This window comes from Verrucomicrobiales bacterium, assembly GCA_016793885.1.
GTDB lineage: Bacteria > Verrucomicrobiota > Verrucomicrobiia > Limisphaerales > UBA11320 > UBA11320.
This window is the reverse complement of record JAEUHE010000032.1, coordinates 57,672-115,342: the sequence shown is the minus strand read 5'-3', so window position 1 is coordinate 115,342 and position 57,671 is coordinate 57,672. Positions and strand designations below refer to the sequence as shown.

The following is a 57,671-nucleotide window of genomic DNA, read 5'->3' as shown; positions in this document are numbered from 1 at the left end:
GGCGATGGTCTCGAGGTTCAGGTGGTAGGGGGGGCCCGGGATCCCGTGGTTGCCGTCGGTCTGATTGGCCACCACCTTCGGGCTAGCATTTGTCGGGGGGGTAGTTCGATGGGAAGCCGCTGGAGTGCTACTCGGCCCCGTGGGGGAGGCGGCAGGCAACCGAAGCGTTGAAGAGAACCACAAGCCCGAGCACAGCCAGAGCAGGGGAGCACAGTTCCAGTATCGCGTCGCCAGGACAGGACATCCTTCTACCCCGAAGAGCATCCGGTACATGGAAAGCATCCTGGCGAGTGACGAAGCGGGGGTTCCCCGATCCTTTGGCGTCCATTCGCAGGCGGCGACAGCGGCACCCCGGCTTGGGGGACTTGCCGGTTGTTGGTTCCAGCACATCATTTGCCCGACAGGCCCTCGGCGAGTCCTGGCCCGCTCTGAAGGGGTATAGTAAGCCGTAACCTTCCGGAAAACGACGTCGAGCTGTCAACGGAAAAGACCGGTTGAATCGGCGATGTGCGATCGACGGAGCCGGCCGCCACGGACTTAGAGGACACTCCACTAGTTCGACCGGCTGCTAGGACGCTTGATCAGTCGGAGTGAATTCGCATCGATGAGCGCGGTCCCGTTCATTCCACGCAGTTCGCAAAGCATCTCGATCTCGGTAGGCCCGCTAACTTGGAAGGTATGAACGAGTTCCTGCCACTCGGTCCCGCTCGCGCGAGGAAAGCCGCCTCGCTCACCGGAGAGTCGTAGGGCGATCTCAGGAGTGGGCATTCCGTCGGGAGTCACCCCCGCGTCCAGTCGCACCCTGGCTCTGAGCTCATAGATTCCTTCGTCGAGCAGCTCGGAGTGACGCCAGGAAGCCCAGGTTCGCACCTGGCTTTGGCCTCCGTGGATCTTGAGCTGGTAGTGTCCGTCCTGGAGGGATCGCTCGCCTCGGGCTTCACCCGAGCTGTCGGTCTTGAAGCCCCAGGCCTTGAGGGTGGCGCTGCCGGTTTTGCCGAAAGCCAGGGGTTGGCGCGGGTTGGCCAGTTGATCACCAACGCTGAAAACCCGACGCTCGATCCGATTTCGAAGGCCCGCCACCGCGTTGCTCCAAACGAGGGATCGGCGGGTGTTGGATTGAAAGAGAGGCGCGGTTCGAGTGGCGAGGTCGTCCAGTCGTCGGGTGAGCTTTCCTTCGGTAAAGTAATTGGTGTAAAGCTGCCCGAGGCGTTGTAAATACGCCGCCCGCCCTGCTTTCGTGCTGATCACCGAATCAGCGACCAAGCCTTTGAACTTGGGGTGGATGGTGAACTCCGGGGTGGAGCGATACACGCCGAACAGTTGGTCCATGCCATGAGGGAGAAATGCCAGGCGGCCCGAACTTTGGTTTTTGTAGATCCGGTAATTATTGCGGCCGATGCTGTATCCATCCCAGTGGGACAGCAGTACCTCCATGGCGACCAGGCTGTAGAACCGGTCGAGTTCGATCTGCTTTTCAAGCTCTGCCATCCGCTGATTTGGATCGGCGAAGCGGGCGGTGCGGACCAAGGAGGCGAGGTCCGATTGATCCTCTGGATGCTCGCCTGAGTTCACGGTCAGCTTCTGATCGATATCTCGGGCAAACCCGCTGTCATAGAGGTTGCCTTTGGAGTTCCCGAAATGGCGTTTGAGAAAGGCCTTGGTCCAGCCTTCGACGAGCACATACACGCCGAGCCTGCGTCCATTGAGAGTGACCAGGCAGTGGGTGGCCCGGGGAGTGGGGATATTGGCGGCGTTGCAGACTTCGCGCGCGAGAATTTCGGAGAGGTAGCTCGGATCCTGAACGGAATTGTTCAGGTGTAGCTTTTCGATGTCATGGAACCGTTGGCGGTTGCCATTTTTTCCAAAGTGGAGCGTCAGGGCGGGGCGGTCGTCAAAGGGTCGAAAACTTCCCGCGGCTCCCTTCAAGTGCACAGCCACATTGGTGTATACCCGGTCGCCTTCGTAAACCGTGGCCAGCACATCGGTGCGCTCCTCGTCGGTTCGGCCGCCCTGCCATTGATAGGCCCGGAGCACTTCGGTTCCTTCCTCTGAAATCTCAATGCGGAGGTCGGGGGTGAGCCGCTTCTCGAACAAATCGGCGGCGGGGCTATAGGTGATGCCGATCCACAGCCCGAGCAGGCAAACGAGAAATCTTCGCCAGCAGCAGCCTCTCCCCGGGCCATTTCCCCATCGTTGAATCGAGCGCATGGTGTCGGATGTGGTGGTCTTAGGAGGCATGTCGTAGTCTATTTTCGGGGGAGATTCAAGGGAGGAGATGGACAGGCGTGGTTAGCGCGGCTGATTCAAAGTGGGCGAGGCCTGTAGGGAATCAGATCCCCAGTTGGCGCGAAACTCTGATGAACCCACTTGAAAGATCGTTTCCTGAATCGCTCCCGCTCAACTGCGGTGATTCCATTCAGATCGTCCGTATCGGTCTCGGACCAGCTGGTTTACCCGGTCCCAGGGAATGTTCGCCAGCCGCGGTGAGGATCCCCAGACCTGGGTCATACGATTCCGTATCTCACTCGCCGGCACGCCGAGATTCGTGCAGAACTCCAGATGCGTACGATTGGCGCGATAGTCCGGCTGCTTGGAAGGAAAGCGTAGGAAACGCTCGATCAGGTTCAGGTTGGCCCCGAGGAGCAAACTCCCATGGAACACCAGGGCAGTGCGTTTCCGACGTTGGGCGCTGCCCATCACTTTCCGCTCGTCGAAGCAAAGGTCGGACACGCCTCGCACGGACAGCCGTTCTCCCAAGCCTGGACAGGAGGCGATCGCTTCGCGTAACCGCCCCATGATGAACTGGTTGGTGCCGGTCAGCGTGCTGAGGGGTCCGGTTTCGGGAATCTGAAGAACCAGGTTGTAGTTCAGCACACCTGGCATCTGGACTACCGTTCCACCGCCCGTGCAGCGACGCAGAACCGGGATTCCCGCCGAAACGCAGGCGTCCATTTCCACCTCTTGAGCCACCGAGTTCCCATAGCCCACCACCACAAAGACCTCTGTGGGTTCCCAAAACCGAAGGGTTTGCCCCCCCGAACCGGTATCGCAGTCGTCGAGCAACGCCTCGTCCAGAGCCAGGTTTTCGGCCGGGGTAGGGAGAGTCAGGTCGACAAGCGAGATCATATTCTTACCCTCATCGTCCCTCGGATACCTCCCGAGGTTAAGCGAAAACGGGCGATTTAGAAGGTTAACTGAACCTGTTCATGAGAAAAACCGCTCTTCAACCCTGATATTTTCCCGTCGCAAACTGCACCATAACCCTTGGCAAGGAGCCTCTGGCCCCTATCATGACGAACGTGACTGACAAAGTGAAAGCGTTGAACTCTCAGAGTATGTCGAATCCTGATCCTGCCTCGGAGCGAGAGGTCCGATCGTCGGACGGCGACGAGACCCGGCAATGGTTTAACTCTCTCGAGAACGTGCTCGAGGTGTCCCTCCGTACCAAAGGGGGGGATCAGATCCCGGGGTTTCTCGATGGCTTGATCCAGCGGCTGCGCGGCTCGGGCATCAAAGTCTCGCCCACAGTCAACACTCCCTACATCAACACTATCCCACCGGAGGAGGAGCCTCCCTTTCCGGGCGACCGTGAGTTGGAGAACAACATCAAGAGCTATATTCGCTGGAACGCGATGGCGATGGTGGTGCATGGCAACATGATCTCCGATGGCCTCGGCGGGCATATCAGCAGCTACGCTTCCTGCGCGACTCTCTATGAAGTCGGTTTCAACCACTTTTTCCGCGGTGGCGATGATGGTCCGGCGGACATGATTTACTTTCAGGGCCATACGACCCCGGGCAACTACGCCCGCAGTTTTCTGGAAGGCCGGCTTTCGACCAACCACCTGATGAACTTCCGTCGGGAGCTGGCGGAGGGGGGCGGGCTTTCTTCGTATCCGCATCCCTACCTCATGCCGGATTACTGGCAATTTCCGACGGTATCGATGGGGTTGGGTCCCATCAACAGCCTGTATCACGCCCGCTTCCTGCGCTATGTGCGGGCCCGGAAACTCCACACGACGGAGCGCGAGCCTCGGCTGTGGTGCTTCGTGGGGGATGGCGAGAGCGACGAGCCGGAGACGTTGGGGGCCATCGCCATGGCGGCCCGGGAGAATCTGGACAATCTGGTCTGGGTGGTTAATTGCAACTTGCAACGTTTGGATGGTCCGGTCCGCGGCAATAGCAAGATCATCCAAGAGTTGGAGGGTGTGTTCCGCGGTGCTGGCTGGAATGTTATCAAGCTCATTTGGGGCAGCGACTGGGACCCCATTTTTGCCAACGACCGTCACGGCCTCGTCCTTCGGCGGTTGGAGGAGTGTGTGGACGGAGACTTCCAAAAATACTCGGTCAGCCCGGGCAGCTACATCCGAAAGCACTTCTTTGGCAAGTATCCGGAGCTGAAAAAGCTGGTGAACCATCTGACCGACGATCAGCTGCGCAAGATGTTGCGGGGCGGCCACGATCCCAAGAAGGTCTATGCGGCGTATCACGCTGCGGTCAACCACAAGGGCCAGCCCACGGTGATTCTGGCGCATACCATTAAGGGCTATGGCCTGGGCGAGGCGGGCGAGGGGCGTAACATTTCGCATCAGCAGAAAAAGATGAACGAGAAGGAGCTCCGAGAGTTCCGTTCCCGATTCAATATTCCCATCAGCGATGAAGACATCAACGAACTGCCGTTCTACAAGCCCCCGGCAAACAGCCCGGAGATGAAGTACCTGCTCGAGCGCCGCAAGGCTCTGGGCGGATCGCTTCCGAAGCGGAACGCCGTTCAGCCCAAGCTGGAGATCCCCAAGCTCGAGGATTTTGGTCAGGCGGCCTTGAAGGGCGGCGGTCATCGTGAGGCCTCCACCACCATGGCCTTTGTCGATTTGCTGAAGCGGCTTTTGGATGACAAGAAGATTGGGAAGTATATCGTTCCCATCATTCCGGACGAGGCCCGAACCTTCGGCATGGAGTCCATGTTCAGCCGATACGGAATTTACAGTTCGAAGGGGCAGCTTTATGAACCCGTCGACCGCGAAACGCTGAATTTCTATCATGAGGCCAAGGACGGCCAGATTCTGGAGGAAGGCATCACCGAGGCTGGATCCATGGCCTCGTTTGTGGCCGCCGGAACCGCCTACGCAAACCTGGGCGTTCCCACCATCCCGTTCTTCATCTACTACTCGATGTTCGGTTTTCAACGGGTCGGGGATGCCATCTGGCTGGCGGGCGACAGCCGCGCCAAGGGCTTCTTGTTGGGCGCTACCGCCGGCCGAACCACGCTGAACGGCGAAGGACTGCAGCATCAGGATGGGCACAGCCAGCTCATCGCTTCCACGGTTCCGAACCTGATGACCTATGACCCGTCCTTTGCCTACGAGATCGCGGTGATCATCGCGGACGGCCTGAAGCGCATGTATCACGACGGCGAAGATCTGTTTTACTACCTGACGGTTCACAACGAGAACGTCGTGATGCCGCCGATGCCGGAAGGCTGCCAAGAAGGTATTCTGAAAGGCCTGTATAAGTTCAAGCCCGGACCCGGCAGCTCCAAGGTCAAAGCCCACCTGTTTGGCAGCGGGGCAATCATGGGCTCGGCCCTCAAGGCGCAAACCATTTTGGCGGAGCGCTACGGCGTGTCAGCCGACGTGTGGAGCGCGACGAGTTACCGCTTGTTGCGCAACGACGCGCTGCGTTGCCAGCGCTGGAACATGCTGCATCCGACGGAGAAGCCCAAGAAGTCCTATCTCGAGACCGTGCTGGAGAAGGAGAAGGGCGTCTTTGTATCGGTGTCGGATAACGTGAAGCTCGTGGCTGACCAGATCGCTCCCTGGGTTCCAGGCGGGTTGATGACTCTGGGCACCGACGGATTTGGACGCAGCGAGACGCGTCAGAATCTGCGCCGCTTTTTCGAAGTGGACGCCGAGTGCACCGTGGTTGCCACCCTTTATCAGCTGTGCCGCAAGGGTGAGATCGGCCGGGAAGTGGTCGCCAAGGCCATCAAGGAGCTGGGTGTAAATCCTGAGAAGGTTTTCGGGTACTGTCTGTAATCATCACTTGAACTGAAGAGCACATCATTATGGCTACGGAATCGCATTCATTTCAGGCGGAGATCCAGCAGCTGCTGGACATCGTCATTCACTCTCTCTACACGGATCGCGAAATTTTCATTCGCGAGTTGATCTCCAACGCGGCGGATGCCTGCGAGAAGCTTCGCTTTCTGCAAACCTCTGGGCAGGCGGTTGCCGATCCGAGTGTGGCCCCAGGCATACGCATCACGACCGATGAAGCGGCCGGGACGATCACCTTCTCCGATGCCGGCATCGGGATGAACCGCGAGGAGATGGTTGAGAATCTCGGGACTATCGCTCACTCGGGCACGAAGTCCTTCCTGAAGCAGTTGGCCGAGGAGAAGAAGGGCGACGCCAAGCTGATCGGACAATTCGGCGTCGGGTTTTACTCGGCCTTCATGGTGGCCAAGCAGGTGACTGTGGTCAGCCGATCGTATCGGGCCGAGGATGCGTCCTGGCGATGGGTCAGCCAGGGTACAACGGGCTATCAGATTGAAGCCTGTGATGCCGCCGCCCGGGGCACCACCATTACCTTGGAGCTGAAGGACGACACCAAAGACTTCTCCAAAGAGTCGGAGGTAGAGCGGATTATCAAGCGGTACTCGAGCTTCGTGCCTTTTCCGGTCGAGCTGAATGGAAAGCGACTGAACACGGTTCAGGCGATCTGGACCCGTAGTCGGAGCGAGATCAAGGAGGAGGAGTACACCGAGTTCTACCAGTTTCTCAGCCACGAGCAGCAGGCTCCCTTGTTGCGATTGCACTTCACGGCGGATGCCCCGCTCGCGATTCAGTCGTTGGTATTTGTGCCCGCCTCGAACTTTGAGAGCATGGGCTTTGGCCGCGGCGAGTCGGAGGTGCACCTTTACTGCAAAAAAGTGCTCATTCAGTCCAAGCCCAAGAACCTTTTTCCTGAATGGCTGCGTTTCTTGAAGGGCGTCGTCGACAGCGAGGATCTGCCGCTCAATATCTCCCGCGAGACGATGCAGGACACCGCCTTGATGCAGAAGCTGAACAAGGTTTTGACCTCGCGGTTCCTGAAGCACTTGGACGAAACTTCGGAGAAGGATCCGGAGCTCTACACCAAGTTCTATGCGGAGTACAACCGCTTCATCAAGGAAGGGGTCGTCGTCGACTACACCCACAAGGAGGCCTTGGGCAAGCTGCTGCGCTATGAGTCCTCGACCTTGGAAGCCGGCAAGCAGACCTCCTTGGCGGACTACGTGAAGCGCATGCCGTCGGAGCAGAAGGAGATCTACTGTCTGCTGGCTCAGAATCGCGAGGCCGCGCTCAGCAGCCCCTATTACGAGGTGTTTGCTTCCCGGAAGTTTGAGGTGCTTTTCCTCTATGACCCATGGGATGAGTTTGTGGTCGAGCACTTGGCATCGTTCGAAGGCAAAACCTTGCGTCCTGCCGAGAAGGCGGAGCTGGATCTTTCCGAGAAGGTGCAGGGCGGTCTCACGGACGAGCAAGCGGAAGCGCTCTCCAAATGGCTCAAGGAGTCGCTGGGGGACAAAGTCAACGAGGTGCGTGTCTCCAAGCGTTTGGTGGACAGCCCGGCGGTGGTGGTGGACAGCGACAAGTTCATGACCGCTTCCATGCGCCGTCTGCTGCGTACCGCCAAGCGAGACACGGCTCCCGGTCCTGGCAAGTGCGACTTTGAGATCAACCCGTCGCATCGCCTGGTATCCCAGCTGGAAGGGCTGCGCCAGAAAAACGCCGGTTTGGCTGGCAAGGTGGCCGAGCAGCTGTTTGACAATGCCCGAGTGGCCGCCGGCCTGATGGAGGATCCTCGGGAGATGTTGCGTCGGGCGAATGATTTGCTGACGGAGCTCCTAGAATCCAAGCAGGCGTAGCATCTTCGGTCTAACCGATCCATCCATCGATCATGGCCGAGACAGACTGGGAGCAGCGCTATCAGACCGGGGACATGCCTTGGGAGAAGGGTGAGGCTTCCCCAGGGTTGGTGGATTTCGTGGCTGCCTACCAGGGGCCCAAGGGGCAGTCGGTCTTGGTGCCGGGCTGCGGGACCGGGCATGATGTGCGGGTCTTCGCTGGGGCTGGGTTTCAGGCGGTGGGCCTGGATTTGGCACCTTCGGCCGTGAGTCTTGCTCATGAGCGTACCCAAGCCGCGGGCCTCTCGGCAGGGTTTCACCGTTCGGATTTTCTGTCCGACCCACCTTTGCGCCCATTCGATTGGGTTTTCGAGCATACCTTGTTCTGCGCGATTCAGCCTGAGCGACGCGATGATTATGTCCAAGCTGTGCACCGCTGGCTCAAGCCCGGAGGAGATTACTTGGCGGTGTATTACCTCATCGACGATACCGAAGGTCCACCCTTTGGCAGTACGCGGGAAGAGATTGCGCGACGCTTCGAATCCCGTTTCGAGATGAAGAAGCAGTGGGTCCCGCGGTCCTATCCCAATCGAACTGGCCTGGAGTGGATGGTCTGGTGGCGGGGGAAGCCTTAGGGCCGAAGCCGAGAACCCGCAGGGTTTAAAGAGATTAGCCGGGGCCTGAAGCGCAGCGACACCCCCGGTCTGTCGGCCCCCCTATTCAACAGAACCCTGAAAGGCGTGCCACCCGTCGGCGAACGGACTGACGAACTGCTTAGGTTCCTTGGGTCCGGTAACGCAAGTCTCAGAAGCCGGTGGCATCGCTGCGCGATGCTCCGTACCTTTAGCCTAAAAAGGAGAATGGAAACCACGGATTGCGCGGATCTAACGGATGGGCAAGGAATTGAACGGAGGACCTCATCACTCTAAAAGGGACCGGGACCTCGCGTTAGAGAATGTCACAAATCCTTTTTGATCCGTGTCAACCGAGAAATCCGTGGTTAATCCATTCCCGTTTTTAGGCTTAGGAACCCGACTGGACCACTCGACTCAGGACTCAGACTTGTGACCCAGCGCCGAGAGGCTTTGGTAAAGCCGCTGGCGCCAAAATGGAATAGGGGCCATGAGGACTGTTCCGGAGCCTTCATAGATCCGAACCATCCCTTCCCCGGAGGTCACGCTGCTGAGCAGGCTCTTCGTGGCCTTTTGAACGGTGTACCGGAGCGATGTTTGTCGCGCGATCACGTAGCGTCCGTCCACCACGAGCCGATCGTTATTCAGCTCCAACACCTCGACCGGCCCTTGGGCATTCAGGACCACTTTGCCCTGGCCGCCGACCTTGGTCTGGAAGTCGAGCACGCCTTCGCCGCTTTTGAAGGCCGTCAGCGCGCTCTCCCGATGTATGTCGACCGTGACGCCCAGGTCGGAGGCCCAGTAGGCACCGTCCTCGAGAATCCAGTCCTTTCCGCCCGTTTCAAAAATGTGAAAACCGCCCAGGGAAGGTTCGAGGAACAATTCCCCTGAGCCGGTGTAGGTGGGACGGAAGATGGTTTCGCCGGTGGCCACGGCCTTGAGAAATCCGCCTAGGGAGGGTGCCTTGGACTCCAAGGCGATCTGGCCTCGCATGTAGTAGAGCGCACCTGACTCCGCGCGAACGGCGTCGTTCTCGAGGGTGATTTTTACCAGTCGCACGCCTTCCTGTTCTACGATTTCGAATTTCGTCATGATGAGAGTGAGTTAAGAGCGCTGACGTTTTGAGCCCGCTCCGCAGTTCACCGCCAAGAGGTCGGGGAACCACGGATGCCATGCTAACCGCGGTAGACGATGAGCAGACCGTAATCGGTAATCCAGGCTCGACTGGCCAGATCTTGGTGGGTGTAACTGAACGGGCTGATGCTGATGACATTGGATTCGCCCACCTTTCCCAACCATTGGCAGACGTGTTCGTCAAAGTGATCCTTGCCCACCTCAACGTGGTCGGAGTGGCGGAAGCTCTTCACGCGCATCTGACGGTCACTCTCCTTGGCGGCAACTTCCAGAGTGGTGAGCGGCTTGCTGATCAGCATTTCTGTGGGCCCCTCGTGCACTGGGACTACGAAATGCTTAAACTCCTTGGCTGCCGCGGAGCTTGCCATGGCGTTCATCACCTTATGTGAAGAGAAGGACGTCGCGGATGCGGGTGTCGAGGCCGGCGTTTCCGGCGGGGGCGCGGTAGGCGCTGGCTCCGGGGCGTCCCCGGCTGCGGGCACCGTGACCGTTCGGCTGCAGCTTGGACACTCAATTTCACTCCCCGCGCCAGCCGCATCAATCGAGAGTTCGGTCTTACAGTGAGGACATTCAAAAATGATATCCATAACGCGATGAGGTATCAGAGGTTAATTAAGCGGATACTGGCGCGGAGTCCGGGGTAAGGCCAGAAAAAACGGGGTGCTTTTTGCGCTTGAGGCGGAGGCTCCAGATGAGTAGACGAAGCCCTGTGAAGCTGATTGGGTTAACTGGCGGAGTGGGCATGGGAAAGAGCACATCGGCGGCGTTGCTCCGAGAGCGGGGCGTACCGCTGATCGACACGGATGAAGTGGCGCGTGAGATTGTTGAGCCAGGACAGGCTGCGTTGAACGAGATTCGCCAGGTCTTCGGCGATTCCGTGATCGATCCGGCCGGACGCCTGCGGCGAGACATGCTTGCCCACATTGTGTTTGCCAGCGAGTCCCGTCGTCGTGACCTCGAGGCCATCATGCATCCGCGCATTCGTGAACGATGGGAGGCTGAGGTGCTGCTGTGGCGACAACGCGGTGAGCCGCTGGGTGTGGTGGTAATCCCATTGCTTTACGAAACGCGGGCCGAAGCGGCCTTTGAAGCGGTCGTTTGCGTCGCTTGTTCCGCGGTGACTCAGGAACAGCGGCTGTCGCGTCGCGGGTGGTCACCCGAGGAATCCAAGCGCCGTATCCGCTCGCAATGGCCGGTCCAGAAGAAGATGGAGCTTTCGCGGTTTGTGGTTTGGACCGAGGGGGATCTCGAATCACATCGCGCTCAGTGGCTCAAGATTCTGGGGACTCTGGGGGTAGGTTAGGCCAAGGATGCACAGGCCTGCTCGTTCTCGTTCGTAATCGTAATCGTAATCGTAATCGATCCGGCTGTTTGTCGCCGGAAAAACGCAAAGGTGCGGCGTCGTGCCCTCAGCTTTACCTCCAAAAATGGGGACTAGACAAGCTGGGCAACGCCGGCGTTTCTCACTTTGTCGGCAGGGCCCGAACCCGCAGGGTTCAAAGAGATTTAGCCGGGGGTGCTGTCACCCCCGGAACTCTTAAAAGTACGGAGCATCGCGCAGCGATGCCACCGGCTTCCGAAGCTTGCGTCACCCTACTCAAGGAACCTAATCAGTTCATCAGTCCGGTCCCCTCCCTCCGCGTCTCTGTGGCTCCTCGTTTCATCCTGCTGGGGGCAGTGTTGACTTGGACTGCTCTCCCTCCTAGCGTGGGGTCGATGATTCTCACGCCTGCTGAACTCGACAGTCTGGTCCAAGTCCTGCATCGATCTCCCCATCAGCTGCTGGGCATGCATCCGCTCGGGGACGGGTCTGGCGTGGTGGTGCGCGCTTTTTTGCCCTGGGCGGAGAAGATTGAAATTCATCCGACGGTTGAGAAGAAGATGCCGGTGGTGCCGCTCAAGCGGGTCCATGAGGCTGGCGTATTCGAGGGACAAAGCACGGCTGCCAAAAAGGTTTATGCTTATGATCTGGTGGTGACTGACCACCAGGGTCAACGGCATCAGTTTCGGGATGCCTATTCCTTCCTGCCCACCTTGGGAGAGACCGATTTGTACCTGTTTGGCCAGGGCAACGAGAATCGGATCTATGACAAGCTTGGGGCGCAGTTGCGGGTCATCGATGGAGTTCTCGGAACCAGTTTTGCCGTTTGGGCGCCCAATGCCCAGCGGGTCAGTGTGGTGGGCGACTGGAACGGATGGGATGGACGGTGTCATCCGATGCGCCTGCTCGGGGTTTCCGGAGTTTGGGAAATTTTCATTCCAGGCGTTCGCGAAGGCGCACTCTACAAGTTTGAAATCCGCAACGCCCACGGCGCGATCGTTTTGAAAACGGATCCCTACGGATTCTTTTTCGAAGCGGCCCCCAAGAACTCGTCGATCGTTTGGGATACCCGCAAGTTCACTTGGTCGGATACCGACTGGATGGAGCGGCGCAAAAAGTGCGATCCGCTGCGGTCTCCCATGAGCGTCTACGAGGTGCACATTGGATCGTGGCGCAAGAAAAACGCGCTCGAGTCGTTGAGCTATCGCGAGCTGGCCGGCCCCTTGGTGGAGTATGTGAAGAAAATGGGATTCACCCATGTCGAATTGCTTCCGGTGGCTGAGCATGCCTTTTATCCATCGTGGGGCTATCAGGTCACGGGCTTCTTCTCGCCCACGACCCGCTACGGAACGCCGGATGATTTTCAGTACTTCGTCAACGCGATGCACGAGGCCGGCATTGGCGTGTTGATGGATTGGGTGCCGGCGCATTTCCCGCGGGACGATTGGGCACTGGCCAACTTCGACGGAACCGCGCTGTACGAGCATGAGGATCCGCGCAAGGGTGCCCATCAGGACTGGGGCACGCTGATCTTCAACTTCGGCCGACACGAGGTTCGGAATTTCCTGACCGCGAACGCCCTTTACTGGTGCGAGCGATTCCACATTGATGGCCTGCGGGTGGATGCGGTGGCGTCCATGCTCTACCTGGATTACTCCCGCAAGGAAGGGGAGTGGATTCCGAACGAGTTTGGTGGACGAGAGAATCTCGAGGCGGTCAGCTTCCTTAAGCATTTCAATCACGTGGTCCACACCGAGCAGCCGGGCGTGGTCACCATCGCCGAGGAATCAACCGCTTGGCCCATGGTGTCGCGGCCACCCTATCTCGGAGGTCTCGGTTTTTCGCTGAAGTGGAACATGGGTTGGATGCACGACACGTTGAACTACTTTAAGAAGGACCCGATCCATCGCAAATACCATCAGAACGACCTGACCTTCGCGATGCTGTATCACGGCAACGAGAACTTTGTGCTGCCGCTTTCGCATGACGAAGTGGTGCACGGCAAAGGTTCTCTCAACCGCCGCATGCCGGGTGACGACTGGCAGAAGTTCGCCAACTTGCGGACCCTGCTGGCCTATCAATGGCTATTCCCCGGCAAGAAGCTGATGTTCATGGGCGGAGAGTTCGGTCAGGTGGATGAGTGGAATGCCAATGCGAGCCTCGATTGGTGGCTGCTCGATGCGGGTCCATTCCACTCAGGTTTGCAGCGCTTCGTGGCCGACCTGAATCGTGTCTACTCGGCCCACGCGTCACTTTGGCAAAGTGATTATGATCCGGAAGGGTTCTTCTGGGTGGACTGTTCCGATCACGAGAACAGCGTGCTGTCGTTCATGCGCCAGACTCGCGATCACTCGAGCCGGGTTTTGGTGGTTTTAAATCTGACTCCAGTGCTGAGAACGGGCTATCGCCTAGGTGTGCCTGAGGGTGGAAAATGGCTGGAGGTCATCAATAGCGACGCCGGAACCTATGGCGGCTCCAACCAAGGTAACTTGGGTGGAATGAACACCGACCCGATTCCGGCGCATGGGCATCAGCAATCGCTGTTGCTGACGCTGCCGCCGCTCAGCGTGGTGGCGTTTTCTCCCGAACGAAAGAGCTGACCCGCGCCTTCACCGCTGGGTCCATGCGAATCACCGGGGGCCACGGCCGGTTGAATCCTTCGCCGGCGATCTTGCGGGTGGCGTCGATGCCTTGTTTGGTGCCCGCCCCGATCTGGCTGGTGGCATGATCGAGCACATCCGCCGGCCCACGCGTGAAGATGCTATCCCGCTGCGGATCGGTGTTGGCGCATAGCCGGAAGAGGACCTCACTCGTGTTGTGGACATCGACGTCATCGTCCACCACCACGAGGTACTTGGTGAACATCATCTGTCCCATGCCCCAGAGGCCGTGCATAATTTTGTAGGCCTGCATGGGATAGGTCTTTCGGATGCTGACAAACACCAGATTGTGGAAGACCCCTTCGGCTGGGAGAGCGATGTCCACGATCTCCGGGAAGTTCATCTTGAAGATCGGGAGGAAGAGCTTGAGGGATGCACTCCCGATATAGAAATCCTCCATCGGTGGAATGCCGACAATGGTGGCTGGGTAGACTGCATCCTTGCGGTGGGTGATGCAGGTGACGTGGAATGCGGGGTAGGGTTCCGGTAGGGTGTAGAATCCCGTATGGTCCCCGAAGGGTCCCTCCAGGCGCAGCGGTTCCTGGGGATCGATGTAACCCTCGATCACAAAATCGGCGTTGGCGGGGACTTCCAAGTCGTTGGTTTCGCACTTTACCAGTTCGATCGATTTCTTGCGCAGGTAGCCCGCGAGCAGGAACTCATCGAGGCCATCGGGCAGGGGAGCGGTGGCGGCGAAGGGATACATGGGATCTCCGCCCAGGAAGATGGCGACCGGCATGCGCTGGCCGGTTTCGTAGTAACGTCGGCCGTGGCGGGCCGCCACCTTTTGCAGCTGCCAGTGCATTCCGGTGGTTTTGTCGTCGTAGATTTGAACCCGGTACATGCCTACGTTTCGCTCGCCGGTGTCGGGATCCTGAGTGACCACGCAGGGCAGGGTAACGAAACGCCCGCCGTCCAGAGGCCAGCATTTCAAAATAGGCAGATCGAGCAGGGTAGGTTCGGGTCCAGATCGAGCTGTCAGCCCGGGCGCCTCGGGCCAACTCGACTGTCGCTGAGTCGGAGGATCGAAGTGGTGAATGGCCTCCTTGCATGGGCCGCTTTTGACACGTTTGGGTTTGGCGTGACGGAGGTCGACGGCGGTGCTGAGCAGCCTGAAGGCCTCGCGCAGGCTGGTGGGCGGCTTCGCCTTCATGAGCGAGCCGAGTTCGGCGGCCACGTGCTCGATCGATTCGGCCTCCATGCTCATCGCCATCCGCTTCCAGGAGCCGAGGGTATTGATGGCGACCGGAAACGGGGAAACCTTGCCATTCACGGTGGGTTTCTCAAAGAGCAGGGCTTTGCCGCCCCCCGGCTTCTTCATCTCTTGATCGGCCCATTCCGTGATTTCGAGTTCGGTGGCGACGGGGGTAGCGATTCGGATCAGCTCCCCGGCGTCGGCGAGGCGGTCAACGAATTCACGGTATGAGGCAAATGCCATAGATGGGGGTTAAGCTATCAATGGTTACCCCAATGATCAATGGGGAGGGAGGGACTTGATCGAAGATCGATCCGATTGAGCTTGTAGTTCTGTTTTCCGTCGAGCCCACGCTGGCCCCAGGCTCAGGAAGGGAGGAGGGCGCCGCCGGGAGGGGGGATCACCGTTCGTGAGTGCATGGGCGCTCGGCGCGGCTGGTCACTTCCAGTGCGCAGCCGTTGGGCAGGTCAGGGCTCGAGCAGAGTCTCGCCCTACCGGGTGACGACGGGTGGGTGGTTCTCATTTTCCCCTCACCAATCCTTTGCATCCGGATGGCGGGCCAAGTATAACAGCCGGGCTAACTTATGAGCTCAGGTACCCGTCATTCTTCCGCGTCTTCCGACACCGCGTCGGCAGTCCTGCCCCCGGCTAAAAAGCTGTTGGTGGCCAACCGCAGTGAAATCGCGATTCGCGTCTTCCGCGCCGCCACTGAACTCGGGCTGCGCACGGTCGCGATCTACGCCCAAGAGGACCGGTTGAGCGTGCATCGCTTTAAGGCGGACGAAGCCTATTTGGTCGGCAAGGGCAAGGGACCGGTGGCCGCCTATCTGGATATTCCGAGCATTGTGGCGCTGGCTCAGGAAAAAGGGGTCGATCTGATCCACCCTGGTTACGGCTTCCTCAGCGAAAACGCCGAGTTCGCCCGCGCTTGCGCGGCGGCTGGCATCACGTTCGTGGGCCCCAAGGCAGACTTGCTCGAGATGATGGGGGACAAGACCACCGCCCGTTCCCTCGCTCAGCGCCTGAATATCCCCACTCTCCCGGGCACCGAAGACCCTATCACCGACCGCGACGCCGCTATTAAAACAGCCCGCGATATCGGCTTCCCGCTCATCATCAAGGCGGCGTTTGGCGGCGGCGGACGCGGCATGCGGGTGGTTAAGACCCCCTCCGAGTTGGCACCGTTGTTGGACGAAGCCCAGGCCGAAGCAGGTCGCGCCTTCGGCAATTCGGCCGTCTTCCTCGAGAAATACATCCCCCACGCCAAGCACATCGAGGTGCAGGTCCTGGGCGATAAGCACGGCAATGTCCTGCATCTCCACGAGCGCGATTGCTCGGTGCAGCGTCGTCACCAGAAGGTGGTGGAGATCGCTCCGAGCGTGGGCCTGGATGATCATGTTCGCCAAGAGCTCTGCCTGGCCGCCGCCCGGCTTGCCAAGGAGATCGGCTACGACAACGCCGGCACGGTGGAATTCCTCTACGACCTGGATCGGAATGACTGGTTCTTCATTGAGATGAATCCGCGCATTCAGGTGGAGCACACGGTCACGGAAGTGATCACGGGCATCGACCTGGTTCGCGCGCAGATCCTGATCGCTCAGGGCCATTCCATGTTTGGAGATCTGGTGGGGCTTCCCGCCCAGGACAAGGTTCCCCGTCAGGGCTACGCGATTCAGAGTCGTGTGACCACGGAGGACCCGGAGAACAAGTTCACCCCCGATTATGGTAAGATTTTGACCTACCGATCCGCCGGCGGATTCGGCGTGCGACTCGACGGCGGCATGGGCTACGCCGGAGCGGTCATCACGCCCTTCTACGATTCGCTCTTGGTGAAGATCACCGCCTCCGGCCAGAACTTTTCCATCGCGCTCCAGCGCATGGATCGCGCCTTGCGCGAGTTTCGGATCCGCGGGGTGAAGACCAACATCCCGTTCCTCGAGAACCTGATCGCCAACGACACCTTCCGCGAAGGGCGGGCGACCACCACCCTGATCGACAACACCCCGGGGCTGTTTACTTTTAAACCGCGGCGGGATCGGGCGACGAAGCTGTTGAACTTCCTGGGGGATGTCATCGTGAACGGCAATCCTCATGTCAAAGGGTATAAGCAGGTGGGCCCAACGCCTCTGCCGACGCCTCCGACCTGCGATCACAAAGCGACTCCGGCCAAGGGCAGCCGCGATTTGCTCCTCGAGCTGGGTCCCAAGAAGTTCGCGCAATGGGTGTTGAAACAAAAGCGCCTGCTGATCACCGACACGACGTTTCGCGATGCACATCAGTCCCTGATGGCGACCCGGGTTCGCAGCTACGACATGCTCGCCGCGGCCGATGCCGTCGCGCGTCGCACCCCTGAGCTGTTCTCCCTGGAAATGTGGGGTGGAGCGACGTTCGATACCTCGATGCGCTTCCTGCGCGATGATCCCTGGCAGCGCTTGCGCCTGCTGCGCGAGAAGGTCCCGAACATTTGTTTCCAGATGCTGTTCCGTGGCAGCAATGCCGTGGGCTACAGCAATTATCCCGACAACGTCGTCGCTGGCTTCGTGAAGCATGCCGCGGAGGCCGGGATGGATATCTTCCGGATCTTCGACTCGCTGAACTATCTGCCCAATCTCAAGGTGGCGATGGAAGCAGTGCAGTCGACGCATGGGATTTGTGAGGCTGCCTTGTGCTACACCGGCGACATCCTGGATCCCAAGCGCACGAAGTATTCGCTGAAGTACTACATCCAGCTGGCGCGCGAGTTGGAGAAGATGGGGGCGCACATGATCGCCATCAAGGACATGGCCGGCCTCTGCCGTCCGTATGCGGCGCAGGCTTTGGTGAAGGCCTTGAAGGAGGAAGTGGGACTTCCAATTCACTTCCACACGCACGATACCAGCGGCATCAGTTCCTCGAGTATCATCAAGGCGTCGGAGGCGGGCGTGGATGTGGTGGATCTGGCGATTGCGAGCATGAGCGGCAGCACCAGCCAGCCGAATCTCAACTCGATCGTCGCGGCGTTGCAGAACACCCCGCGCGATACCGGCCTTAACCTGGATACCCTCAATGAGTTCTCGGACTATTGGGAACAGGTTCGCGAGCTGTACAAGCCCTTCGACACGGCTCCCAAGACCGGCAGTGCCGAGGTCTATTTGCATGAGATGCCAGGCGGTCAGTACACCAATTTGAAAGAGCAGGCGGCGAGCATGGGTCTTGGTCATCGGTGGCCGGAGATCGCCCGATGCTACGCGGAGGTGAATCAGCTCTTGGGCGACATCGTGAAAGTCACGCCCAGCAGCAAGGTGGTTGGGGACATGGCGCTGTTCCTGTTCACTCGTGGCATCAAGCCGCAGGATGTGGTGAATTTGGAGCCGGGCGTCACCCCGTTCCCAGCCAGCGTGATCGACATGCTGCGTGGCGGGTTGGGACAGCCGATGGACGGATGGCCTAAGGACGTGCAGAAAGTCGTCCTAGGGAAGGAAAAGCCGCTGAAGGGCCGTCCGGGCGCTGGGCTTGATCCCTTGAACCTCAAGGACGAGCGCAAGGCCCTGACGAGCAAACTCAAACGGGAAGCGACCGAAGATGATTTGTATAGCCACCTGATGTATCCGGAAGTCTTCGCGGAGTACGCGAAGTTCCAGCATCAATATGGCGATGTGAGCGTTCTGCCCAGCGGTTCGTTCTTCTACGGCCTCAAGCCCGGAGAAGAGATGAGCGTGGAGATCGAGCCAGGCAAGACGCTGTTCATGCGTCTGATCAATGTTGGCGCGGTGGACAAAGATGGCCGTCGCACGGTCACTTACGAACTCAACGGCATGACCCGTGAGACCCATGTGCTCGACAAGTCCGTCAAGGCGGTCGCCAAGACGCGCGCCAAGGCGGATCCGGCCGATCCGTTGCAGGTGGGTGCACCGATCCCGGGAATTATCACCAGTGTGAACGTGAGCGTCGGCAACAAGGTGGCCAAGTCCGCCAAGCTGTTCACCATGGAAGCCATGAAGATGCAGACCACCATTTATGCTGCGGCTGATGGCGTTGTCAGCGAGATCTTCGCCCAGGTGGGTGAAAGCGTCGAGAGCAAGGACCTCTTGATGAAGCTGCGTGCGTGAGCGGTCCTCTCCAGTCTCGGAGGCTGGGGCCTGGGCTGAGGAACCGGTCATGAACACGAGATCATGGTTCGCCGCCAAGCTGCTGGGGTTGCTCCTGGGCGTGTGGTGCAGTGAGGTTCACGCGGCTCCGGCTCAACGACGGATTCTTTACAACCTGGACGGTGACTCCTGCATGACGCTCAAGGCCGGGCGGAAAGGGCCTGGTCCCATCGACACCGCCGACCTGCGCCGGATCGTGGAGGAGTTGACGGCGAAGGGGAGTCAGGTGGACACCCTCCTCGTCTGCATCAATGCTCAGGTGCTGTACTTTCCCACCCGTGTGGGCACGTTGCGTGGGACGCTCTCCACTCCCGAGGAGCGAGAGAAGTGGCCCGAAGGCGAGCGGCAGCGCTTTCGCAACCTGCAGAGCTTCTTCGATCAAGGAATCGACCCCTACGCTATCATTTTGGCCGAAGCTCGGAAGAAAGGCTTAGAGGGCCTGCTGACGTTCCGGATGAACGATGCTCACGGAAACGACTTTTTACGGACCGCCTTCTGGCGGGATCATCCGGAGTTTCGATTGGGCAATGGCGCTCTGGATTTTGGGCAGCAGCCGGTTCGAGACTACGTGTTTGAGCTCATTCGTGAGGCCGTGCAGCGGTACGACAGCGATGGCATTGAGCTGGATTTTCAGCGGTTTCCCACTTACTTCCAGACCGGCACCATCGAGGAGCGAATCGCGCAGATGAATCCTCTCGTGGAGAGGGTGAGGGCGTTGCTGGACGACGAAGGGAAGAAGCGGGGGCGACGTTTGGTGTTGGGGGTGCGCGCTCCTTCGAATTATGGTCGCACGCCCCCCAGTGAAGCGGCTTCGCGAGAGATCGGGTGCGATCCGGTTGGCTGGGCCCAGCGAGGTTGGATCGACTTCCTTACCGTCAGCGAGTTTTTGTTCGAACGTTATGACCTGGCGATTCGGCCGTGGAAGCAACGTCTGCCCAACCTGCCAGTGTATGGGAGCATTGAATGCACCGAAGGTGGGACGCTGGAACAAAACCTGACGGCCACAAAGTATCGTCGCGCCGCCCGGCATCTGTGGAAAGACGGTGCGGATGGGATCTACCTGTTCAATTTCTTCACGACTCGCGAAAATGGGGCCGAAGCCTTCGAGCCGCCCTTCGAAGTGATGCAACAACTCGGTTCGCTGCCGACGCTGGAGAACTTCCCCATCCCGCCGTGGGAGACGAATCGATCGCTCGTTACAGTGAAGCGACAACTCTACGAGAAGCACCCCCAACCTCGCACAGCCGCGATGGTTGCGGTTCACTCAGTTGGCCCCCAGCTAGAGCTGAGGGAGTGGCGAGCCCGGGAAAGCGTGAGTGACGTCGCGGACCGTCAGCAAGCCCGCTGGTCGATCGATAATGGACGAACGTGGTCGCCTTGGGCGGCCCAGGCGGCATCATCTTTGGTCGACTATGGCACCATCAAGGCCACGGAGATCGGTTGGGGCGATGTGTTCGATCCCGCCTCGAAAAAACTAGTCCAAACCTGGCTGCGCCAAATCGAGATCCAGGGGGTTTTCTACAATGCGAGTTTCGTTCGCACCTCGGAGGATCAGGGTCGGACCTGGAGCGCGCCATCGGTTCTGCGGTATGAGTCGGGACCCGAGTTTGATTCCAAGAACCCCCTGCAGTCAGACTATCTACAACGGAACAATGGGTATCCTGGAAATCAGATCTTAGTAAGGCGGGATGGGAGCCTGGTAATCTGTCTGGCGCACGCCAATGCTCTCCGCGACTCCGGCAACGATCGGCGTCCGTGGCGGATGGGGGCCGTGCTCTTCTTGGGACGCTGGAATGTGCAGAATGCTGCGTACGAGTGGACACCGGGCGCCCGAACCGAGATTGAGCCGGAGCGATCGGCGCGCGGTTTGATGGAGCCGGAGGTGGCTGAGTTGACCGACGGACGTCTGCTGGTGGTTTGGCGCGGTTCTAACACGGGATGGGATGGCTCGGTCGCGAAGGAACCGGGACGCAAGTGGTTCGCGATCTCCGTGGATGGTGGTCGGAGCCTGTCTGCCGTTCAGGAATGGAAGTATGCCGACGGAGGCTCTTTCTACTCGCCGTCCTCGATCCATCGCATGATCCGCCATAGCGTCACCGGTAAGCTTTATTGGATCGGGAACATTTGCCTCGAACCGCCAGATGGGAATCTTCCGCGTTATCCCCTGCTGATCGCAGAGGTGGACGAGACCCAGGCTGCGTTGCGTCGGGAGACCCTTTCCGTGATTGAAGATCGCTATGCGTTCCAGGGGCCAGCGGTTCAGTTTTCAAACTTTTCCCTCTATGAGAATCGTGAAACTCACGACCTGGAGCTATACCTAACGACCTATGGACAAGAGCCCGATCCGAAGGATTGGGCGACCGCGGATTGCTATCACTACTCGGTGCAGCTGAAGTAAGCCGTAATACTAGCAGCGTCCACGAAGTTCGAAAGCGGGCCGTCGGAAATAGGAGAGGAGACATATTGCCCACGGAACACGCGGACCACACGGATCTGCAGAGGGACTTGCGAGGGCCGAGCCGACTGACGGTAACGTTCTTCTGAATTCCCTCCGACGCCGTTGCACTGCTCCTTCTTTAAGCAAAACATCAGCGGATCCGCTCTTTTTCGTAGGAAAAATATCTAGCAGCGTGTCGCGGCGCTTCCTACGTCATTCTTTAGTACCAATGAGGTTCAAAGCCGAGCACACATCGGGTGGGGACAAGTCCGACAGGCTGCTAGGGCATTTGGTTGAACAGGGCAGGGGCTGCAACCCTTGGAGGTGGCGGGGCTGAATACCGTCGCCAGCCGGGGAACAACGGGGTGGACGGAGCTCCTACGAACTCAAAGGAATAGCCCACCGTTTCGAACTGTTCGTGAAAGCGGGAGGAGACCATGGCCGCTTGGAATGCCCGTCGTTGCCAGTCTGACCATGCTCGCCATTGCGCCTCCGGACTGGGGGGAGGGACTTTCGCCAGGCTGTCGTTTCGGCATCTCCCCGAGTTGAGGTTTTCCTCTGAAAAAATAGCATCCAGATACTGGGGAGCCGGGTCGAGATTCCCGTTGGTCATCTTCCTCACGAAACCTTGATAGTGCTCGCGGCAGCCTTTCAGATCCTCGATGCGATAGTGGTCCATAGCTGCCTGTCCTGGCTCGGTTAAGAACTCCGTGCTGGCGCCGATGGTCTCCAGGATCGCGCTTACGAAACGACGCCTCTTCGGGTCGCTTTCGAGGTCACCGATTTGCTCGAGTATGGCATCGGCGACATTCGGCAGCCGGTTGATCCGGTCCTTGAATTGGAAATCGCAGACCTTGGCCATGCCTGGGCTCGCCTCCGAGTCCTGATGGATCGATCGGTATCGGGCTTCGGCGCGCGGTATGGCGTGACGAACCAGATTGGCAACGGTGAACCGGCGCAGGGGGGGACAGGTCCGAAGGCTCGCGTGGTAGGTCAGCACTGTTTCGGCGTGAACATTGCCATAGAAACCGACGCTTCGAAACCCTTCGAGCTCCTGAAACATTTGATCGATGGATCTGGGAGTCGCTTGAGGCCCCACGCAATGGGCGGTTAGAAACGCGGCGTGACGCTCCAGGAATTCTGGAGTGCTGACGTGATGGTAGTGAATCGAATTCGAGATGGGAGCTGAACCGCAGCTGCAGCAGATATCGGGGTGCTGGTTCAGGCTAGCTGCCAGCCAGCCTGCGGCCGAGGCACCTGAGGAAGTGACCAAAAAATAGCGTTTCATACGATGGTGTTTCGTGTTGGAAACCGACGGCTCGGCGGCATTTCTCTCCATCCCCTTTTGCCGGGAGCGTCTGCAGACCGTTGGGGTTAGAATCGGCATTCTCATCTTGGCCTTGAGGCCAATCCATGCCGCCCTACTGCATGGATTGGGCTTGAGGCACCCTGGTGAAACCCCGCTTCTCGGCCTTGCCTCTTGAGGCGGGCGTTGCGACTCTCTCGCCACATGTTGCCGGTCTTTACACCTTCCGAATGGCTGATGGCTTTGATCGCCGCCACCGGCGTGGGTGTATCCAAGAGCGGTCTGCCCGGCATCAGCCTGTTTCATGTGGTGGTGTTTGCGTCCCTGTTCCCGGGAGCGGCTTCCACAGGTGTGGTGTTGCCGATGTTGATTGCGGGTGACATCGGGGCGGTGTGGCTATTCCGTCGAAATGCGCAATGGGTGTATGTCCTTCGCACCTTGCCGCCGGCGTTGGTGGGCGTCGCTGTTGGATGGTATCTCATGGGACGATTGCCAGGGGCCAAGTTCGGTCCGTTGATCGGCGGCATCGTTTTGACACTCGCATTGCTCCAGTTGATACGGCACTGGCGTCCGGGCTGGTTCAACCAAGTTCCGCATTCCATTCCGTTTGCCTGGACTATGGGATTCCTGGCGGGGGTGACCACCATGATGGCCAATGCCGCTGGGCCGGTGATGGCGCTCTATCTTTTGGCGGTGAGCTTGCCCAAGGACGCGTTTATCGGCACGGGAGCTTGGTTCTTTCTGATACTGAATCTGCTCAAGGTTCCGTTTAGCTTGCAGCTGGGGTTGATCAGCGGTTCGACGCTTAGCTTCAATCTGTTGCTGTTACCCTGCATCATCGGCGGGCTTTTCCTGGGACGCCACTTGGTGGCGCGGCTCCCGCAGAAGTGGTTTGACAGCTTGGTGCTGGTGTTGGCGGTGGTAGCTGCGGCTCGGTTGATTTTTGGGTCGTGAGGTGGTGGGTGGTAGAGGTGGTAGGTGGTAGGTGGTAGGTGGTAGGTGGTAGGTGGTAGGTGGTAGGTGGTAGGTGGTAGGTGGTAGGTGGTAGGTGGTAGGTGGTCTTCTCGTTCCCGGCATCGGACTCGACAAAGTTTCCGACGAAGCTTCCGACAAAGGGTTTGGAAATCTGTCTCGAGTCCCCATTTCCTCGTGCAAATAAAAAGCGCGGCGGGACGAGCCCGCCGCGCTTGATTCGATTTGCTCCGATTCTCAGTTCGGGTTGTGGGGCGTGTTCTTCTATCGCACTGCTCATGAAGCATTTTGTAAGCGCCACGGACGATCGATCGGCGAGCGGAGGTCTCCATATCCGCCGGTGCATCCGACTGGCTCATCGACTCGAAGCTGGTCAGCGATTTGTAGAAAGCGCTCGGAACGACCTTTGCATCCCACCATCCGAGCAACATGGCCAGCGCGGTGGGCCCACAGCCTACCAAATCGCACCAGTCCGAGCTGTCTCGCAGCTGATACCAATGACGCTGGTCCGACCAGTTGCCGGCGTAGGCTTCCACCTTGGTTTCCCAATGCGGTGCCTCGATGCCTGCGAGTGAGGGCTGGAGGCCGCCCACGATACCTGCAGGGAGGACCTGCAGGACATACTGTTCGAGTTTTTCATCAATGCGCACGATCAGCGGTGCACTTCCAGGGATGCGACCTAGCACCCGGATCCCGCCGAGACGGGAAACTGGGGTGATCTCAGCCAAGCTTCGAGGCTCCTCCCAGTGAAGGGTGACGTCATCCACCTGTTTGCCGGGGAGCAGTGAAACCGTCTGGCCGACGCGCACCTGGAGGATCGTGGGTTGTTTGCCATCCTCAAGATCCCATTGGAGCCGGGCATATTCGGCACGTCGTTTGCGCATCGTCTCGATGATGGGGTTGACCAGAAAGTCCCGCTTCATCTCAGCGTAGCTGCGATAGGGCTGATTCCGGATACCGGTGGGCTTGGCTGGGACATTGCTGACGCCCGTTTCAGAATCAATCTCCCCGGTGAATCGTCGGTTGACGATGTTCGAATACGCGTGAGGGATGAAGAAGGGCTCGGTGCCCTGGTTGGCGATGAGGCGGCCGGCGGAGTCTTCTGCAGCCCAAAAAGTGGGGCTGACGCGCAGGATCTTGTCGGGAGACTGAGTGCCGCATCTCTTGAGCAGCTGCTCTCCCTTGGTTAATCCCTCGGTGCTGAACTCGAGGAAAGTGAATTCGGGTCTGCCCCAAGCACAACAAAGGGCTTATCCCGTAACGATTACACACCTTTCTACGAGATTTACGAGAACCTCTTACGTGGAATGGCAAGAAAGAGTTGGGGTGGGGGTTCGTTTCGCAGTCGCAATCGCAATCGGGGCAGCCAGGTAAGTCTATGGACTGCGGAGACATGTCTCCGCCTTTCGTTCGCGCCTCGCCGAAACCCCAGGCGACCGTGTGTGGGGGCAGATGAGCGAATGGGGTTTGCCGAGGCGTATAGGAAAAGCGGTGGCATGCCACGCGCAGACCATAGAGCCACACTTCTTCGCACGGTAACGGAGAGCGCGATCGCCCTACGGACCGCGGTGGCACGACCTAAGCATTACCCACAAGTTCGGAGGGCTTCCTCCCTATCCCAACGGGATTGCGCCTCAAAGCCCAGGGTTGCGAGGAACGAGCTACCCTGGGAAAAGCCAATAGAATTCACAACCCCATGGTGGGTTGCGGTCCCTTGGGGCGTTTAGCTGATCCAGACGCAACCCGCGATGGGGTTGTCAGAAAACAACGACTAACCCAGGGTAGGCGCTCCTGAGTCGCGCCAACCCTGGGCTTTGAGGCGGAATCCCTGTGGGATTCTAACATCTGGTTGAAGAAGTTGTGGGTAATGCTCAGAGACCTCTACCGCTTTAGTCCCCTCGGCGTAGCCGGGATCCCCCTCCGGGGGCACTGAAAAGCTGTAGAGGGCTACAGCAGTCCAAGACGCTTCGCGACCGAGCTGGGCCGTATGTAATGCAGCAGCCTTCTATCCCCAGCTAATCCCTTTGAACCCGGTGGGTTCTCGGCACCGGTGGTGGCAACTAGGAAGCTGCGATGGGCTGGAAGACTTCCCCCTCGTTCATCGTCGCTCGTTCGGGGCGGCCCTTGAATCGGTAGGTGAGCTGGGTGTGATCGATTCCCAGGAGCCAGAGGATGGTCGCATGAAGGTCGTGGACATGCATGCGGTTCTCGACTGCGTGCAGCCCCAAGTCGTCGGTGCTGCCGATCGTCTGGCCGCCCTTCACTCCGCCACCGGCCATCCACATGGTGAACCCGCTGGGGTTGTGGTCACGACCGTCGCCCTTTTCGGACATCGGAGTACGACCAAACTCACCGCCCCAGATGACCAGGGTTTCATCGAGCAGACCCCGCGACTTGAGATCTTTCAGCAAGCCGGCCACTGGCTTATCCATCGCCCGGCACTGCTCGCTGTGATTCTTTTCGATTTTCTCGTGGGCATCCCAGCGGTTGCCAGCCCCATGGTAGAGTTGAACGAATCGCACACCGCGCTCGACCAGCCGTCGCGCCATGAGGCACATCTTGCCAAAGCTCTGCGTTTCCGGGCGATCCATGCCGTAGAGCATCTGGGTAGCTTGGGTTTCCTGAGCAAGATTGACCGCTTCGGGGGCTTCGCTCTGCATTCGGAACGCTAACTCGTAGCTCGCGATCCGAGCCTCCAGTTCCGTCTGGTCGGGGTGTTGGGCGGCGAAGCGGCGGTTGAGTTGGTCGAGGAAGGCGAGCTTCTGGCGCTGCTGGGCGTCGGTGGTTCCTTCCGGCACGTTCAGGTTGGGAATCGGTTCCGAATCGATGTGCATGCGGACGCCCTGATACATGGCGGGCATAAACCCGGATCCCCAGTTGCGCGGTCCGTTGACGACCTGAGCCGGCGCATCCTGCATCACGACGAAGCTCGGCAGGTTTTGGTTGAACGTTCCCAGGCCATAGCTCACCCAACTGCCGAGCGATGGCCGGCCGGCCAAGATGGATCCGGTGTTCATCTGGCAGATGCCCGAGGAGTGATTGATACCCTCCGCCCAGCAGGAACGCACCACGGCCAAGTCATCGGCGCAGCTGGCGATCTCCGGGAGCCAGTCGGAAATCCAGAGTCCTCCGCTCCCGTGTTGTTTCCAGGCTCGCTTGCTGCCGAGGATCGGAGAGTGAAACTCGCCCATCGAAGTGATCACCCGCTTGAAGCTGGGAGGAATCCGCTGGCCGGCCAGCGTGTTGAGCAGCGGTTTTGGATCGAAGGTATCGAGATGGCTCGGGCCGCCTTCCATGAACAGGAAGATGACATTTTTAGCCCGCGGCCTTTGATGCGGGAGACGGGCAGAAGCTTTCACCCCTGGCATCATGGCGCCCACCGCGTCGGACTGGAGCAGGTGGGCGAGGGCTAAGGCGCCGAAACCGCCCCCTGAGCGCCGGAGGAATTCGCGTCGGCCCAAAAAAACGGAATCTGCCTGAGATCCTTTCGGTGTGCTCAAAGGGTTACTCGACATAAAGGAATTCGCTCGAGTTTAACAGCGCGTGACAGAAATCTCCGAATGCCAGGAACTGGGCCGTGAGTCGCGTTGACGGGGGAGCGGTTCGCCACTCGATATCGTTGGCCAGGGCCGACCGGTCCTTAAAATAGCTCGGTTTCGGCTCGAAAGCCCAAAACCCCAGCGTGTCCTTTCCTGTCCCGGGACGACGGAGCTGAAGCTCCTCCACCCCAATGAGCCCGCGGGTGATGCGGACGTCGTCGATCAAGCCGTCCCACCTCTGAAGTCCGTTCCGGCTGGCTCCAAACGTTAAAGCGGTTAGAGTCCGATCGGACAGGCCGGAGGGGACAGTGACTTGAGTGGTGGCCAGAGGTTCATCCTCGTTGGATAGGTCTTTGGCGTGAAAGGTGACCATGCCACCGACGGGATCCAAGGCCGCTGCCACGAAGTAGGGACGGTCGAGCCGGATGACGAGCTCCGATGCGACGATGGAGGGCTCCCCTGAGTTGGCGGAGGCTATCTCCATCACCAGTGATTGTGGTTTGCCTCGGAACTTCTTTCCCGTGACAGCCAACGCCCATACCGGGCTGGCGGAGATGGCATCGTGCCCGGCCAAGATGGTTCTGGAGGAGGCATCTTCGGCGTAAGAGCGGAGCAAAACGAAGCCCTCGATGGTCTTGCTACCGGCGGGGTAGGGGCGCGTCAGGGGCGCATCGAGGTTATCGTTGCCCCCTTTGAGCTGGATCACTGCGGCCCTGCCATCCCGGTAGGGTATCTTGGCGGATGCAAATGAGGCTGCCGCCGAAACAGCCAGCTCGGGATCGACCAACCGCTCCTGGGACTCGAGAAATTCCTCAGCCTCGCGAATCTCGCTGGGGGTCGGAGCACGTCCTAGAAGTGTTTGATACGCGGCTCGGATTCGATCGGACGCCTGGTTCGGAAAGCGACCATCGATGCGGGCGGCGATTGTCCGCGCTTTCTCCTGCATGAAAGCGCTGTTCAACAGCAGCAGCGACTGAATGGGAGTGGTGGTGGCATCACGGCTGCAGGTGCTCGTGAAGTTTTGCGGCGCGTCGAAGGTGTCCTGCAGCGGATCTCGGGTGTTGCGCAGAACCTTGCCATAGATGCTGCGATAGGCCTTGGAGGCATCCACCGACGGACCAGGGCTGCCCGGTTTGAGCTCGCCACTGGCCAAGAGCAAGGCGTCGCGGAGTTGCTCGGCGCTCAACCGGCGGGCCTGGCCGTGCCAGAGCAGCCTGTTCTCGGGATCCACGGTTTGTCCGTGTTGCCAACGATCCGCTTCCGCCTGGTCCGGGCCTTTAGTGGGAGCGGGAGTGGTCCGCGAGGAGGCGGATTCGACGACAACTTCCTCACTCGGCGCGGTCGCCTGACGATAGGTGTGAGAGGTGACCATGAGCCGGTGAAGATGTTTCAGGCTCCATCCTCGGGATACGAACTCCGCGGCCAGCCAATCCAGCAGCTCGGGATGCGTGGGCGGCTCCCCCAGTTTGCCGAAGTCACTGCTCGTGGCCACGAGTCCCTTTCCAAAGTGATACTGCCAAACGCGGTTTACCATCACGCGAGGGGTGAGGGGATGGTCGGGGCGGGTAATCCAGTTTGCCAGGGCGGCCCGTCGACCGGTGGAGCGGGGAGACTGCGGCAGCGGATTCACCTGAGCTGGTCCGGGCGCGATGACGCTCAGGAATCCTGGATCGATGACGGTGTCCGGGTGTCGTGGGATGCGGGTGGGCGGCGGGGTTGGCCCAACGTCCTTCGCTGTCATGGCCATGGGTAGAGGGCTGGGCAGGAGCGAGTCATACTCGGCGAGCTGCTTCCGGAGCGCCGTCAGCTTTTCTTTTTCCTCGGGTCTGAGGCGGGGTGTGAGACGCTCATAGGCGTAGGTAATCTGCCGGTAAGCGAGTTCAGCGATTTGATGTTCGTACGGCGTGCGCTGATCCACCGGCTTGCGCATGAGCGCTTGAGTTTCGGGGGGGAATTTACTACGCAGATCATCAGAGGCGCTCTGCCGTGGTGGGCTCTCAATCTCTCGGATCTGCGACCGGATGGACTCGGTCTTTTCCATCCAGAGATCGAGCCGAGCGACGTAAGCCGCCCGTTCCGCGGGCGTTGCTACCGGGGTGTCTTCCTGGGGGAGAAGGGCGCTGAAGAAGGCCTGGAATCGATAGTAATCCGATTGAGGCAGCGGATCAAATTTGTGGTCGTGGCACCGGGCGCATTGAAGTCCCACGCCTAGGAACACCTCGGCGGTGGTGTCGGTAATGTCGTTGAGCAGGGTGCTCCACTGGGCTACCGCGTCGCGGTTGTTGTATTCGTAGATGCCGTGCCGCAGAAAGCCGGTGGCGATGAGGGCGTCGGTGTCTTCCGGCCACAGCTCATCACCGGCGAGCTGTTCCTGCACGAATCGGTTGTAGGGCTTGTCTTGATTCAGCGAGCGAATGACATAGTCGCGATAGCGCCATGCGTTGGGTCGGAAATCATCGATGCGGTAGCCATCGGAATCGGCATAGCGAACCAAATCCAACCAGTGCCTGGCCCAGTGCTCGCCGTAGTGAGGAGAGTTCAGTAGGTCATTGACGAGGCGCTCGTAGGCATCGGGTGCCGGATCCTGCTCGAAGGCCCGCACCGCCTCGGGTGTGGGCGGGAGCCCCCAGAGATCGAAGTAGAGACGCCGGATCAGGGTGCCGCGGTTGGCTTCCCGACTGGGTGAGAGTTGGTGAGATCGCAGCGTGGCCTGAATGAACGCGTCGATTTCATTTCGGCACTCAGTGCCTTGGGGCTTGGGGACGGGCGGTTTCTGGATGGAACGAGAGGTCCACCATGGGGGCGTCGGTGTCGGGGTAACCGCGGAGAGGGAGGTGACGGTGCTGGCGAGGACGGCCACCATCAGAACCCGTTGGCACCAGGAGGGAGGCGGCCAGCCTGGGCCTGCTCCTACCTCGTGGGACGGGGCGTCGACCATCCTCGGCCGTGAATTCCCGGGAGCTCGGGATGGGAACCAGACTAGGAGGCCTTTCCGCATGGTTAGAAGAGTGTCATAGAGACTCGCCGCAGTTGAACCAGCGTTCTGGAACCTGTTGATGCGGAGAGAGCTCGTAGCGCCATGCGTTCTGCGTGAAGGGCATGGGGCTCGCGGTGGCCAAACGCATCAGGGTGATCACGCTGCTAGCCTAGTCGGATTTTGCCGCCCTGCAAGTGTCATCCGGGGGGGCAGCGGTTCTGATCCTGGATGCTAGAGTGCCGACCGGGGACAAGTCCGACGGGCGGATAGTCCCGATTCCCCGGTGCAAACAAAAGCGCGGCGGGATGGTCCCGCCGCGCTTGGCCCGATCACCCGACACTTTCAGTTCGGGTTGTGGGGCGTGTTCTTCTGCCACATCCGGGTGGTGAGGCCTAGGAAGACATCGTGGGCGCTATACCAGGACGGACTGCTATTCTTCCATCCCTCATTGCACTTGAGCCAGCGGCGTGTGCCCAAATTAATCTCGCCGTTGCCCAGGTCCGCGACCAATTCCTCGCGGATGTAGCCGTAGGCGACGGCGTAGTGCCAGAGCCATCCGAGACCGATCACCCCGGGACGACCGTTCTTGATTCCGGTTGCCACGCGGCTGCCGGAGGTTTCCCAATCATCACCCCAGAAATCGTAGGCCCAGCTGCAGCTATGTCCCACCAGAGGTTTGTTAACACCCGAGAACATAATCGTGCCGAGTCCAATCCCGCTGCTCACCTGGTGGACATAGCTGTAGTAACCCTCGATGAGATCTTCCGGCAGCGTTGCCCCATCATCGCCGAAGGGATTGCAAATCACATCACATTGTTCGTGCAGCATCTTGTAGGCACCGCGAACGATGGCTTTTCGGCCGCTGGTGGAGAGATCCGCTGGTGCATCCGATTGGCTCATCGACTCGAAGCTGGTCAGAGACTTGTAGAAAGCGCTCGGAACGCCCTTCGCATCCCACCATCCGAACAACATGGCCAGCGCGGTGGGTCCACAGCCTACCAAATCGCACCAGTCCGAGCTGTCTCGCAACTGATACCAATGACGTTGATCGGACCAGTTGCCCGCATACGCTTCGACCTTGGTCTCCCAGTGAGGGGCTTCGATTCCCGCGAGGGAGGGCTGAAGTCCGCCGACGATCCCGGCCGGCAGGACCTGGAGAACGTATTGCTCCAGCTTTTCATCGATTCGAACAATGAGTGGCGCGCTGCCGGGGATGAGGCCGAGGACCCGGATTCCGCCCAAACGGGGAATCGGGGAGACGTCGGCGAGGCTGCGGGGTTCCTCCCAATGAAGGGTAACATCGTCCACCTGTTTTCCGGGGAGTAGCGAAACGGACTGGCCGACGCGCACCTGAAGGATTTGCGGCTGTTTTCCATCCTCCAGATCCCACTGAAGCCGGGCATATTCGGCGCGGCGTTTCCGCATGGTCTCGATGACGGGGTTGACCTGGAAGTCCCGTTTCATTTCAGCGTAGCTACGATAGGGCTGATTGCGGATGCCGGTGGGCTTGGCGGGGACATTGCTGACTCCCGTTTCGGAGTCGATCACGCCGGTGAATCGTCGGTTAACGATATTGGAGTAGGCATGGGGGATGAAGAAGGGTTCAGTGCCTTGGTTGCCAATGAGACGGCCGTTAGCGTCTTCCGCTGCCCAGAAGGTCGGGCTGAACCGCAGAATCTTGGCCGGCGTTTGGGTGCCGCATCGTTTCAGCAATTGCTCACCCTTGGTTAGACCTTCCGTGCTGAATTCCAGAAGCGGTAGGTTACTCCGGTCGAGTGACATGAGCAGAAAACCTCGATCGCACGACTCGTCATCTGAAGCGTTGGGGCGGAATCCTCGGATGGCACGGGGATTCTTAGGCTTGGAAATCAGTTTCAGTTCCACCAGCCCACTGCCGGCCCCGCCCGAGGGATCTCCTACGGGACAGACGAAGGGCGAGATGGCAATCTCGGACCATTCGCCATTGAAGAGGTTCGAGTTTCCTGAGATCCGGCCGAGCTGGGCTTTGGCTAAGTCCAGCACGCGAGGCGGCAGATCGGCCAGGGGCAGAATTGGGAAACTGCCTTGTTGGCCATTCTGAAGGATTTGAAGCCGGAAATAGGTCTTGGGCAGCTGCGAATCCACGGTCGTGGTGCCGTCGGGATGGACGACCAGCGCATTCATATCTACCTTGCTCCAGGGTCCGTTCAAGCTGGGCGCCATTTCATACTGCAGGGTTACGGTTTCGGCCTGGGCCGTGAGCGCCACGCAGGTCGTGGTTAGGATTGCGCTGAGCCAGCGTCGGAAGCGCGAATGGCTTTGCCTGGGGTAAACAGGCGCTGTTCCCCGGCTGGGGGCGGGCTGAGATCGAGATGAGTGAAGCATAAAATTTATGTTTTGGGTTCTGGTGATTTCGGGTCTACCCCATGCACAACAGAGGGCTTATCCCGTAACGATTACACACTCCTCTACGAGATTGGGGGTAACCTCTTACGGGAAACGATTCAGAACTGACGCCTGACCTGGAACCACAGCTTGCTTTTCGCGGGTTTCAGGCTAGAAGCTTAGGAGTCCCCCGAGGGATATCATGATCGAACCCTTTCTCCAGAGGCAATTGGAACCGGTCGCCCGCCGGATACGCCGCTATCGGCTATGGACGCAGCTCTCGGTTTGCTGGGGGCTAGGTGCAGCGGTGGGCTTGCTGTTGCTGTGGCTCGAACGTCGCGGCGGCATGCCGGCCGGGAACCTGATTCTCTGGTGGCTGGCTGGGGTGGGATTGGCCGGCTTTCTGATCTGGCGTCGGACTTCCCAATGGCATCCCGATTACCGGGAGGTCGCGCGTCGGATCGAATCCCAGAATCCGCAGCTCCACTCTCTCTTGCTCACCGCCATCGAGCAGCATCCTGACCCTACCACCGGCGAGTACCATTTTCTTCAAGAGCGGGTCATTCAGCAGGCGGTGTATGAGAGCCGGCGTCATTCCTGGCTGGAGACGGTTCCTTCCGGACAGATGTGGCGTGCCTCGGCCCTGCACTTGGCCAGCTTGGTGCTGCTGGCCATGCTGCTCGGCAGTCTGCGCGCGCCCAAGGGTGGCAAGGGCTCGTCAGGGGCGGGGCTTCCGGGATCGGTGACGGTGGGTGCGTTGACGGTGACGCCGGGGAACACGGAGATCGAGAAGGGATCGCCGCTCGCCATTCTGGCGCGGTTCGACGGTTCGCTTCCTCCCGAGGTTTCGCTGGTGGTGACCCCTCAGACCCCCGGAACCAACGGCGTGGTTCCCGCGCCGCGTCGGATCCCGCTTACGAAGAGCCTCGATGATCCGGTTTTCGCCACGACCATGACGGAAGTGACTTCGGATCTCGTGTATCATATTGAGTATGGAGTGAAGAAGAGCCCGGCCTTCAAGGTTTCGGTGTTCGAGTATCCCAAGCTGGAGCGGGCTGATGCTCGCATCACGTTCCCTTCGTACACCCAGATCCCACCGAAGCAGGTTCCGGATACGCGTCGGGTCAGCGCGGTCGAAGGTTCGCGGGTTGATTTTGATCTCTTCCTGAACAAGCCGGTGGGTTTGGCTCAGCTGATCGGACGCGATCGGTCGGAATTGAGCCTGGTGACCTTGACGAATGCGGCGCAGGCACAACTGCGGCAGTTCGCGCTCCTGACCAACGGGACCTACGATTTGCGGCTGGTGGATCTTCAGGGCCGCACGAATCGGGTCGTGACCCAGTTTGTCTTTGAAGCCCTGTCGAACCGGCGTCCGGAGCTGAAGATCGCCTCTCCGCGGGGAGATCAGCGGGTATCCCCGTTGGAGGAGCTCTCCTTTGCGGCTGAAGTTTGGGATGATTTTGGGGTGGTGGCTTATGGGCTGAGTTATGGGCTTCCGGGATCGGCCGAGAAGGTTCTCGGGGTTTCGACGAATCCGGTACCCAATCAGAAGCACTCATTGGTTTATGCGTTGCGACTCGAGGAGCTGAAGCTCGAGCCGGGCAGTCTGGTTTCCTGGTATGTCTGGGCGGATGATATCGGTCCGGACGGTAAACCACGTCGAACCACGAGCGACCTCTATTTTGCGGAGGTGCGCCCCTTTGAGGAGATTTTCCGAAAGGCGGAAGGTGCGGGCGGGGAGGGTGAGTCTCAGCCGCCGCCCGGCCAGCAAGAAAGCCAGAAGTTGATGGAGATGCAGAAGCAGATTATCGGTGCCACCTTTAAGCTACAGCGTCGCGAGGCGGGGCAGGCCCTGGGTCCGTTCGCCAAGGACACCGACGTTGTGAAGCAATCCCAGGAGAGTGCCATGGAGATGGTGGAAGCGGCCAAGGAGAAGACCGAAGATCCCAAGTCGAAGGTAATTCTCGAGGGCGTGATTGAGGACATGCGCAAGGCGGTGGCCGCATTGAGCCAGGCGGCGGATGAACCTTCCACCAAGCCGTTAACGCCGGCCCTCGATGCGGAACAGGCCGCGTTTCAGGGGTTGCTACGCTTACAAGCACGAGAGTTCCAAGTGAGCCGAAGCCGGAGTCGTAGCCAAGGCCAGCAGGCCTCCAGCAGTCAGTTGCAGAATCAGCTCGATCAGTTGGAGATGCAGAAGGAGGAGGACCGCTACGAGACCCAGAAGCAGGCGGCTCCGGAGCAAAACCCGCAGCAGCGCGAGCAGCTGCAGGTCCTGAATCGCCTCAAGGAGCTGGCCCAGCGGCAGCAGGATTTGAACCAGCAGCTCAAGGAGGTGCAGTCCGCCCTCCAGGCCGCCCAGACCGAGGAGGAGCGGGAGGAGCTGCGACGGCGGCTGAAGCGACTTCGCGAAGAGCAGCAGCAAATGCTCGCGGACGTGGATGAGCTGCAGCAGAAGCTGGAAAAATCAGCGGATCCGGCGAGCGTGGCTGAGGCGAAGCAGCAGTTGGAACAGACCCGTGGCGAGATGCAGCGCGCCGCCGAGGCCATGGAGAAGGGCGCTCCCAGCCAGGCATTGGCCGAGGGCACCCGCGCCCAGCAGAATCTCCAGCAAGCCAAGGAAGATTTCCGCAAGAAGACCGCGAACCAATTTGCGGATGACCTGAAAAAGTTGCGGAGCGAGGCACGCCAGCTGTCTCAGCAACAGGAGAAAATCGGAGAGGATCTGCAGAACCTTGCCCAGCCGAAGCGGAAGATCCTCAGCGACTCCGAGCCCAAGGAGCAGATTGCCCAACAGCTGTCGACCCAGAGGAATGCGCTGACGAATCTTCTCCAGCAAATGCGGCAGATGAGTGAGCAAGCGGAGGCGTCGGAGCCGCTGCTCTCGCGCAATCTTTACGATGCCCTGCGAAAGGCGGATCAAGACAAGACGGAGAAGCAGCTCGAGATGAGTTCGGAGATGCTTCGTCGGGGTTTTACCCCGCAGGCGAACCAGGCCAGCCAGCAGGCGCGCAGCTCCCTGGATGAACTCAAGCGGGGTGTTGAGCGGGCTGCCGAGCGTATTTTGGGAGACGACACCGAAGCGCTGCGTCAGGCGCGTAAAGAGTTGGACGCCTTAAAAACTCAGGCGGAACAAGAGATGGCGCAGGCCGCGGGTGACCAGGAATCGGCGGAGGAGCAAGGCCAGGAAGGCCAGGACTCATCGGCGTCATCCGGACAACCTACTCCGGGAAGCTCGCGTGCCGGGAACAATCCGCAGCGACGCGCTCAAGGTCAGGCCCAGTCCGGGCGTCCGGCGCAGGCTGGCCAAGCGGGGCAGGCAGCCTCGTCTCCCCAGGAAGGTGATCCTGCGGATGCGGGCGGTGATGAGCCCTCTGACAGGGACGCAGGCAACGACAGTACGGCCGCTGCCGCCAGCGCATCCCGGACCAACGCGCCCGGGCGTGTGAGCCAGCAGGCGCGGAACGCCCGAGCGGGAGCCGCCGCGAGCACTAATTCCGTCCGACGCGGCCAGGCTGGCCAAGCTCGATCGGATTCACGGGATCCCAATGCGCAGCCCGATTCCGCTCAAGCGGGGGGTGATGCCGGCGACCAACAAGCAGCTGATCAAGGCTCTCCGAGTACGCCCAGCCAGGCCGGCCAACCAGGTCAACGAGGCCAACGCAACCAGCAGGCGCGACAGGGTCAGCGCCAACAGGGCCAACAAGGCCAACAAGGCCAACAAGGCCAACAAGGCCAACAAGGCCAACAAGGTCAGCAGGGTCAGCAGGGTCAGCAGGGCCAACAGGGTGAAGACCAGCAGGCGCAAGCTCCGGGTCAACAGGGGCAAGGACAGCAAGGCCAGGGACAACAGGGCCAGGGACAGGGGCGAGGTCAGCAGGGGCAAGCAGGTCAGCGAGGTGAGCGGGGGCAGCAGGCTGGCCAGCGACCTCAGGCTGGGCAGAGGCAAGAGCAGGCTAATGCGCAGGGGCAGACACCCGGGCAGGGCGGCCAAGGCCGTCAGCCGGGGCAGGCGCCGGGTCAGCGCGGCCAAGCACCCGGCCAGGGGCGAGGACAACCTGCCAGTTCTTCGGAACCCAATCCCGATCCTGCTCAGCAGGGACCCAATCCGGGCCGCATGGCTCAGCGGGCGGGGCAACAGGGGCAGGGGGGAGCGGGCGGCGAGCGCAGCAATCCGAATCGGCGCGGGCTCGAGGATCTTTTCAACCGTCCCAGCGAATCGGCTTTTTCCGGTCCGATTACCAGCGAGGATGCCGGTGCCTGGGCGGATCGCCTTCGGGATGTGGAAGAAATGATTGATGATCCGGCCTTGAGGGCTCGGGTGGCGCAGGTTCGCGAGCAGGCCCGCCGGTTTCGGGTGGAATACAAGAAACACGCCAAGGATCCGCAATGGGACCTGGTGAAGGCGAAGATCATCGATCCCTTGGCGGAGGTGAGGCAGCAGGTTTCGGACGACTTGGCGCGCCGCGAGTCGCAGGAGAATCGGGTCCCGATTGATCGCGATCCGGTTCCCGCGCAGTATACCGAGAAGGTGAAAAAGTATTACGAACGTCTGGGTGGCGCGCGTTGATGGGGCGGCTTCTCGGTTGAAGATTGACTCTCTTCCAGCATTCGGGCATCCCTTCCGGCCATGTTTGGCGAGATCAAGAATGCTCAAGGCGAGAAGCTGGATTATACGTTCCATCCGGGCCGTCCCGATCTGAAGAAGATCGTGGTGATCGGCCACGGGGTCACCGGCAACAAGGATCGACCTTTCATCCAGGCGCTGGCTGAAGGGTTGGCGGTGGCGGGAATTCCCACCCTTCGGTTTAGCTTTGCCGGGAACGGTGCCTCGGGCGGGCGTTTCGTGGATGCCACCATTACGAAGGAAACAGGGGACTTGGGCAGTATTCTAGATGCTCTGCCAACGTGGACGGTTGCCTATGTGGGGCACAGCATGGGTGGGGCCGTCGGAGTTGCCCGCGCCAGTCAGGACCCGCGGATTCGCTTCTTGGTCTCCCTGGCCGGCATGGTTCACACCGCCGCCTTTGCCCAGCGAGAATTCGGCAACGTGACGCCGGATCAAGGGTGCATGTGGGATGAACCTAGCTGTCCGCTGTCGTCCGCCTACATGAAGGACTTGGCACAGATCGACACACTGGTGGGTCGGGGTGCGAAGATTCAAGTTCCCTGGCTGCTGGTTCATGGAACCGAGGATGATGTGGTTCCGATCCAGGACAGCCGCGACATCCTCGCGCAAGCGAATGCTACGACCACGAAAATGGTGGAGATCCCGGGATCCAATCATGTGTTCGCCGGGACGCATTTGGGCACGATGGTGACGCTGGTTTCTGATTGGATTTCAGCCCGTTTTGACGCTTGAAGCTGATCTCGTGGAATGTAAACGGGATTCGGGCGGCGTTGGGTAAGGGGTTTGCTCAGTTCGTGGAGCAGGTCCAGGCCGATGTCATCTGCCTCCAGGAGACCAAGGCGCGTCCGGAGCAGGTGACCGACTTGTTTTTCGCTGCCGGCTATCACACTTTCTGGAATTGGGCGGAGAAGCCCGGTTATTCCGGCACGTTGATTCTCTCGAAAGCGAAGCCCTTGTCGGTGGTGAACGGGATTCGGAACCCTGAGCATGACGGCGAGGGCCGGGTCATCACGGCGGAGTATCCTGATTTCTATCTGGTGAATGTGTACACTCCGAATTCCCAGAGAGAGTTAACGCGGTTGACCTATCGGACGGAGCAATGGGACCCGGAGTTTCGGCGCTATCTGACTCGACTGGAAAAGAAGAAGCCGGTGATGTTCTGCGGGGACCTGAACGTGGCGCATCGGGAAATTGATTTGGCGAATCCCAAGTCCAACACTCGGAACGCGGGGTTTACGGCGGAGGAGCGGGGCCAGTTCGATCGTTTGCTGGAGGCGGGTTTTGTGGACTCGTTTCGGGAGTTTGAAAAGGGACCGGGCCACTACACGTGGTGGAGCATGATGCCGGGAGTCCGAGCCAGGAACGTGGGGTGGCGCATTGACTACTTTGGCATCTCCCATCGTTTGCGTCCGGCGCTTCGGAACGCCTTTATCCTGCCTCACGTGATGGGATCAGATCATTGCCCGGTCGGGATTGAGGTGAGTTGAGCGGGGATGTCGGCTCGTCGGGCACGCGCGCAGGGGACGGCCGAACGTATTACACGAAGGCACGAAGCTCACAAAGCTTTCCCGACAGGGACCGAGGAGCCGGAAGGACCCGGTTCATTTCTTTTCCTCTCTTCTCCGGCTCTGGTCGGTGTTGTTTGGCTTGGGAGCTTCGTGACCTTTGCGCCTTTGTGAGAGACATTCAGGCCCGCTGCGCGCAAGGGGGGGAACCTTCGGGGACGGATGTCACCCCAGTTCAGTTGCATTTTCTTAGTGCAGCCTCCGTTGGGTTTTCGGTAGGCTTCCCCCATGCTCGCTTGGTCCATTGCTCTTCTCTTGATCGCCGGTTGCGCCACGGTGGGATTTTACGTCGGGGCCGTCCGGGTCGGTATCACCACCATTTTTCTACTGCTTGGGCTCTTCTTTTTAAAACCGCTGACGGCGTTGGGCGCTAAGGTGGCCCCGATTCTGGGTGTTTCGCATCCGGGGGTGCAGATTGTGCTGGGCGCCTTACTTGCCTTCTTACTGATTGAAGTTGTTGGCAAGTCTATTGCCCGCGGCATTCAGCCCATGCTGGACAAGTATTTCAAATACGATGCCTCCGACACCCAGCGGCTGCTCTTTGAGCGACTCAACCAGAGGACCGGGCCGGCCTTGGGGATCGTGAACGCGCTCCTCTATTTTATTTTCATCTCCATTGCGGGCTTGGGAATTGGTTACGCCTCGGTGCAGTTTTCTCGCGGGCCTCAGCGGGACGGGTTTGTGCAGAATTCTCTCAATGGTTTGGCCCGGTCCCTGCAGTCCGGAGGCATGTCGAAGGTGGTAGGTTACTACATCCCGGCGACGCCCCTGTATTACGGTCTCGTCGATGTGGCCGCCGAGTGGTTTCATCAACCCTTGGTTCAAAGCCGCCTGGCCACCTATCCTGCTTTCATCGCGCTCTCCGAGCGGCCGGAGTTTCAGAATATTAGTACGGATGTGGCGTTGCAGGAGTTTTTGATCAAAGCTCCGACCATCGGGGAGATCTACGACAACGCCAAGCTGAACAAATTCATGACGGAATGGCCGATTGCGGAACGGGCCTTGGCGGCGGTGGAGTATGACCTGACCGATGTCACGGAGTATGTCCGGACCGGCAAGTCGGAGAAATACGACAGCGAGAAAATTTTAGGCCGTTGGGATTTCAACTTAGCCGGCACCGTTGCTGAGAACAAGAAGCTGCGACGCATGAGCGGATTGGAAGTGAACAAGATGCTGGGAATTCTGAACAGCCGGGTCACGGGCGCGCAGATGATGGCGACTCCGGATGGAAAGCTGATCGTTCTGCGACTGCCGCCGGGCGGAACCCAGACCCGGTTGGAAGGAACTTGGAAGTCTCAAGGTGGAGGGAAGTACACTCTGAACTACCCGATTGGGGATGATAAGATGCAGGACTTCACCGCGGATATAGACGGCCGTAAGCTCTCTGCAAGCCTCAACAACTACCCGATTCTTTTCGAGCGCTGGTAGGGCGGACGGGGCACCGAAGTGAGATCGTGCGCGGGGACCTGCTAAAGCAGGAACTCCATACCCCAAGGCCTCAGTCCCCCGTACGGAGTTCCGCCTTCAGGCGGACGGGGCACCGAAGTGAGATCGCGCGCGGGCACCTGCTAAAGCAGGAACTCCATACCCCAAGGCCTCGGTCCCCGTACGGAGTTCCGCCTTCAGGCGGAGGCGGCACCGATATGAGATCGCGCGCGGGGACCTGCTAAAGCAGGAACTCCATACCCCAAGGCCTCGGCCCCCGAACGGAGTTCCGCCTTCAGGCGGAGGCGGCACCGATGTGAGATCGCGCGTGCGAGCGGGCGCAGCCCGCGCGACTTTAGGTTGCCAGGCCCAGCAATTGTTTGAGAGAGCGACCTATCCACTTCAGGCCGCCCAACACCCCGATCTCAGTCACATTTAACCCATAGTTGCGAGCCAGGGCATCCTCGTGGCTTCGATAACGTGGAGGAAAGTTGAGGATCGTTTGACCCTCCCCATCTTGGTACGACTCTAGGGTCGGGTGAATAAATGCGCGACCGATGTTGAGGTCCGGTCCTTCCAGCAGTTCAGTTTTTTCGGGCAAGAACAGCCAGGGACGGTAACGGAATTCCAGTTGGCCGTCCGGGCGTTTGACGAGTCGTCCGTAGGTTCGGATCGGGGTGGATCCGATCCGATTCGCGGCGAACGCCCACTCCTCGCTGCCTTGACCTTGAGGTTCGAAGCGAAGGCGTCGGAGAGTGATGAAGTCCCAGCAGAAGACCCATCCCTGCACGGTGAGGCGGAACGACCAGCCAGCGAGGAAATAGGAGACGACGATCAAGATCACCGAGAAGGTAGCCCCCCACCAGGGATTAATGGTGGCAATGCCGGCCAGTGCCGAGAGGAGGGCGGTTCGAAACCCTTTGAGGATGGCGTCCACGACGCCCCAAGGACTGAGCAGAATCAGCACGTGGATCGCGTGAGCGGTCATCCAGACCACCGCATAGGCTGCCAGGGCGAAAGGAGTGGCCACAATCTGAAGCAGGTCGCTGGCATCGATCCAGGCAAGGCCGGTGCCGGCCAGGACTCCTTGGGCTTGAGGGGCGGCGGATGCGAGCATGACGCTCATCAACGGCACGATGGCACCGGTCGCGACCAGGCCGCTAATTTTGTTCTCGATCGCTTCGGCTACATCGACCGGTTTCTTCAATCCCGGGGGCAGGGCAGTGCCGGCGACGTCTTTGGCAGCGAGCAATCCTACCAGGATCAGAGCCGGGAACCAGAACCAGGGTTGGGCATACCAGGAGAGCGAGTGGCGTTGACCGGAGGGGCATTTAAAATAGTGCCAGCAGCCAATGGCTCCCACCCCCAGCAGCGGTGAGATGGCGATTCCGGTGATGGTCGAGAGGGTTTGAGCGAGTTCGACCCCTGGTGGCGAGGAAGATTTCGCAGTGCCGGTGGCACCCGCGGGGCGAGTTGAGGAACTGGCTCCCCAAGAGAGCAGCGGGAAGATCAGGAGGCAGCCGCCAAGAATCCAGATCCAGACAGATTTGCGCAAGAGGTCCATGTTCATCGTCACCTAGCGCCTACTATACCCCAACTAGGGCACCAGCGCTCGGGACGATGTAGGAATGGGCTGCAGGCTCATGTCCAGCGAATTATTCAGATTGGCCGGTGTGAAGGTAGGGACCCCAGTGCGATCGACCATCCCGGCGGGGAGGCGAGCGGGCAGCGAGCCACCGAGGTGGGTAGCGCCGGCGGGCTGAATCCCGGTTTCCGAGTGGCTTACGGCGGTCACGAAGAGTCCACCTACGAGTGCAGCCATGCCGAAAGCGGCAACCCGTTGCACCCACCTGACCGCCAGCAAGTCGTCGAGAAGTTGCTCCCAGCGACTTTGAGTGGGCACCTCGATCTGGGCCATGATTCGCTGGGGAAGTTGGTCAAAGAACCCGGGCGGGGGTGTCTCGTGGCGCTTGAGGGCGAGCAGGCGCCGCAAGGGATCAAACTCCGGGTCCTCCAATTCGACGTGGTCGGTATTCGATTGATCGTTCACAACAATCCTCTACTGGTTACTCGAGCAGATCCGCAAGCCAGGCCTGGAGTTGCTGGCGCGCATAAAACAAGCGCGAGCGAACCGTCCCGACATTGCACTCCATCATCCGAGCGATTTCTTCATGGGGCAGCCCCTGAATATCATGCAGAGTCACCACCATTCTGTGGGTATCCGACAACTTGAGGAGGGCCTCGTTCAATCTTTCTTGGATCTCGTTGAGCCCGGCGTCGCGTCGCGGGGTTTTATCGTGAACCAGGGCCACCAGCTCGGGATCATTTTCGACCTGTACATCCAGGTCGTTCAGGCTCATAAAGGTGCGTTGCTTCCTCTGTTTGAGGTAGTTAAGCGTTTTATTGACAGCGATGCGATAGACCCAGGTGTAGAAGCTGGAGTCTCCCTTGAAAGAGGCCAGGGCCTGGTAGGCCTTGATGAAGGTTTCCTGGGTTAGGTCGGTAGCATCCTCATGATTGGCCGTCATGTGATACAGCGTGGCATAGATCCGCTGCTGGTGCTTTCGGACTAAGTCCTCGTAGGCGGAGGTTTTGCCAGCCAGCACTTGCTTTACCAACAGCGCGTCCTCCTGGTTCGCCTCGGCGCGCGTGGACTCGTCGGATTTGGGCCGGCTGGAAGGCTCAGGTTCGGCAGCCACAATGAGAGTGCTCATACTGCCGAGGCGCGAGGTGAATCACCCAGGCTCGTCATTTGCGCAGCGAGAAAATCCGTTAACTCGTGGAGGCTATCCCTGCTCGGAGAAGCGGGAAGCTCGGTCAGGGCGAGCCGAGATTCGTCCAGGAGATCTTTCACGACCTTGGCCGATCCTTCGAAGGTCTGGTATTGATCCAGCAGTTGTTGCAGCCGGGGCAGGTCCTGCGGTTCCCAATCCGCGAGGCAGGCGCGGAGTTCTTGCAGTTCGCTGCCTTGCGATCGCTCCATCAAGAGCAAGAGCGGGAGAGTGACTTTGCCCTTGGCCAGATCGCTGCCCAGCGTCTTTCCTGCCTCTTCCTCGGTCCCAAACAGATCCAGGCAGTCGTCGTAGACTTGGTAAGCGGTGCCCAAGGCCATGCCGTAGCGGCGCAGGGCCTCGCGTTGATGCACCGGGGCGTCGCTGAGAATCCCCCCTAACTCGGCGGAGAGAGCGAATAGCTCGCCGGTTTTCATCCTCAGGACTCGAAAATACTCGGCCGGAGTGAGGTTGAGGTTGCCCGCGTTGCGGTCTTGCAGGATTTCCCCCGAGCAAACCGTGTTGGTGGACCCCGCCACCGTGCGGCAGACTTCCGGGGTGGGGTATTGGGAGGCCAGCTTGAGGGCATGCGCAAAGAGGCAATCTCCGACCAAAACCGCCAGGTGTCCCCCCCATTGCGCCGCCAGAGTTGGCCTGGCTCGTCTTAATTGTGCTTCGTCCATCACGTCGTCGTGCACCAGCGTCGCCAGGTGAACCATTTCCACGATGACGGCCGCCGAAATATGCCCATCATTGACAGCGCGAGTGGCATTTCCGCTCAAAGCAACGAGAACTGGACGCAAATGTTTTCCTTGGCCCTTCAGAGCATAGCCAATGTATTCCTTTATTTCAGGCTCAAACTGTTGAATTTGAAGCTCTAAGCGATCCACTGCGGCTTTGATAAAGCCGTCTACTGGACCGACAATTCGCCGCCAGGCCTCGGAACCATCGTAGCTGGGAACCACAGACCCGGCAGGGCGTGTTTTGGTGCGAACACCCATCATTGGGAGACAATCTAGGTGTCGGGTAAAACCAAGTCAACCTCGTGGAACTATACCTTTCGTTCCAACCCCCTCGGGTGAGCCGGCTTTTGCGGGTACAAATAAAACCGGGGACTCCTGGCCCTCCCCTGGAAGGAAGGGCAGAAGTCCCCGGTGCTGAGGTCACCGTGTCTGTTGGCGAGCGATGCTGCGGTGAGACACAATGGACCGTCAGGCTTGGGAGACGGGCCTATCCGCTGTCGTTCTTGTCCGATGGGTCGGCATCGCACTGCAGCTTAATGCGACTCTGCCGCTTCGCCCGAAGCTGGGCTTCCGTGGCCTTCTCGGCAAAGAGCACCGGGAAGAACAAGTTCGGCCAAGGCGTCACAAACGCCAGTGCGGCAGCATCCTCAGCCGCCCAGCGGTAACGGGCCTGCAGGGCGGGATCCGATGTTTTGGACAGCATGCCGCCCAGCATTTGATCCTTTAGCTTACCCAGTTGCTCTGCCCGCTCGGGCAGTGGCACCACTCCTGGGCGTCGTGGGCCCGGAGTCTTGCGATCTCGTTTAGCACTCATTTTCTTTTCCTTTGGTTTCTTACGCGACCGAAAGGACCATTCTTTCGGTTTAAAATCAAAAACCCCACGATGCGTCGGCATTCGTGGGGTTTTCTAAAGTCTTTTTTTCGATGACCTAGTGGTTGCCCTCCACGGATGCCGCTGCTGCCCGGCAGGAAATCCAGCTCATCAGCCGGACTTCGCCTTGAGGCAGGCGCATTTTCGAATGGGTTACGTTGTGTCTCATGTCATTTGGTTATTTGACGTGCGCTGTATCGCATGCGGGGTCGGTGGGTGTCAAGAGTATCTGCGCCCTCGGTAATCCTGGTGCGGACCAAATTCCGCTTTCCTGGGTTGAAAGGACGGCTTAGGTTGCGTGCATGGATCATTCACCTGGATTTCTCAAAGTGGTCAACGAGGCCCGGCCCCGGGTGCGCGAGGTCACGCTAGATCAAGCCAAGTTGATGCTCGCCGCCAATCCTCGGGCGGTGCTTTTGGATGTGAGGGAAGATGGCGAATGGCTGGCTGGCCATGCACAGCAGGCGGCGCATCTGGGCAAGGGGGTTCTGGAGCGAGACCTCGAAAAGCAGATACCTGATCCGGACACGGAGATCATCATGTATTGCGGCGGTGGTTATCGTTCTATTTTAACTGCCGATGTCGCGCAGCGAATGGGGTATCGACGCGTGTCCTCGCTGATCGGTGGATACAAAGCCTTGGTGCAAGGTCAGTGGCCGATGGCGAAATAAATCAAACTATGATGAAAAGATCTTTAGCGGCACTTTGGGCGATCACTGCACTGTGGGTGTCCCTTTCGATACCTGCACAGGCCCAGAAGCGTCCCGGTGAAGCGGTTAGCGTGAAGTCTATCGCCATCAAGGGGGACGTAAAGCCGGGCGGGGAAGTGACGGCGGTGATTCAGTTTGTGGTGGATGAAGGCTATCACACCCAGGCGGCGGTTCCATCCGAACCCAACTTCATTCCGGCGGTTCTCAAGTTCGACCCAGTGCCGGGCCTGGTGGTTTCTCCGCCCAAATATCCGGCGGGCAAGGAGGAGCGCATCGAAGGACTGCCCAAACCGATGAAGGTTTACGAAGGCACTTTCGAAGTGCTGGTGCCCATCAAGATAACCGCCGGGGCGACCCTGCCCGTATCCCTGCCGGGGGTTTTGACCTATCAAGCGTGCAAGGGGTCCACCTGCTTTGCGCCCAGAAAGCTGAAGGTCCTCGTCACCCTCGGTTCAAAGCCCTAGCAGTCCCTCCCATTGACTGGAGTCTACTCCTTGGTCACCGGTTTGCCGGCCTTTTTCCAGGCTTCAAATCCGCCGGTGAAATCCAGGACATTGGTAAGTCCTGCTTTCAGCAGTTGATCCGTTGCCTTGGCGCTGCGGCCGCCCCGAGCGCAGTGGATGAGGTAGGTTTTGCTGCGATCCAGGACACTTACTTTCTGCGCGAAAGCCGGGTCCTGGATGTTCAGGTTGATTGCATCTTTCACATGACCGGCTTTGAATTCTTCCGGAGTTCGTACGTCCAAGATGAGGTAGTTGGGCTTGGTTCGCAGCCGGTCGAACTCCTCGGTCTGGATTTTGCGTGACTTGGCATCGGATGCTCCCGCGTCGGCCGCCCAGCTGGCGGGCAGGTGCGACATCATGAGCAGGGCGGCCAGAAGTGATGTGAAGGTCGTGGACATTCCAGAGGCTTACTGTATGTGGTTCCCGCTGGCCAGTGAAAACCTGAGCTGAGTTGGCGGGACAGAAGAAAGCCCCTTGTGTTCCCGGCTATGACCGGTTTAATCGGGCGACCCACGTTATACTATGTCTATGAACACGAACGGCAATTGGATCGGACGATGTTTCCCAACCGGTTTAGCCTGCTCGGGCCTCGCCTGGGTGCTCTGCGGGGGGCTGCTCCTGAATGCGGCGGACTGGCCCCAGTGGCGCGGTCCTTCCTTTAACGGAGCGTCGTCCGCGAAGGGGCTGCCGAGTGAGCTGAAGCTCGATAGCAATCTGGTGTGGAAAGCCCCGATGCCGGGGGTGAGTGGCGCGACCCCCGTTGTGGTGGGAGACCGCGTGTTCGTTTCCAGCCTCGATGCCAGCCGCAATTTGATGCTGCTCTGTCTGAACCTAAAGACCGGCGAAAAACTGTGGGAACGATCCTCGGGGATCGGCTCGTTCTCCGGACAACGCAACAACACTGCCTCCCCTTCACCTGTAACGGATGGAAAGCACGTGTTCGCGCTTTACGGGACCGGGGATCTGGCGGCCTTTGATGTGGAGGGCAAGCCTCTCTGGTCCCGCAATCTCGGCAAGGACTATGGCAAATTCGCCATCATGTGGATTTATGGATCGAGTCCGTTGCTCTATGACGGCCGCCTGTATGTGCAGGTGCTTCAGCGCAATCCTCGACCCAACGACTACACCCACGCCCTCGACGACCGGGAAGCGCGGGAGTCCTATCTCTTGTGCATTGATCCGACCACGGGCAAAGACCTGTGGCGTCATGTCCGAGCCACGGACTCCACCAAGGAATCCCAGGAGTCGTACACGACGCCCTTCCCGCACGAAGGCGCAGCACGTCGTGAAATCGTCCTGGTGGGAGGCGATCATCTGAGCGGACACGATCCCAAGACAGGCGACGAGTTTTGGCGTGCCCGACTCTACGAGAAGCGCGACGATTGGTACCGCATCGTGCCGTCAGCCGTGTCGGCTGAGGGGCTGGTTTTCGCCAGTGGCCCGAAGGGTCAGCCGTTGGTAGGAGTCAAGGAAGGGGGGCAGGGCAATGTGACAGCGACACACGTCGCCTGGACTTCCAAGGAGGGGCATACCGATTGGAGTACTCCGCTGGTATATCAGGGGCGGTTGTATGTGGCCGATGGCGCGAAGAAGACCTTGGCCTGCTTCAACCCGAAGACCGGCGAGAAGTATTGGAGCGGCAGCCTGGGCGTGAGCGAAACGGTTTGGTCCTCTCCCACCGGGGCCGATGGCAAGATCTACCTGCTGAGCGAGCGTGGGACCGTGGTGGTTTTGTCGGCCGGGGACGAATTCAAGATTCTCAGCAAGACCGAGCTGGGTGACGACCAGGTGCGATCCTCGATCGTGGTGGTCGACGGCAAGGTCTTGGTCCGAACCACTCAGCAGCTCTACTGTTTTGGGAAATGAGCTGATCAGCGGGCAGGTGGTGGAGAGGGCGCTAGCTCACAAAATCTCCACGCTTTTATACGTCTTCGACTCCCAGGATAGGGTGCTGCTTTTGGAGCGCGCCCAGGAGCCGAATTTGGGGCTGTGGAGTCCGTGCGGCGGGAAGCTCAAGACGGGCGTGGGGGAGTCTCCGCATCAGTGTGCCTGCCGGGAAGCGGCGGAAGAGATGGGGATGTCAGTGGTGCCTTCCCAGCTGCGGCTGACGGGGATCGTGAGCGAGTCGGGCTATCAGGGACAGGCGCATTGGCTGATGTTCTTGTTTGAGGTCACAGCGCGGCTGGATCGGGTTCCCCCGCCGCATCGGGAAGGACGGTTCGCTTTTTTCTCACGAGCAGAGTTGAATGGACTGGCGGTTCCGGATACTGACCGGGACCAGATCTGGCCGCTGTTCTGGAAGCATCGCGGGGGCTTTTTCGCCGCGCATTGTCGGTGTCAGGAGGCTGGCGCAGCGGTCTGGACGATCGAGGAAAGTCTGCTTCCGTCAGCACCCCGGACCTGCTAGGTTGCCATCTCGTTGTTGGCCATGTTTGACGAACCGATCATCGATTTACAGAGCGACCATTACTTCATGGGCGAGGCGCTTCGCCAGGCCGCGCGGGCCTATGCTCAGGAGGAGGTCCCGATCGGAGCGGTGATCGTGCGGGGGGGGAGGATCATCGCCCGGGCCTACAATCAGGTGGAGTTGCTGAAGGATGCCACCGCTCACGCGGAGATGTTGGTGTTGACCCAAGCGCAGCAGTCGGTGGGCGACTGGCGGCTCACGGATTGCACCCTGTACGTGAGCAAGGAGCCATGTCCGATGTGTGCCGGGGCGATTGTGCATGCCCGGTTGGAGCGGGTCGTGTTCGGCTTAGGCGATCCCAAAGGTGGGGCGGCGGGAGGGGCTATGAACATCCTCCAGTTCCCGACGCTGAATCATCGGTGTGAAATCACGCCGGGGATCCGGGAGCAGGAGAGCCGGGAGATGCTGAAGAGTTTCTTTGCTGAGCAGCGCAGCAAGACCCCGTCGAAGTGATCGGGTTCTCCCGATCGGTTGTAACCTGTCTCCCTCGGTGAGTGTCTTGGGAAGGGAAGCGGTCGAATTGACATGAAACCACCATTTCAGGCTTGGGCGATACGGGCATCCCTGCTGTGCGTTCTGTTGGCTGGCTGCGATCGGCGGGATCCTCTTTCGGGGCCGGTCAAAGAGCCGAGGATCACAGGGTCCACTGCCGATGCTGCGGTCGAACTTCGCGCTGAGTGGAAGCCGAAGCATCACTATGATGTGACGCTGTTGCTTGAGCAGAGCACTCAGGTGCGAAACCGAAACACCGACGAGGACTTCGATCGAGACATCACCTTTCGACTGGATTTTGATACGGCGGTTCTGGGGGATCCCGGGGCGAGGCCGCAGTCCCTTTCGTTGAGTCTCAACGGGTTGATGTTCCAGCTCATTCGGGAGGATATCCCCCTCATTCACTATGACACGCGCAGCAAGGTCGCGATGCTCGAGGATGATCAGCGTACGACGGAAGCCTTGGACAAGCTGGTGGGGTCCCGTTGGCGATATCGGATTGCCCCCGACGGGTCGGTCGGGGCGGCGGAGATCGAGACCAACACGCCGAGCAGCAAAACTCTCGACAGCGGGAGCAAGGTCATGGGGGTGAGCCTGGTTCGGCGGTTGTTCAATCCTCAGTTTTTCAGGCCCTTTCTGGAGTTGGACTACCTTCCGACCAATTCGGTGCGGGTTGGCGAATCCTGGCCGGTGGAGCGCTTGCTGAACGCGGGAACGGTGGGCAGCGTACTTTTCAAGGGGACCTGCACCTTTCGTGGATGGCAGGACAATCAGGGCCGGCGATGCGCTCGGCTGGACATGGCGGGCGAGGTGGTTCCGCCCACCGGGCGGTTGGCAGGGCGTTCCAATCGGATTATCCGTGGGTCATCGGCCCTGGAGAAGGGAACCCTGACTTCGAAGATTTGGTTCGATCCGGACCAGCGCCTTCCAGTTCAAGCGATCACGGACTTGAACCTGATGACGGTGGTGACGCAGCGCAGAGCGCGTCCGAAGGATTCGGTTGATACGAATGCGCCCCCGGCCATCCGGCTTCAAGTGCCTTTGAACCAGCGAATCAAGCTTCGCATCACCGATTTGGGGGAGACGGTCGAGTTGCCTGCGTCCGAGAAACCGGCGGAACCCGCGGCTGATCCGACGCCGCCCGACCTGAGACCATAAAGTTTAGGTTTGAGCTTTGGCCCCGGAGGCAGGAACACTTGCCTGCGCTTGGAGCGCGCACGGCATGAAACGTCGCTTACTGGTAACGGACGGCCAGCCCGCCCTCGGACTCATCGAGGAGGCGTTCATGTTATTGCGTCAGCTACGTTGGAGCAGCTGGCTTTGGTATCTCTCGGGAACTCTCCCGTTCTTGGTGGCCGCTTTGTACGTGTGGTCGGATCTGAGCACCAGCCCCTTTGCCCGGGATCACGTGGTGGAGTCAGCCGCCCTGATGCTCGTGCTGTTCCTGGTTGCGAAGTCGGCCCAGATCCGGCTGGCGGATCAACTCGGCTCGCTGGCGCGGGGCCTGCCTCCCCAAGGATGGACCTTCCGGCGATGCCTGACGGCCGCCACGCTCACCGTCGGACTGCAGCCGTTCGGCCTCTTCCTGATTCCACTCGCCGCGGTTCTCACCCTGCCGGCGGGATGGGTAGTGCCATTTTTTCAGTCGCTCACGGTGCTGGCGGCCTCCCCGGATTCAACTCCCCGGCAGTCCCTGGCTCGCGCGTGGCGGCTTACCTTGCTGTGGCCGGTTCAAAATCACGCGTTACTCGGGCTGTTATCCCTCTTCGCTCTGGTGGTTTTCTTCAATCTCCTGGCCTTGAGCTTTGCCGTGCCACAACTGCTCAAGATGCTGACGGGAGTGGAATCGGCCCTGACTCGGAGTCCCTGGAGTTCACTTAACTCCACCCTGCTGGCAAGTGTCTTTGGCCTGACTCTGCTCCTGCTCGATCCGCTAGCCAAGGCGGTCTATGTGCTGAGGAGTCTGTATGGGGAGTCTACCCGCAATGGCGAGGATCTGCTGGTGGCACTGCGCGCGTTTCAGCGGGGCCGAACCCTGTGCCTGGCCGGATGGCTGTTCTTCGGAGCGTCGTTGGCAGCGGTTGCCGCAGGCCAATCAGCTCCGCCCGAGGCTGCTCGGCAGATCAATCCGCAGCAGCTGGATCAGGCCATTCAGTCGACGCTCGCCCAACGAGAATATGTCTGGCGCTTGCCTCGCGATTTCGAGGGCGCGCCGGCGAGGGACCTGAAGCAGGAAGGGTTTTGGGCGCAGTTCTGGTCTGGCCTCGAGCGGGGCATGAAACGGTTTGGGGAGGCTATTCGTGGTCTGGCCGACCGCATCGAAGCCGCGATCAAGAAGTTCTTGGGCACCCCGCCTGCCGCCCCGGCGGGATCCAGAGTCACGATGGATTGGCTGTCACCGTTTCGGTTGCTGGCCTGGGTGGCGGTGCTGGGCCTGATCCTCGTTCTGGGCGTGTTGGGCTGGCGGGTGTGGCGGCGCAGGTCGCGTCCGGCGAGCGCCGCCGTTTCCGGCGATGCCGGTCCCGCGGTGGTGGACCTCACCGATGAGCGGGTGCAGGCCAGCCAGCTTCCCCAGGAAGGATGGTTGGCGTTGGCGCACGAGTTGGTGGCCCGGGGCGAGCTTCGGCTGGCGATGCGGGCTTTCCACTTCGCCGGTCTGGCCCATTTGGCTCATCGCAACCTGATCAGCCTGGCGGCCTTCAAATCCAATCGCGACTATGTCCGTGATTTGCAGCGGAAGGCGCATGCCCTGCCCATGCTCCATCAAGCGCTGACCGAACAGGTGGAGAGCTTTGAGCGTGTCTGGTATGGCAACCACCCGGTGGATCCTCAGTTGCTGAACGGATTCGCCCAGCGCAGCGAAGCGCTCCGGGGGGCGAATTCATGAGTCGGCTGCCCCTCGTTTTGCTATCGGTGCTGGTTCTAGGAACCTTCACTCTCCTGATGGCGCGGCTGTTCGAATGGCGATTCGGGGTCGGAGACATGTATCCTCCCTATTCGACCCTCCGATCCGATCCGCTGGGTGCCAAAGCCCTCCACGACAGTCTCCAGGACCTGCCGAACCTGGAGGTGGAACGTCATGTGCAGAGCGCAAAGCGGTTGCCCTCCGGGGCCTCCGCCACGCTGTTTCTGCTAGGCTTGCCGCTAGCGGATCTGCGGACGGATGCCCAGGAAGTCTTGGCCTTGGAGAAATTCGTTCAGTCAGGAGGCCGACTCGTGCTGGCGTTGCACGCGGGTGATTTCGAACCCTCGAGCCAACTGGGGGCTTCGAGCGCGATCCCCGCGGGTGGACCGGGGTCGGCTCAGCCTCCAACGACGGGAATGAGGGGCGAGGCCGGGTTGCTTGACCTGCGAAGTCGCTGGCAGTTTGAAGCTCGCGCCGCCGCCGCCGCGGACAACACCAATTCTTTGCGCCTGAGTCTGGTAGCTACTGGCGTGGTGGCGAATGCCTCCTTCCGCCCTGTCGCGTGGCGCAGTCGGGGCCAGCTCGTCTCGACTCATGCGGACTGGACGCCGGTGTTGGCGCTGGGCACCAACACGGTGGCGCTTGAGCGGCCGCTGGGCTTGGGCACGGTGGTGGTGTGCGCCGATTCATACCTGTTTAGCAATGAAGGACTCCGCTCGAGTCCGGCGTCTGACTTTCTCGCCTGGCTGATCGGATCCGCCCGCCACGTGGTTTTCGATGAGGCACACCTGGGGGTTCTGGAAGCCCCGGGAACGGCCTCCTTGGCTCGGCGTTATCGGCTCGAGCTGCCCTTCTTCACGCTCGGTGCTCTGGCTGCTCTTTTGGTGTGGCGAGGCGCGTCCAGCTTTGAGCCCCGACGGGAGGAATCCGGCGAGGCCCAGGCATCCATTCGCGGTCGAAGCATGAGCGGTGGCTTCGTCGGGCTCCTCCGACGGAACATCGCTCCGGGCGAATTGCTTGCCCTCTGCCTGAAGGAATGGCGGCACTCGCGTTTTGGCGGACGAAGCGTCCCTTCGGCTCGGCTCGTCCGCGTTCAAGAAATCATCGATCGTGAGAACCTGGCCGTCGGTGCTCGTCCGGATCCCGTCCGGGTCTATCAGGAGATTTCCGCCGTTCTCTCGGACTCGCGTCCCGCTCTAAAACCCACTCCACCCCAGTCCCTCTCCTCAAATGACCATTGATCGACTCAAAGAAACCATGGCTCGCGCGCGACAGGAGGTCGCGAAGGTGATCATCGGCCAAGCCCACGTGATCGACCAGGCGCTGATCGTGATCTTCGCCGGTCAGCATGCTTTGATCGAGGGTGTGCCCGGGGTGGCCAAGACGCTCCTGGTCAGGACCCTTGCTCAGGTGCTGGGATGTCCATTTTCCCGCGTGCAGTTCACCCCTGATCTCATGCCCTCCGATATCACGGGCACGAATGTGTTCAACCTGCAGCGAAACGAGTTCAGCCTGATCAAAGGGCCGGTTTTCACCTCGTTCTTGCTTGCGGACGAAATCAATCGTGCACCGGCGAAGACTCAATCTGCGCTGCTGCAAGCCATGCAAGAACGGGCGGTTACGATCGATCGCGACACTCATGCGCTGTCGCCCAATTTTACCGTGTTTGCCACGCAGAACCCGGTGGAGTATGAGGGGACCTACCCGCTGCCCGAGGCGCAGAAGGATCGGTTCATGCTCAAGATTGCCATGGGCGTGCCGGGTCGAGCGGATGAGCTGTTGCTCGCGAAGAGCCTCCTCGGTTCGTCTTCCCCCGAGGCGGTTCTGCTCGGCGGGGTGATCCAGCCCGTGCTTACGGAAGCTGAACTCAACGAGATGCGCCCGCTGCTCCAGCAGTTGACCGTGCGGGAGGAATTGGTGGCGTATCTGGTGGATATTGTGCGGGCTACCCGCGAGAACGAAGCGGTGCTGGTCGGGGGCGGCCCGCGCGCCACGCAGAGCCTGCTGTGGGCCAGCCGCTCAGCCGCGGCCTTGGCGGGACGTGACTTCGTCACTCCCGATGACATTAAAGAACTGGCGAAACCGGTGCTGGAGCACCGGCTGATCCTGCGTCCGGAGTTTGAGATTGAAGGCACGACAGCTGCGGAAGTGGTCGACCGCATCCTGCAGGAGATTCCCGTGCCTCGATGAAACCGGCTGCGACAGCTTCTTGGATTGTTCCTCGGGCTCCGCTCCTGCTAGCGGTGGGGGGAATAGCTGTGCCGGCTGCCTTCCTGGTGGTGGCCGACCCAGAATGGTTGCGTTGGGCTTTGGGTATCCAGGGGGCGGTAATGGTTCTGGCGCTGGTGGATCTAGTGTTGGTCTGGGGAAAGCTGGACTTCATCCGACTGGATGTTCCACCGCGAATCCGCGGAGTGCGAGGTCGCCGGACGGCTGTCGCGCTCACCATGCAAAGCGGAGCGGTGTCAGCCGTTCAGGTGCGGGCGGCACTGGCGTGGCCGCCTGAAGTCGAGCCTGCCGAAGGGGAAGTGAGGAGCGTCAGCCTTCCATCATCGGACGCGCGCGTGACCGTGCAGTTTGAGGGGATTCCCCGACGGCGCGGCCAATTTCGCCTGGGATCGGTGCGGCTCGGGATCGTTTCCCCGTTGGGGTTCTGGGATTACAGGAGCGATCGGCCGATTCAAAGCGACCTCTGTGCTTACCCTGATCTGCGCCGCGACCAGGCCACGTTGGCTGCGCTCTTCCTGAGCCGAGACAACGTGGGGTTCCGGGCGCAGCGTCAGGTAGGAAAGGGGCGGGAATTTGAGAAGCTCCGGGAATATGTCCCGGGGGACGGCTTTGACGACATTCACTGGAAAGCAACCGCCAAGCGGGGGCATCCGGTCACCAAGGTTTTTCAGGTGGAGCGCACTCAGGAGGTCTACGTGATCCTGGACGCCTCGCGTCTCAGCGGGCGTTGCCTGGCGTCTACGGCCGGCGACCGGGGAACGGAGGCGGAGGCCGCGCACGAGGAGCCGGTTTTGGAGAGCATGATTTCGGCGGCCTTGCTGCTAGGCCAAATCGCCGAGCGGCAAGGAGATCTGTTCGGGCTGACGGTGTTTGCTGATCGAGTCGAGCGATTCGTCCGGGCGGGGAATGGCAGCGCCCACTACCAAGTGTGCCGCGATGCGCTGCTTCGTGTATCTACTCGGGAGGTGAGCCCGGACTACGATGAGTTAGGAGCCTTCCTGCGCCTGCGCTTGCGACGTCGCGCCTTGCTCCTCTACCTGACCGTGCTGGAGGATCCACTGATCGCTGAATCCTTTGTGAAGCATGCGGAGTTGGTGTCGCGACAGCATCTCCTGCTCGTCTCCATGCCTCGCTCCCCGGAGTTGCGTCCGTTGTTCAGTTCGCCCGCAGTGACTCATCTGGACGAGGTGTATGAGCATCTGGGAGGACATCTGCGGTGGGCCGACTGGCGTGCTCATGCGATCCGGCTGGAGCGCTTGGGAGTGAGGTCAAACCTGGTGGACCCCGGTCGCTTGGCTGCGGACTTGGTTGAAAACTACCTGAGCGTGAAGCGGCGTCAGATGCTATGATCATCGATCTGCAGAAGTTCATGGAGGCCGAACGTCCTGCCTGGCGTGAGCTCGAAGCTTTGCTGACGAGGATGGAGCAGTCGCCCCATCATCGACTCGAGTTCAATGAGGTGCGGCGGTTCCACCTGTTGTATGAGCGTGCGTCCGCTGATCTGGTCAAGTTGGTGACTTTTGCTGCGGAGCCAGAGCTACGGCGGTATCTGGAGAGCTTGGTCGCTCGCGCCTATGGTGAGATTCACGAAACGCGAGGTCGAGGCCGCCGGTTTCAGTTTTGGCATTGGTTCTCCGTCTCCTTGCCACTGGCGTTTCAAACGCATCTTCGCGCGTTCTGGATTTCGTTGGGGGTCACGGTGGTCGGAGCCATGCTGGGAGGGATCGGGGTTTGGCTGGATCCCGAAGCCAAGGAGATGCTCCTTCCGGCCATGTTCGCGAACCACCAAGCGGATCCCCGGGATCGCGTTGCCCGCGAGGAGGCGGTTGTCGGGGGAGCGGGGGCTGATTCCGTTACGGCATCACCGGCGCGCATGGCGGCTTTTTCGGCCTTTCTCATGCAAAACAACATCGGCGTCTCGATCAAGGCAATGGCATTGGGCATGACCTATGGTGTTGGGACCCTGGTTTTGTTGTTTCACAACGGAGTGGTCCTGGGAGTGGTGGGGCTGGACTACATTCTGGCGGGCGAGACCGAGTTCCTACTGGGGTGGCTTCTGCCCCATGGAGCCGTGGAGATACCGGCCATCCTGATGGGAGGCCAAGCCGGTTTGGCTTTGGCGGGTGCGCTTATCGGTTGGGGGAGTCGAGAGACGTTGCGGCGACGGTTTCGTCGCATCACACCGGATCTGGTCACCCTGATTGGAGGCGTTGCTTTGCTCCTGGTTTGGGCGGGAATCGTGGAGGCATTTTTTTCGCAGTTTCATGAGCCGGCCATCCCCTACGCCCTGAAGATCGCCTTCGGGGTGACGGAATTGATCCTGCTGACGGTGTATCTGGGACGTCGTTCTGGCGTTGTTGGTGGTGTGGGCCGGGGCAAAGCCCAGGCGTTTGAGGGACCTCGTGCGCCTCGGCGACCTTGAGATGTTGAAACCGCAATGAAGCAACAGGTTCTACAAATACGAACCCCGGAAGGTTTGGTCTTTTCCCAAGCGCTGGCCGGACCAGGGGCGCGGTTTCTGGCCTGGCTGGTCGATTGCGTGGTGGTGTTCGCGGCCATGATGGTGCTGAGCTCCCTGGCAGGCCTGCTGGGCTGGATCAGCCCGGAACTGGCTCAGGCGTTCACTGTCATCGGGCTCTTCGTCATCAATATTGGATATCGGATCGGATCCGAATGGGTCTGGCGCGGCCAAACCGTTGGCAAGCGTCTGCTGAGATTGAGGGTGGTGGATGCGGAGGGATTGCGGCTGAGCCTGGGGCAGGTGGTGCTGCGGAACCTGCTGCGGTTTGTGGATGTGCTTCCGGCGGGTTATCTGGTGGGAGGGATCACCGCGCTTAGCAATCCTCTGAACCAGCGATTGGGCGATCTGGCAGCCGGCACGGTGGTGATTCGGATTCCGGTGTTGCTGGAGCCGGACATCGACCAGTTGCTTAGCGGCAAGTTTAACTCGTTCCGAAAATATCCCCACCTGGTCGGGCGGCTGCGACAGAAGGTCTCGGCGCCCGAGGCTGCACTCGCGCTGCAAGCCATCCTGCGTCGGGAGGACCTGGCTCCAGAGGCTCGCGTTGAGGTCTTTCATCAGATCGCGAACTATTTTCGATCGATCCTTCCATTCCCGCCGGAGGTGTCGGAGAGCCTTCCAGACGAGCAATACCTGCGCAATGTGATCGATGTGCTGTACCGTTCGCAGAGCCAGCCCGGAAGTTCTCGACGGGAGGCGGCGGATCCTCTTTTGTGAGCCCTGAATTATGGCAGCCGACAGCATTCATTCGGACAGAGTCTCGGGTCGGGACGTGCGCACCGGGCAGTTGATCAGCGTGGCCTGGTCTCACGGGCTCATCACCGAGATCACCGGCGCGGTCGGTCCGGTTTCTGATTGCCTTTGGATCGCCCCTCCTCTGGTGGATGTGCAGGTCAACGGTTATGGGGGCACGGATTTCCAATCGGACGGCGTGAGTCGGGAGGAGTTGTTGAACTCGGTGCGGGCTTTGCGACGGGATGGCTGTCAGCGTTTTCTGCTGACGTTGATTACGGACCCATGGCCGCGTTTGATCGAGCGCTTAAAGCACCTGCGTCGGCTTCGGGAGAGTTCCGACGAATTGCGTCGGGCCATCGCCGGATGGCATCTCGAGGGGCCCTTCTTGTCGGATCAGCCGGGGTATCACGGCGCTCACTCTCCCGACTGCATGCTCGATCCGACTCCGGCCCTGTTGCAGGAGTTGCGTTGGGTGGCCGGCACGGATCCGCTGCTGATCACCCTGGCGCCCGAGCGAGCGGGTGCGATTGAAGCCATTCGGTACGCGGTCTC

At 60.0% G+C, this 57,671-nt stretch carries 42 protein-coding genes (2 of these 42 cut by a window edge); 26 read left to right on the top strand and 16 right to left on the bottom strand.

Features of this window, described 5'->3' with window-relative positions:
• From JNN07_04485 to JNN07_04475, 3 genes are all read right to left on the bottom strand, one after another.
• A protein-coding gene (locus JNN07_04485) for a hypothetical protein (protein ID MBL9166977.1) crosses the window boundary here: on the bottom strand, nucleotides 1-72 show its 5' portion. Its footprint begins 1,377 nt before the window's first position; only the first 72 of its 1,449 coding nucleotides appear in the window; it begins with the start codon at nucleotides 70-72; its stop codon lies off the left edge, out of view.
• A 480-nt stretch (nucleotides 73-552) separates the two neighbouring features.
• The gene (locus JNN07_04480; GenBank protein MBL9166976.1) at nucleotides 553-2,208 is read right to left on the bottom strand and encodes a CotH kinase family protein; all 1,656 of its coding nucleotides are present in this window, start codon (nucleotides 2,206-2,208) and stop codon (nucleotides 553-555) included.
• 189 nt (nucleotides 2,209-2,397) lie between these two features.
• The gene (locus JNN07_04475) at nucleotides 2,398-3,126 is read right to left on the bottom strand and encodes a lipoate--protein ligase family protein (protein ID MBL9166975.1); all 729 of its coding nucleotides are present in this window, start codon (nucleotides 3,124-3,126) and stop codon (nucleotides 2,398-2,400) included.
• Nucleotides 3,127-3,335: 209 nt separating this feature from the next.
• Here JNN07_04475 and aceE point away from each other — a divergent pair, with 209 nt between their 5' ends.
• Genes aceE through JNN07_04460 form a run of 3 tightly spaced genes read left to right on the top strand, consistent with a single transcriptional unit; the run spans nucleotide 3,336 to nucleotide 8,523 of the window.
• Nucleotides 3,336-6,035: a pyruvate dehydrogenase (acetyl-transferring), homodimeric type gene (gene aceE, locus JNN07_04470; GenBank protein MBL9166974.1), complete on the top strand. Its 2,700-nt coding sequence runs from the start codon at nucleotides 3,336-3,338 to the stop codon at nucleotides 6,033-6,035.
• A gap of 26 nt (nucleotides 6,036-6,061) precedes the next feature.
• Complete coding sequence (htpG, locus tag JNN07_04465; protein ID MBL9166973.1) at nucleotides 6,062-7,909, top strand: molecular chaperone HtpG; 1,848 nt, start codon at nucleotides 6,062-6,064, stop codon at nucleotides 7,907-7,909.
• A gap of 32 nt (nucleotides 7,910-7,941) precedes the next feature.
• Complete coding sequence (locus JNN07_04460; protein ID MBL9166972.1) at nucleotides 7,942-8,523, top strand: methyltransferase domain-containing protein; 582 nt, start codon at nucleotides 7,942-7,944, stop codon at nucleotides 8,521-8,523.
• A gap of 414 nt (nucleotides 8,524-8,937) precedes the next feature.
• On the opposite strand, the gene JNN07_04455 is transcribed toward JNN07_04460, so the two are convergent.
• Both JNN07_04455 and JNN07_04450 read right to left on the bottom strand, forming a co-directional pair.
• Nucleotides 8,938-9,612, bottom strand: a complete 675-nt coding sequence (locus JNN07_04455) for an AIM24 family protein (protein ID MBL9166971.1) — start codon at nucleotides 9,610-9,612, stop codon at nucleotides 8,938-8,940.
• Nucleotides 9,613-9,695: 83 nt separating this feature from the next.
• On the bottom strand, nucleotides 9,696-10,241 hold the full coding sequence (locus tag JNN07_04450) for a hypothetical protein (protein ID MBL9166970.1): 546 nt from the start codon (nucleotides 10,239-10,241) through the stop codon (nucleotides 9,696-9,698).
• A 104-nt stretch (nucleotides 10,242-10,345) separates the two neighbouring features.
• On the opposite strand from JNN07_04450, the gene JNN07_04445 reads away from it, so the two are divergent.
• Entirely contained in the window at nucleotides 10,346-10,957 is a 612-nt protein-coding gene (locus JNN07_04445) for a dephospho-CoA kinase (GenBank protein ID MBL9166969.1), read from the top strand.
• A gap of 413 nt (nucleotides 10,958-11,370) precedes the next feature.
• Nucleotides 11,371-13,575 (top strand): 1,4-alpha-glucan branching protein GlgB, encoded by a 2,205-nt coding sequence (gene glgB / locus JNN07_04440; GenBank protein MBL9166968.1) that lies wholly within the window; start codon nucleotides 11,371-11,373, stop codon nucleotides 13,573-13,575.
• On the opposite strand, the gene JNN07_04435 is transcribed toward glgB, so the two are convergent.
• Nucleotides 13,538-15,073 (bottom strand): UbiD family decarboxylase, encoded by a 1,536-nt coding sequence (locus tag JNN07_04435; GenBank protein MBL9166967.1) that lies wholly within the window; start codon nucleotides 15,071-15,073, stop codon nucleotides 13,538-13,540. The two genes, glgB and JNN07_04435, sit on opposite strands and share 38 nt — an antisense overlap.
• A 341-nt stretch (nucleotides 15,074-15,414) precedes the next feature.
• On the opposite strand from JNN07_04435, the gene JNN07_04430 reads away from it, so the two are divergent.
• A complete protein-coding gene (locus JNN07_04430) occupies nucleotides 15,415-18,918 on the top strand; it encodes a pyruvate carboxylase (GenBank protein ID MBL9166966.1) in 3,504 nt (1,167 codons plus the stop codon).
• Between the two features lie 49 nt (nucleotides 18,919-18,967).
• Nucleotides 18,968-21,355, top strand: coding sequence for a hypothetical protein (locus tag JNN07_04425; GenBank protein ID MBL9166965.1), 2,388 nt, complete (start codon nucleotides 18,968-18,970; stop codon nucleotides 21,353-21,355).
• Nucleotides 21,356-21,674: 319 nt separating this feature from the next.
• Here the strand turns inward: JNN07_04425 and JNN07_04420 are convergent, their stop codons facing one another.
• Complete coding sequence (locus JNN07_04420; GenBank protein MBL9166964.1) at nucleotides 21,675-22,682, bottom strand: hypothetical protein; 1,008 nt, start codon at nucleotides 22,680-22,682, stop codon at nucleotides 21,675-21,677.
• A gap of 222 nt (nucleotides 22,683-22,904) precedes the next feature.
• Between JNN07_04420 and JNN07_04415 the strand changes: the two genes are divergently transcribed.
• Together JNN07_04415 and JNN07_04410 are read left to right on the top strand one after the other, a co-directional pair.
• Entirely contained in the window at nucleotides 22,905-23,654 is a 750-nt protein-coding gene (locus JNN07_04415; GenBank protein MBL9166963.1) for a sulfite exporter TauE/SafE family protein, read from the top strand.
• 842 nt (nucleotides 23,655-24,496) lie between these two features.
• Nucleotides 24,497-24,862, top strand: coding sequence for a hypothetical protein (locus JNN07_04410; protein MBL9166962.1), 366 nt, complete (start codon nucleotides 24,497-24,499; stop codon nucleotides 24,860-24,862).
• A gap of 870 nt (nucleotides 24,863-25,732) precedes the next feature.
• Here the strand turns inward: JNN07_04410 and JNN07_04405 are convergent.
• From JNN07_04405 to JNN07_04395, 3 genes are all read right to left on the bottom strand, one after another.
• Complete coding sequence (locus tag JNN07_04405) at nucleotides 25,733-27,187, bottom strand: DUF1501 domain-containing protein (GenBank protein MBL9166961.1); 1,455 nt, start codon at nucleotides 27,185-27,187, stop codon at nucleotides 25,733-25,735.
• Nucleotides 27,177-30,149, bottom strand: coding sequence for a DUF1549 domain-containing protein (locus JNN07_04400; protein MBL9166960.1), 2,973 nt, complete (start codon nucleotides 30,147-30,149; stop codon nucleotides 27,177-27,179). The genes JNN07_04405 and JNN07_04400 overlap by 11 nt, the downstream gene beginning before the upstream one ends.
• Before the next feature lie 381 nt (nucleotides 30,150-30,530).
• Nucleotides 30,531-32,552: a hypothetical protein gene (locus JNN07_04395; protein ID MBL9166959.1), complete on the bottom strand. Its 2,022-nt coding sequence runs from the start codon at nucleotides 32,550-32,552 to the stop codon at nucleotides 30,531-30,533.
• Nucleotides 32,553-32,754: 202 nt separating this feature from the next.
• Between JNN07_04395 and JNN07_04390 the strand changes: the two genes are divergently transcribed.
• The 4 genes from JNN07_04390 to JNN07_04375 all read left to right on the top strand — a co-directional run bounded on the left by JNN07_04390 (nucleotide 32,755) and on the right by JNN07_04375 (nucleotide 40,175).
• On the top strand, nucleotides 32,755-37,122 hold the full coding sequence (locus JNN07_04390) for a hypothetical protein (GenBank protein ID MBL9166958.1): 4,368 nt from the start codon (nucleotides 32,755-32,757) through the stop codon (nucleotides 37,120-37,122).
• A gap of 60 nt (nucleotides 37,123-37,182) precedes the next feature.
• Nucleotides 37,183-37,914, top strand: a complete 732-nt coding sequence (locus JNN07_04385; GenBank protein MBL9166957.1) for an alpha/beta fold hydrolase — start codon at nucleotides 37,183-37,185, stop codon at nucleotides 37,912-37,914.
• Nucleotides 37,911-38,669: an exodeoxyribonuclease III gene (gene xth / locus JNN07_04380; protein ID MBL9166956.1), complete on the top strand. Its 759-nt coding sequence runs from the start codon at nucleotides 37,911-37,913 to the stop codon at nucleotides 38,667-38,669. Before JNN07_04385 ends, xth begins: the two co-directional genes overlap by 4 nt.
• A 306-nt stretch (nucleotides 38,670-38,975) precedes the next feature.
• Nucleotides 38,976-40,175, top strand: coding sequence for a hypothetical protein (locus tag JNN07_04375; GenBank protein ID MBL9166955.1), 1,200 nt, complete (start codon nucleotides 38,976-38,978; stop codon nucleotides 40,173-40,175).
• A 352-nt stretch (nucleotides 40,176-40,527) separates the two neighbouring features.
• On the opposite strand, the gene JNN07_04370 is transcribed toward JNN07_04375, so the two are convergent.
• From JNN07_04370 to JNN07_04350, 5 genes are all read right to left on the bottom strand, one after another.
• Complete coding sequence (locus tag JNN07_04370) at nucleotides 40,528-41,736, bottom strand: hypothetical protein (GenBank protein ID MBL9166954.1); 1,209 nt, start codon at nucleotides 41,734-41,736, stop codon at nucleotides 40,528-40,530.
• Between the two features lie 33 nt (nucleotides 41,737-41,769).
• Nucleotides 41,770-42,222 carry a hypothetical protein gene (locus tag JNN07_04365; GenBank protein ID MBL9166953.1) on the bottom strand — a complete coding sequence of 151 codons (453 nt, stop codon included), beginning with the start codon at nucleotides 42,220-42,222 and terminating at the stop codon, nucleotides 41,770-41,772.
• 16 nt (nucleotides 42,223-42,238) lie between these two features.
• Nucleotides 42,239-42,886 carry a sigma-70 family RNA polymerase sigma factor gene (locus JNN07_04360; protein ID MBL9166952.1) on the bottom strand — a complete coding sequence of 216 codons (648 nt, stop codon included), beginning with the start codon at nucleotides 42,884-42,886 and terminating at the stop codon, nucleotides 42,239-42,241.
• Entirely contained in the window at nucleotides 42,883-43,947 is a 1,065-nt protein-coding gene (locus JNN07_04355; protein ID MBL9166951.1) for a polyprenyl synthetase family protein, read from the bottom strand. The genes JNN07_04360 and JNN07_04355 overlap by 4 nt, the downstream gene beginning before the upstream one ends.
• A 226-nt stretch (nucleotides 43,948-44,173) precedes the next feature.
• The gene (locus JNN07_04350; GenBank protein MBL9166950.1) at nucleotides 44,174-44,500 is read right to left on the bottom strand and encodes a hypothetical protein; all 327 of its coding nucleotides are present in this window, start codon (nucleotides 44,498-44,500) and stop codon (nucleotides 44,174-44,176) included.
• 359 nt (nucleotides 44,501-44,859) lie between these two features.
• Between JNN07_04350 and JNN07_04345 the strand changes: the two genes are divergently transcribed.
• Nucleotides 44,860-45,228 carry a sulfurtransferase gene (locus JNN07_04345; GenBank protein ID MBL9166949.1) on the top strand — a complete coding sequence of 123 codons (369 nt, stop codon included), beginning with the start codon at nucleotides 44,860-44,862 and terminating at the stop codon, nucleotides 45,226-45,228.
• A gap of 8 nt (nucleotides 45,229-45,236) precedes the next feature.
• The gene (locus JNN07_04340; protein MBL9166948.1) at nucleotides 45,237-45,731 is read left to right on the top strand and encodes a hypothetical protein; all 495 of its coding nucleotides are present in this window, start codon (nucleotides 45,237-45,239) and stop codon (nucleotides 45,729-45,731) included.
• A gap of 23 nt (nucleotides 45,732-45,754) precedes the next feature.
• Here JNN07_04340 and JNN07_04335 read toward each other — a convergent pair whose 3' ends face one another.
• The gene (locus JNN07_04335) at nucleotides 45,755-46,168 is read right to left on the bottom strand and encodes a rhodanese-like domain-containing protein (GenBank protein ID MBL9166947.1); all 414 of its coding nucleotides are present in this window, start codon (nucleotides 46,166-46,168) and stop codon (nucleotides 45,755-45,757) included.
• A gap of 130 nt (nucleotides 46,169-46,298) precedes the next feature.
• Between JNN07_04335 and JNN07_04330 the strand changes: the two genes are divergently transcribed.
• The 11 genes from JNN07_04330 to JNN07_04280 all read left to right on the top strand — a co-directional run.
• Entirely contained in the window at nucleotides 46,299-47,636 is a 1,338-nt protein-coding gene (locus tag JNN07_04330) for a PQQ-binding-like beta-propeller repeat protein (GenBank protein MBL9166946.1), read from the top strand.
• Nucleotides 47,626-48,177, top strand: a complete 552-nt coding sequence (locus JNN07_04325; GenBank protein MBL9166945.1) for an NUDIX domain-containing protein — start codon at nucleotides 47,626-47,628, stop codon at nucleotides 48,175-48,177. Before JNN07_04330 ends, JNN07_04325 begins: the two co-directional genes overlap by 11 nt.
• A 21-nt stretch (nucleotides 48,178-48,198) precedes the next feature.
• Complete coding sequence (locus JNN07_04320; protein ID MBL9166944.1) at nucleotides 48,199-48,690, top strand: nucleoside deaminase; 492 nt, start codon at nucleotides 48,199-48,201, stop codon at nucleotides 48,688-48,690.
• 72 nt (nucleotides 48,691-48,762) lie between these two features.
• Nucleotides 48,763-49,887 carry a hypothetical protein gene (locus JNN07_04315; GenBank protein ID MBL9166943.1) on the top strand — a complete coding sequence of 375 codons (1,125 nt, stop codon included), beginning with the start codon at nucleotides 48,763-48,765 and terminating at the stop codon, nucleotides 49,885-49,887.
• A gap of 64 nt (nucleotides 49,888-49,951) precedes the next feature.
• Entirely contained in the window at nucleotides 49,952-51,616 is a 1,665-nt protein-coding gene (locus tag JNN07_04310; protein ID MBL9166942.1) for a DUF4129 domain-containing protein, read from the top strand.
• Entirely contained in the window at nucleotides 51,613-52,875 is a 1,263-nt protein-coding gene (locus JNN07_04305; GenBank protein ID MBL9166941.1) for a DUF4350 domain-containing protein, read from the top strand. The genes JNN07_04310 and JNN07_04305 overlap by 4 nt, the downstream gene beginning before the upstream one ends.
• Nucleotides 52,865-53,824: a MoxR family ATPase gene (locus JNN07_04300; protein ID MBL9166940.1), complete on the top strand. Its 960-nt coding sequence runs from the start codon at nucleotides 52,865-52,867 to the stop codon at nucleotides 53,822-53,824. The genes JNN07_04305 and JNN07_04300 overlap by 11 nt, the downstream gene beginning before the upstream one ends.
• Nucleotides 53,821-55,212, top strand: coding sequence for a DUF58 domain-containing protein (locus JNN07_04295; protein ID MBL9166939.1), 1,392 nt, complete (start codon nucleotides 53,821-53,823; stop codon nucleotides 55,210-55,212). Before JNN07_04300 ends, JNN07_04295 begins: the two co-directional genes overlap by 4 nt.
• Nucleotides 55,209-56,285 carry a stage II sporulation protein M gene (locus tag JNN07_04290; GenBank protein MBL9166938.1) on the top strand — a complete coding sequence of 359 codons (1,077 nt, stop codon included), beginning with the start codon at nucleotides 55,209-55,211 and terminating at the stop codon, nucleotides 56,283-56,285. The genes JNN07_04295 and JNN07_04290 overlap by 4 nt, the downstream gene beginning before the upstream one ends.
• Nucleotides 56,286-56,300: 15 nt before the next feature.
• Nucleotides 56,301-57,101, top strand: coding sequence for an RDD family protein (locus tag JNN07_04285; GenBank protein MBL9166937.1), 801 nt, complete (start codon nucleotides 56,301-56,303; stop codon nucleotides 57,099-57,101).
• A gap of 10 nt (nucleotides 57,102-57,111) precedes the next feature.
• Nucleotides 57,112-57,671, top strand: partial view of an N-acetylglucosamine-6-phosphate deacetylase gene (locus tag JNN07_04280; protein MBL9166936.1) — the start only. 589 nt of this gene lie beyond the right edge of the window; 560 of the gene's 1,149 nt are visible here — the first part of the coding sequence; its start codon is at nucleotides 57,112-57,114; the stop codon falls past the right edge of the window.

Coding starts and splice junctions, on each gene's coding strand:
- JNN07_04480 (MBL9166976.1), bottom strand. CDS start 2,208: ATGCGCTCGATTCAACGATGGGGAAATGGCCCGGGGAGAGGCTGCTGC.
- JNN07_04475 (MBL9166975.1), bottom strand. CDS start 3,126: ATGATCTCGCTTGTCGACCTGACTCTCCCTACCCCGGCCGAAAACCTG.
- aceE (MBL9166974.1), top strand. CDS start 3,336: ATGTCGAATCCTGATCCTGCCTCGGAGCGAGAGGTCCGATCGTCGGAC.
- JNN07_04460 (MBL9166972.1), top strand. CDS start 7,942: ATGGCCGAGACAGACTGGGAGCAGCGCTATCAGACCGGGGACATGCCT.
- JNN07_04455 (MBL9166971.1), bottom strand. CDS start 9,612: ATGACGAAATTCGAAATCGTAGAACAGGAAGGCGTGCGACTGGTAAAA.
- JNN07_04450 (MBL9166970.1), bottom strand. CDS start 10,241: ATGGATATCATTTTTGAATGTCCTCACTGTAAGACCGAACTCTCGATT.
- JNN07_04445 (MBL9166969.1), top strand. CDS start 10,346: ATGAGTAGACGAAGCCCTGTGAAGCTGATTGGGTTAACTGGCGGAGTG.
- glgB (MBL9166968.1), top strand. CDS start 11,371: ATGATTCTCACGCCTGCTGAACTCGACAGTCTGGTCCAAGTCCTGCAT.
- JNN07_04435 (MBL9166967.1), bottom strand. CDS start 15,073: ATGGCATTTGCCTCATACCGTGAATTCGTTGACCGCCTCGCCGACGCC.
- JNN07_04430 (MBL9166966.1), top strand. CDS start 15,415: ATGAGCTCAGGTACCCGTCATTCTTCCGCGTCTTCCGACACCGCGTCG.
- JNN07_04425 (MBL9166965.1), top strand. CDS start 18,968: ATGAACACGAGATCATGGTTCGCCGCCAAGCTGCTGGGGTTGCTCCTG.
- JNN07_04420 (MBL9166964.1), bottom strand. CDS start 22,682: ATGAAACGCTATTTTTTGGTCACTTCCTCAGGTGCCTCGGCCGCAGGC.
- JNN07_04415 (MBL9166963.1), top strand. CDS start 22,905: ATGTTGCCGGTCTTTACACCTTCCGAATGGCTGATGGCTTTGATCGCC.
- JNN07_04405 (MBL9166961.1), bottom strand. CDS start 27,187: ATGTCGAGTAACCCTTTGAGCACACCGAAAGGATCTCAGGCAGATTCC.
- JNN07_04400 (MBL9166960.1), bottom strand. CDS start 30,149: ATGGTCGACGCCCCGTCCCACGAGGTAGGAGCAGGCCCAGGCTGGCCG.
- JNN07_04395 (MBL9166959.1), bottom strand. CDS start 32,552: ATGCTTCACTCATCTCGATCTCAGCCCGCCCCCAGCCGGGGAACAGCG.
- JNN07_04390 (MBL9166958.1), top strand. CDS start 32,755: ATGATCGAACCCTTTCTCCAGAGGCAATTGGAACCGGTCGCCCGCCGG.
- JNN07_04385 (MBL9166957.1), top strand. CDS start 37,183: ATGTTTGGCGAGATCAAGAATGCTCAAGGCGAGAAGCTGGATTATACG.
- JNN07_04375 (MBL9166955.1), top strand. CDS start 38,976: ATGCTCGCTTGGTCCATTGCTCTTCTCTTGATCGCCGGTTGCGCCACG.
- JNN07_04370 (MBL9166954.1), bottom strand. CDS start 41,736: ATGGACCTCTTGCGCAAATCTGTCTGGATCTGGATTCTTGGCGGCTGC.
- JNN07_04360 (MBL9166952.1), bottom strand. CDS start 42,886: ATGAGCACTCTCATTGTGGCTGCCGAACCTGAGCCTTCCAGCCGGCCC.
- JNN07_04355 (MBL9166951.1), bottom strand. CDS start 43,947: ATGATGGGTGTTCGCACCAAAACACGCCCTGCCGGGTCTGTGGTTCCC.
- JNN07_04350 (MBL9166950.1), bottom strand. CDS start 44,500: ATGAGTGCTAAACGAGATCGCAAGACTCCGGGCCCACGACGCCCAGGA.
- JNN07_04345 (MBL9166949.1), top strand. CDS start 44,860: ATGGATCATTCACCTGGATTTCTCAAAGTGGTCAACGAGGCCCGGCCC.
- JNN07_04340 (MBL9166948.1), top strand. CDS start 45,237: ATGATGAAAAGATCTTTAGCGGCACTTTGGGCGATCACTGCACTGTGG.
- JNN07_04335 (MBL9166947.1), bottom strand. CDS start 46,168: ATGTCCACGACCTTCACATCACTTCTGGCCGCCCTGCTCATGATGTCG.
- JNN07_04330 (MBL9166946.1), top strand. CDS start 46,299: ATGAACACGAACGGCAATTGGATCGGACGATGTTTCCCAACCGGTTTA.
- JNN07_04320 (MBL9166944.1), top strand. CDS start 48,199: ATGTTTGACGAACCGATCATCGATTTACAGAGCGACCATTACTTCATG.
- JNN07_04315 (MBL9166943.1), top strand. CDS start 48,763: ATGAAACCACCATTTCAGGCTTGGGCGATACGGGCATCCCTGCTGTGC.
- JNN07_04310 (MBL9166942.1), top strand. CDS start 49,952: ATGAAACGTCGCTTACTGGTAACGGACGGCCAGCCCGCCCTCGGACTC.
- JNN07_04305 (MBL9166941.1), top strand. CDS start 51,613: ATGAGTCGGCTGCCCCTCGTTTTGCTATCGGTGCTGGTTCTAGGAACC.
- JNN07_04300 (MBL9166940.1), top strand. CDS start 52,865: ATGACCATTGATCGACTCAAAGAAACCATGGCTCGCGCGCGACAGGAG.
- JNN07_04295 (MBL9166939.1), top strand. CDS start 53,821: ATGAAACCGGCTGCGACAGCTTCTTGGATTGTTCCTCGGGCTCCGCTC.
- JNN07_04290 (MBL9166938.1), top strand. CDS start 55,209: ATGATCATCGATCTGCAGAAGTTCATGGAGGCCGAACGTCCTGCCTGG.
- JNN07_04285 (MBL9166937.1), top strand. CDS start 56,301: ATGAAGCAACAGGTTCTACAAATACGAACCCCGGAAGGTTTGGTCTTT.